53 protein-coding genes (1 of these 53 only partly in view) are annotated in these 56,595 nt (G+C 68.6%); 33 read left to right on the top strand and 20 right to left on the bottom strand.

The features are described 5' to 3' along the window. Positions 1-830, top strand: partial view of a BTAD domain-containing putative transcriptional regulator gene (locus tag ACFW0G_RS10610; protein ID WP_378324712.1) — the 3' portion only. The gene continues 1,018 nt to the left of window position 1, outside the view; only the last 830 of its 1,848 coding nucleotides appear in the window; its start codon lies beyond the left edge, outside the window; the stop codon is at positions 828-830. Between the two features lie 107 nt (positions 831-937). After that, positions 938-1,276 (top strand): YybH family protein, encoded by a 339-nt coding sequence (locus ACFW0G_RS10605; RefSeq protein ID WP_378324756.1) that lies wholly within the window; start codon positions 938-940, stop codon positions 1,274-1,276. A 37-nt stretch (positions 1,277-1,313) separates the two neighbouring features. On the opposite strand, the gene ACFW0G_RS10600 is transcribed toward ACFW0G_RS10605, so the two are convergent. The 5 genes from ACFW0G_RS10600 to ACFW0G_RS10580 form a co-directional block, all read right to left on the bottom strand. Further along, positions 1,314-1,754, bottom strand: a complete 441-nt coding sequence (locus ACFW0G_RS10600) for a hypothetical protein (protein WP_378324711.1) — start codon at positions 1,752-1,754, stop codon at positions 1,314-1,316. A 159-nt stretch (positions 1,755-1,913) separates the two neighbouring features. Further along, on the bottom strand, positions 1,914-2,288 hold the full coding sequence (locus tag ACFW0G_RS10595) for an STAS domain-containing protein (RefSeq protein ID WP_378324710.1): 375 nt from the start codon (positions 2,286-2,288) through the stop codon (positions 1,914-1,916). Positions 2,289-2,580: 292 nt separating this feature from the next. Next, entirely contained in the window at positions 2,581-2,964 is a 384-nt protein-coding gene (locus ACFW0G_RS10590; protein ID WP_378324709.1) for a VOC family protein, read from the bottom strand. Between the two features lie 270 nt (positions 2,965-3,234). Next, a complete protein-coding gene (locus tag ACFW0G_RS10585) occupies positions 3,235-3,474 on the bottom strand; it encodes a hypothetical protein (protein WP_378324708.1) in 240 nt (79 codons plus the stop codon). Positions 3,475-3,644: 170 nt separating this feature from the next. Next, the gene (locus tag ACFW0G_RS10580; protein WP_378324706.1) at positions 3,645-3,962 is read right to left on the bottom strand and encodes a hypothetical protein; all 318 of its coding nucleotides are present in this window, start codon (positions 3,960-3,962) and stop codon (positions 3,645-3,647) included. Between the two features lie 201 nt (positions 3,963-4,163). Between ACFW0G_RS10580 and ACFW0G_RS10575 the strand changes: the two genes are divergently transcribed. Then, complete coding sequence (locus ACFW0G_RS10575) at positions 4,164-4,577, top strand: DUF5959 family protein (protein ID WP_378324704.1); 414 nt, start codon at positions 4,164-4,166, stop codon at positions 4,575-4,577. A gap of 178 nt (positions 4,578-4,755) precedes the next feature. Here the strand turns inward: ACFW0G_RS10575 and ACFW0G_RS10570 are convergent, their stop codons facing one another. The 4 genes from ACFW0G_RS10570 to ACFW0G_RS10555 form a co-directional block, all read right to left on the bottom strand. After that, the gene (locus ACFW0G_RS10570; protein ID WP_378324703.1) at positions 4,756-6,141 is read right to left on the bottom strand and encodes a serine hydrolase domain-containing protein; all 1,386 of its coding nucleotides are present in this window, start codon (positions 6,139-6,141) and stop codon (positions 4,756-4,758) included. Between the two features lie 25 nt (positions 6,142-6,166). Then, positions 6,167-7,549 (bottom strand): serine hydrolase domain-containing protein, encoded by a 1,383-nt coding sequence (locus ACFW0G_RS10565; RefSeq protein WP_378324701.1) that lies wholly within the window; start codon positions 7,547-7,549, stop codon positions 6,167-6,169. 28 nt (positions 7,550-7,577) lie between these two features. Beyond that, entirely contained in the window at positions 7,578-9,083 is a 1,506-nt protein-coding gene (locus ACFW0G_RS10560) for an MFS transporter (RefSeq protein WP_378324700.1), read from the bottom strand. A 97-nt stretch (positions 9,084-9,180) separates the two neighbouring features. Further along, a complete protein-coding gene (locus ACFW0G_RS10555) occupies positions 9,181-9,570 on the bottom strand; it encodes a VOC family protein (RefSeq protein ID WP_378324698.1) in 390 nt (129 codons plus the stop codon). 87 nt (positions 9,571-9,657) lie between these two features. Here ACFW0G_RS10555 and ACFW0G_RS10550 point away from each other — a divergent pair, with 87 nt between their 5' ends. After that, positions 9,658-10,554: a LysR family transcriptional regulator gene (locus ACFW0G_RS10550; protein ID WP_378324697.1), complete on the top strand. Its 897-nt coding sequence runs from the start codon at positions 9,658-9,660 to the stop codon at positions 10,552-10,554. Positions 10,555-10,592: 38 nt separating this feature from the next. Next, complete coding sequence (locus tag ACFW0G_RS10545; RefSeq protein ID WP_378324696.1) at positions 10,593-11,312, top strand: TetR/AcrR family transcriptional regulator; 720 nt, start codon at positions 10,593-10,595, stop codon at positions 11,310-11,312. A gap of 177 nt (positions 11,313-11,489) precedes the next feature. On the opposite strand, the gene ACFW0G_RS10540 is transcribed toward ACFW0G_RS10545, so the two are convergent. Then, positions 11,490-13,034, bottom strand: a complete 1,545-nt coding sequence (locus ACFW0G_RS10540; protein WP_378324695.1) for a hypothetical protein — start codon at positions 13,032-13,034, stop codon at positions 11,490-11,492. Positions 13,035-13,302: 268 nt separating this feature from the next. On the opposite strand from ACFW0G_RS10540, the gene ACFW0G_RS10535 reads away from it, so the two are divergent. Then, positions 13,303-15,354 carry an NB-ARC domain-containing protein gene (locus ACFW0G_RS10535; protein WP_378324693.1) on the top strand — a complete coding sequence of 684 codons (2,052 nt, stop codon included), beginning with the start codon at positions 13,303-13,305 and terminating at the stop codon, positions 15,352-15,354. Positions 15,355-15,714: 360 nt separating this feature from the next. Here ACFW0G_RS10535 and ACFW0G_RS10530 read toward each other — a convergent pair whose 3' ends face one another. Then, positions 15,715-16,329, bottom strand: coding sequence for an NAD(P)-binding protein (locus ACFW0G_RS10530; protein ID WP_378324692.1), 615 nt, complete (start codon positions 16,327-16,329; stop codon positions 15,715-15,717). A 392-nt stretch (positions 16,330-16,721) separates the two neighbouring features. Between ACFW0G_RS10530 and ACFW0G_RS10525 the strand changes: the two genes are divergently transcribed. From ACFW0G_RS10525 to ACFW0G_RS10515, 3 genes are all read left to right on the top strand, one after another. Further along, on the top strand, positions 16,722-17,624 hold the full coding sequence (locus ACFW0G_RS10525; RefSeq protein WP_378324691.1) for a LysR family transcriptional regulator: 903 nt from the start codon (positions 16,722-16,724) through the stop codon (positions 17,622-17,624). Between the two features lie 200 nt (positions 17,625-17,824). Next, positions 17,825-20,140 carry an ATP-binding protein gene (locus ACFW0G_RS10520; RefSeq protein ID WP_378324690.1) on the top strand — a complete coding sequence of 772 codons (2,316 nt, stop codon included), beginning with the start codon at positions 17,825-17,827 and terminating at the stop codon, positions 20,138-20,140. 341 nt (positions 20,141-20,481) lie between these two features. Next, on the top strand, positions 20,482-20,973 hold the full coding sequence (locus tag ACFW0G_RS10515; RefSeq protein WP_378324689.1) for a hypothetical protein: 492 nt from the start codon (positions 20,482-20,484) through the stop codon (positions 20,971-20,973). A 401-nt stretch (positions 20,974-21,374) separates the two neighbouring features. On the opposite strand, the gene ACFW0G_RS10510 is transcribed toward ACFW0G_RS10515, so the two are convergent. Beyond that, positions 21,375-22,214, bottom strand: a complete 840-nt coding sequence (locus tag ACFW0G_RS10510; protein ID WP_378324688.1) for an NAD(P)H-binding protein — start codon at positions 22,212-22,214, stop codon at positions 21,375-21,377. A 123-nt stretch (positions 22,215-22,337) separates the two neighbouring features. Between ACFW0G_RS10510 and ACFW0G_RS10505 the strand changes: the two genes are divergently transcribed. Both ACFW0G_RS10505 and ACFW0G_RS10500 read left to right on the top strand, forming a co-directional pair. Further along, positions 22,338-23,126 carry a TetR/AcrR family transcriptional regulator gene (locus ACFW0G_RS10505; RefSeq protein ID WP_378324686.1) on the top strand — a complete coding sequence of 263 codons (789 nt, stop codon included), beginning with the start codon at positions 22,338-22,340 and terminating at the stop codon, positions 23,124-23,126. A 108-nt stretch (positions 23,127-23,234) separates the two neighbouring features. Continuing rightward, on the top strand, positions 23,235-24,674 hold the full coding sequence (locus ACFW0G_RS10500; RefSeq protein ID WP_378324685.1) for an NDP-hexose 2,3-dehydratase family protein: 1,440 nt from the start codon (positions 23,235-23,237) through the stop codon (positions 24,672-24,674). A gap of 7 nt (positions 24,675-24,681) precedes the next feature. Here ACFW0G_RS10500 and ACFW0G_RS10495 read toward each other — a convergent pair whose 3' ends face one another. Next, positions 24,682-25,464: a cyclase family protein gene (locus ACFW0G_RS10495; protein ID WP_378324684.1), complete on the bottom strand. Its 783-nt coding sequence runs from the start codon at positions 25,462-25,464 to the stop codon at positions 24,682-24,684. Between the two features lie 159 nt (positions 25,465-25,623). Here ACFW0G_RS10495 and ACFW0G_RS10490 point away from each other — a divergent pair, with 159 nt between their 5' ends. The 8 genes from ACFW0G_RS10490 (at position 25,624) to ACFW0G_RS10455 (ending at position 32,589) form a co-directional block, all read left to right on the top strand. Further along, positions 25,624-26,064: a nuclear transport factor 2 family protein gene (locus ACFW0G_RS10490; protein WP_378324683.1), complete on the top strand. Its 441-nt coding sequence runs from the start codon at positions 25,624-25,626 to the stop codon at positions 26,062-26,064. 54 nt (positions 26,065-26,118) lie between these two features. After that, complete coding sequence (locus tag ACFW0G_RS10485; protein WP_378324681.1) at positions 26,119-26,883, top strand: SDR family NAD(P)-dependent oxidoreductase; 765 nt, start codon at positions 26,119-26,121, stop codon at positions 26,881-26,883. A 175-nt stretch (positions 26,884-27,058) separates the two neighbouring features. Continuing rightward, a complete protein-coding gene (locus ACFW0G_RS10480) occupies positions 27,059-27,925 on the top strand; it encodes a hypothetical protein (protein WP_378324680.1) in 867 nt (288 codons plus the stop codon). Positions 27,926-28,045: 120 nt separating this feature from the next. Further along, on the top strand, positions 28,046-28,381 hold the full coding sequence (locus ACFW0G_RS10475; protein ID WP_378324679.1) for an antibiotic biosynthesis monooxygenase family protein: 336 nt from the start codon (positions 28,046-28,048) through the stop codon (positions 28,379-28,381). Between the two features lie 34 nt (positions 28,382-28,415). Further along, positions 28,416-29,684 (top strand): beta-ketoacyl-[acyl-carrier-protein] synthase family protein, encoded by a 1,269-nt coding sequence (locus ACFW0G_RS10470; protein ID WP_378324677.1) that lies wholly within the window; start codon positions 28,416-28,418, stop codon positions 29,682-29,684. 76 nt (positions 29,685-29,760) lie between these two features. Continuing rightward, positions 29,761-31,062: a ketosynthase chain-length factor gene (locus ACFW0G_RS10465; protein WP_378324676.1), complete on the top strand. Its 1,302-nt coding sequence runs from the start codon at positions 29,761-29,763 to the stop codon at positions 31,060-31,062. Then, positions 31,016-31,261, top strand: coding sequence for an acyl carrier protein (locus ACFW0G_RS10460; protein ID WP_378324674.1), 246 nt, complete (start codon positions 31,016-31,018; stop codon positions 31,259-31,261). Before ACFW0G_RS10465 ends, ACFW0G_RS10460 begins: the two co-directional genes overlap by 47 nt. Before the next feature lie 329 nt (positions 31,262-31,590). Then, positions 31,591-32,589, top strand: a complete 999-nt coding sequence (locus tag ACFW0G_RS10455; protein ID WP_378324755.1) for a BTAD domain-containing putative transcriptional regulator — start codon at positions 31,591-31,593, stop codon at positions 32,587-32,589. A gap of 51 nt (positions 32,590-32,640) precedes the next feature. Here the strand turns inward: ACFW0G_RS10455 and ACFW0G_RS10450 are convergent, their stop codons facing one another. Then, a complete protein-coding gene (locus tag ACFW0G_RS10450) occupies positions 32,641-33,636 on the bottom strand; it encodes a Gfo/Idh/MocA family protein (RefSeq protein ID WP_378324673.1) in 996 nt (331 codons plus the stop codon). 234 nt (positions 33,637-33,870) lie between these two features. Here ACFW0G_RS10450 and ACFW0G_RS10445 point away from each other — a divergent pair, with 234 nt between their 5' ends. Genes ACFW0G_RS10445 through ACFW0G_RS10420 form a run of 6 tightly spaced genes read left to right on the top strand, consistent with a single transcriptional unit; the run spans position 33,871 to position 39,881 of the window. Continuing rightward, entirely contained in the window at positions 33,871-35,031 is a 1,161-nt protein-coding gene (locus ACFW0G_RS10445; protein WP_378324671.1) for a DegT/DnrJ/EryC1/StrS family aminotransferase, read from the top strand. Positions 35,032-35,052: 21 nt separating this feature from the next. Further along, complete coding sequence (locus ACFW0G_RS10440; protein WP_378324669.1) at positions 35,053-35,784, top strand: class I SAM-dependent methyltransferase; 732 nt, start codon at positions 35,053-35,055, stop codon at positions 35,782-35,784. After that, positions 35,781-37,082 carry an activator-dependent family glycosyltransferase gene (locus tag ACFW0G_RS10435; RefSeq protein WP_378324667.1) on the top strand — a complete coding sequence of 434 codons (1,302 nt, stop codon included), beginning with the start codon at positions 35,781-35,783 and terminating at the stop codon, positions 37,080-37,082. The genes ACFW0G_RS10440 and ACFW0G_RS10435 overlap by 4 nt, the downstream gene beginning before the upstream one ends. Positions 37,083-37,111: 29 nt before the next feature. Next, positions 37,112-38,329: a methyltransferase domain-containing protein gene (locus ACFW0G_RS10430; RefSeq protein WP_378324666.1), complete on the top strand. Its 1,218-nt coding sequence runs from the start codon at positions 37,112-37,114 to the stop codon at positions 38,327-38,329. A gap of 5 nt (positions 38,330-38,334) precedes the next feature. Further along, a complete protein-coding gene (locus ACFW0G_RS10425; protein WP_378324665.1) occupies positions 38,335-38,946 on the top strand; it encodes a dTDP-4-dehydrorhamnose 3,5-epimerase family protein in 612 nt (203 codons plus the stop codon). Continuing rightward, positions 38,928-39,881, top strand: coding sequence for an NAD-dependent epimerase/dehydratase family protein (locus tag ACFW0G_RS10420; protein WP_378324663.1), 954 nt, complete (start codon positions 38,928-38,930; stop codon positions 39,879-39,881). Before ACFW0G_RS10425 ends, ACFW0G_RS10420 begins: the two co-directional genes overlap by 19 nt. A gap of 21 nt (positions 39,882-39,902) precedes the next feature. On the opposite strand, the gene ACFW0G_RS10415 is transcribed toward ACFW0G_RS10420, so the two are convergent. Then, complete coding sequence (locus ACFW0G_RS10415) at positions 39,903-41,048, bottom strand: acyltransferase family protein (protein WP_378324662.1); 1,146 nt, start codon at positions 41,046-41,048, stop codon at positions 39,903-39,905. Between the two features lie 203 nt (positions 41,049-41,251). On the opposite strand from ACFW0G_RS10415, the gene ACFW0G_RS10410 reads away from it, so the two are divergent. The 3 genes from ACFW0G_RS10410 to ACFW0G_RS10400 all read left to right on the top strand — a co-directional run bounded on the left by ACFW0G_RS10410 (position 41,252) and on the right by ACFW0G_RS10400 (position 44,798). After that, positions 41,252-42,529, top strand: coding sequence for an activator-dependent family glycosyltransferase (locus ACFW0G_RS10410; RefSeq protein WP_378324661.1), 1,278 nt, complete (start codon positions 41,252-41,254; stop codon positions 42,527-42,529). A 449-nt stretch (positions 42,530-42,978) separates the two neighbouring features. Next, positions 42,979-43,950, top strand: a complete 972-nt coding sequence (locus tag ACFW0G_RS10405) for an ATP-binding cassette domain-containing protein (protein WP_378324660.1) — start codon at positions 42,979-42,981, stop codon at positions 43,948-43,950. Next, positions 43,947-44,798, top strand: a complete 852-nt coding sequence (locus ACFW0G_RS10400; protein ID WP_378324659.1) for an ABC transporter permease — start codon at positions 43,947-43,949, stop codon at positions 44,796-44,798. The genes ACFW0G_RS10405 and ACFW0G_RS10400 overlap by 4 nt, the downstream gene beginning before the upstream one ends. Positions 44,799-44,860: 62 nt before the next feature. Here ACFW0G_RS10400 and ACFW0G_RS10395 read toward each other — a convergent pair whose 3' ends face one another. Genes ACFW0G_RS10395 through ACFW0G_RS10380 form a run of 4 tightly spaced genes read right to left on the bottom strand, consistent with a single transcriptional unit; the run spans position 44,861 to position 49,181 of the window. Continuing rightward, on the bottom strand, positions 44,861-46,042 hold the full coding sequence (locus ACFW0G_RS10395) for a cytochrome P450 (protein WP_378324658.1): 1,182 nt from the start codon (positions 46,040-46,042) through the stop codon (positions 44,861-44,863). Continuing rightward, complete coding sequence (locus ACFW0G_RS10390) at positions 46,039-46,785, bottom strand: class I SAM-dependent DNA methyltransferase (protein ID WP_378324656.1); 747 nt, start codon at positions 46,783-46,785, stop codon at positions 46,039-46,041. The genes ACFW0G_RS10395 and ACFW0G_RS10390 overlap by 4 nt, the downstream gene beginning before the upstream one ends. A gap of 14 nt (positions 46,786-46,799) precedes the next feature. Continuing rightward, positions 46,800-48,092, bottom strand: a complete 1,293-nt coding sequence (locus ACFW0G_RS10385) for an activator-dependent family glycosyltransferase (protein ID WP_378324655.1) — start codon at positions 48,090-48,092, stop codon at positions 46,800-46,802. A 12-nt stretch (positions 48,093-48,104) separates the two neighbouring features. Next, positions 48,105-49,181 (bottom strand): P450-derived glycosyltransferase activator, encoded by a 1,077-nt coding sequence (locus ACFW0G_RS10380; protein WP_378324654.1) that lies wholly within the window; start codon positions 49,179-49,181, stop codon positions 48,105-48,107. Positions 49,182-49,410: 229 nt separating this feature from the next. Here ACFW0G_RS10380 and fabG point away from each other — a divergent pair, with 229 nt between their 5' ends. The 3 genes from fabG to ACFW0G_RS10365 are packed head-to-tail and all read left to right on the top strand — an operon-like array spanning position 49,411 to position 51,482. Then, positions 49,411-50,187 carry a 3-oxoacyl-ACP reductase FabG gene (gene fabG, locus ACFW0G_RS10375; RefSeq protein WP_378324653.1) on the top strand — a complete coding sequence of 259 codons (777 nt, stop codon included), beginning with the start codon at positions 49,411-49,413 and terminating at the stop codon, positions 50,185-50,187. A gap of 25 nt (positions 50,188-50,212) precedes the next feature. Then, complete coding sequence (locus tag ACFW0G_RS10370) at positions 50,213-51,160, top strand: aromatase/cyclase (protein ID WP_378324652.1); 948 nt, start codon at positions 50,213-50,215, stop codon at positions 51,158-51,160. A 13-nt stretch (positions 51,161-51,173) separates the two neighbouring features. Next, entirely contained in the window at positions 51,174-51,482 is a 309-nt protein-coding gene (locus ACFW0G_RS10365; protein WP_378324651.1) for a muconolactone Delta-isomerase family protein, read from the top strand. A gap of 52 nt (positions 51,483-51,534) precedes the next feature. Here the strand turns inward: ACFW0G_RS10365 and ACFW0G_RS10360 are convergent, their stop codons facing one another. Further along, complete coding sequence (locus tag ACFW0G_RS10360) at positions 51,535-52,644, bottom strand: DegT/DnrJ/EryC1/StrS family aminotransferase (RefSeq protein ID WP_378324650.1); 1,110 nt, start codon at positions 52,642-52,644, stop codon at positions 51,535-51,537. A 174-nt stretch (positions 52,645-52,818) separates the two neighbouring features. Here ACFW0G_RS10360 and ACFW0G_RS10355 point away from each other — a divergent pair, with 174 nt between their 5' ends. After that, complete coding sequence (locus ACFW0G_RS10355) at positions 52,819-54,036, top strand: methyltransferase domain-containing protein (protein ID WP_378324649.1); 1,218 nt, start codon at positions 52,819-52,821, stop codon at positions 54,034-54,036. A 158-nt stretch (positions 54,037-54,194) separates the two neighbouring features. Then, positions 54,195-56,492 carry an ATP-binding cassette domain-containing protein gene (locus tag ACFW0G_RS10350; protein WP_378324754.1) on the top strand — a complete coding sequence of 766 codons (2,298 nt, stop codon included), beginning with the start codon at positions 54,195-54,197 and terminating at the stop codon, positions 56,490-56,492. Positions 56,493-56,595: the final 103 nt, after the last annotated feature.

Genomic DNA, 56,595 nt, shown 5'->3' with positions numbered 1-56,595 from the left:
CCAGCCGGCCTCGATGTCCCGCCGACGTGCTGGCGCAGTTCCTCCGTGCCCTGCACGTGCGCGCCGCCGACATCCCGGACCGGCTCGAGGAGATGGCCGCGACGTACCGCAGCCTGCTCGCCGACCGCCGGATGCTGGTGGTACTCGACGACGCCGCGGACCATGAGCAGATCCGGCCATTGCTTCCCGGGTACTCCGGTTGCGCGGTAGTGGTCACCTCACGGCGCCGGTTCGGTGCGCTGGCAGGCATCCGGCCACTCGAACTGGGTTGTCTGGACGCGACGTCGGCCGTTGCCATGCTCGGTGGAATCATCGGCGTCAACCGGGTCGACGCGGAACCCGTTGCGGCCCAGCGAGTGGCGGATTCGTGCGGGAACCTGCCACTCGCGCTCCGCATCGCGGGCACCAGGCTCGCCGTTCATCCACAATGGACCATTGGATATTTCGCGGACCGGCTGAAGGACGAACGGCGGCGGCTCGACGAGCTTTCGGACGGAACCCTGACCGCCCGCGCCTCCTTCACCCGCACCTACCGGCACCTGGAGGGTGAAGTACGCGGCCTGTTCCACTGGTTCGGCCATGCCGACCTGCCGGAGGTCAGCCTGCCGAAGGCCGCCCGGCTGCTGGGCTGCCCGCTGTCCACCATGGAGGCCAGGCTGGACGCCCTGGTCGACGTCGGGCTGCTCGAGGTGGTGCTCTCCCCGGTCGGCCCGAAGACGGCCCGTTACCGGATACACCCGCTGATCCGGCATTTTGCCCGCGAACAGGCCGAGGCCACCTCGCTGAAACCCCGGATCCACGCCGAGCCGATGCCCGTCTCCGCCGGGTGACCGGCGTCGTCAGGACCGGTCGGCGCGCTCGCCGGAAACTCTGCGGAATACCCGACACAGGATGTCGTGTATTGCTTGGGAGGCTGATCGGCGTGACGAACAAACCAGTGGCCACTGAGCCGAACGACCTTGGCAGGTATTTCGTCGAGCGCGCGAACACGGGCGATGTCGACGGGCTGGTGGCGTTGTACGAGCCGGACGCCGTGCTGGCGTTCCCGCCGGGCCATCTCGCGACCGGGCACGCGGAGATCCGTGAGGTGTTCGAGCGGATGGTGGCGGCAGGGACGGTGATCTCGCCGGGCAGGCAGCAGCCCGCGCTGGTGAACGGCGACCTCGCCCTGACCGCGACCACGTTGACAACCGGCGAGGTGACCGCCGAAATCGCCCGTCGTCAGCCGGACGGGTCGTGGCTACGGGTCGCGGACCGGCCGCCAGTCATGCCGTAGCGGGAGCGGACGGGTACGACGATGCGGTGCGGTGTGGTCAAGATCGGGGCATCGCGTCGGCCCTGTCCAGTGCTCCCAGTAGCGCGCCGGCGCAGAGTTCACGCAGTTCCGTCCGGGAGAAGGACCGGGCCGTCAGCCATTCCACGCACAGCACGCGGACGAACAGCAGCCCTCCGGTCAGTGCGGCGGACATCAGGTCCCGCGCGTGCTTCGTCAGACCGGAGGCGTCGAGGAGCCGTTGCCGCAGTACGGCCGGTTCGCCGGTGATGACGGCTTGGATCACCGGATCGCCGGCCAGGGTGCGGTTGGCCGCCAGGACCGTGTTGCGATGGGCCAGGAAATAGTCGAAGTGTGCCTCCAGGCCGGCGGTGATCTGTTCGACCAGGGGGACGGCCGGGTCCGGTTCGGTTTCCGCGAGCAACCGGTCGGCCGCCAGCTGGTACACGGCCGCGAACAGCTCGCCGCGCCCGTGCACCACGTCATGATGTCCTACCTGCTGCGGCGCGCCGCGAAACAAGGCTGAACCAGCCTGCCCGCGGCCACGGTCGGCGAATCCCCTGGAGGGGACCGTTCGGGGAGGCGGCAACCGTCGCCCGGCGCGATCGGGGAAGGGGTGGCCAGTCAGGACGGGTGGTCGTCAGCTCTCGTCATGGGCGAGTGCGTCGTCACGAGACGGGCAGATGGTCAGGAAGGTCGCGGCTCCGGTGAGGTCGAGGGCGCGACGGACGGCGTGGTGGGTGGCGCCGAAGACGTGTAGCTGGGCTGCCTGTGCTTTGGCGCGCTGCTGGGCTTCGATCATGGCGGATATCCCGCAGCTGCCCAGGAACGTCACGGCCGAGAAGTCCAATAGCAGCAGCCGGGGGCCCGGGGCGAGCGCGGTCGCCACCTCGTCGGCCAGTACCGGTACCGCGGCCAGGTCGAGTTCGCCGCACAGGATCACCTCGGCGGTGTGCGCGTCGAGGTGCTTGGCCAAGGCCGAGAACGGAACGTCGCCACCGACGACTTCGATCACCCGCACCACCCCGTCAGGTCACAGCGATCCCGGGAGATCACCACACCAGCGGGGCTCTCCCGGTAACCGGAAGACAGCTGTGGGTTCAACCGCTACACCGACCGTAACGCCACGACAGGACCGACAACAACCCACACAGGGAAACGAACACCGAAATCGCCCGAGATGGCCGAATCTGCGCCCCACCAGGGTTCAACCACAGATCATCCGGGTACCGGCGCGGGCCCGCGCCGAGCACTGGCGCGGGCCAGGAAAGTGAGCGCCCCGGCGCCTCGCGCGGCTTTCGCGGTGGTCAGTTTCCGCTGCCGTACGGGCGGGTGAGGATCTCCAGCTTGTGTCCGTTCGGATCGTCGAAGTACACGCCGCGCCCACCGTCTGCGTGATTGATCTCGCCGGGCCTGGCCTTGGCCGGGTCCGCCCAGTAGGCCAGGCCGCGTTCGGTGATCCGGTCGAAGATCGTGTCGAACTCCTCTTCACTGATCAGGAACGCGTAGTGCTGTGTGGTGATCTCGCCCTCGCTGTCCATGTAGTCCAGCGTCACGTCGTTGTCCATCCGCACCGCCATGAACGGGCCGAAAGGCGTCGCCGCGGGTAGTCCGAGCAGGTCGGTCAGGAAAACCGCCGAGGCCGCCTTGTCGCGAGCTGCGACGATCGTGTGGTTCAACTGGATGGCCATGATGCTCCCTCCGGTGTCCGGCCGCCGCGATCGGCAACCGGGTCACTACCGACGCTAGAACGTCGAGCTAACTGGAGGTCAAGGCCATACGACATCGCGGCGCCCGGGGAGACTCCGGGCGTTGACAACAAGAGAAGGAACCGTGGGCGCGAAGCATGATCGCGCTCGCACCCGGGTTACCGGTCACCGCGAAACGCGGCAACCGGGGTAACGCCGGGACCCGCCGGGTGAGGCCCGAGGTGGTTCAGGAATCGGGCCACAAGCGAGCGGTCAGCCCATCTGGTGCCAGACCCAGTCGTGGCATCGGTACCAGTGGTGAGCCCTGTTGCTGTAGAGGACCTGGCCTTCGTTGGAGGGGTAGCATCCGGGCAGGTCCGGGGGAGCCGGGAGCAGCTGCCTGCCCAGGTTCGTCGCCACAGCGGTGCCGGCAACCGCGGCAGGCGCGAGAACCAGCCCGGAACACATGACGATCATCGATACGGTGAGCAGCGCGCGACGGAGAAGATTCATGGTTTTCTCCTTGTGTGAGAGCCAATCCGCATGATTCGCAGCTATCTTGTCGTCGACGGATACTCGAGGCAACGGAACGGCCGGAACAGGACAGGAACACTTCCCTGCGGGAATCCTGGCATGAAAATGGCCCGTCCTGCCGGGAGATTTCCGGCTGGACCGACCGTCGATCAGCAGATCCCGATCAGCGAGTCGTTGGTGGTCTCCACCTGACCCGGATGCCACACCCAGCCGGAGCCTCCGGAAGAGCTCACGTTGTACCAGTTGTGGTCAGGTGTCTGGCAATTGACCGCGACCGAGGAACCGGACACGCCATGACCCGTGACCGGTGCGCCGGGGGCCGGTTGCGCGACGATGTCGGTATCGGCGATGAACTTTCCTTCCACCCAGCCCGCGGCGTGGGCCGACTGTGCCGTTGCCGCGGAGATTCCTCCGATGATCGCAACGGACAGGGCTGCCATCGCTACCCTCGAGACGAATGTGCGCACTGGTTCTCCTCTGGTCTCCACGGCGATACTCCGTGAGCGTCCGAGCATCGCGTGATCAATTGACCGGAGAAAGCTAGCAATCGGTGATGAAATTTCAGTGACACTCGTCCGCGTGGCCGGGACTCGGGGACGCCCCTCGCCGCTACCGAGCGACATCGGACATCATCGACCTCGACGACCTGTGGGAAGAATGAGGGATTCATGGCTGACGAGCCGATCGACCTGATCCACCTCGCCGGGGAGGGCAACAGTTTCGTGCTCCGGATCCGCGGCACCTTTCCGGGCTCTGACGACCTGCTGGACGGAGAGCTCCGGATCGACACGACCTTCGTCACCGGCAGGCTGCAGATGTGGCTGGCCCAGGACACGGTGGACGCCTGGCGCGACGCTCTCGATGTGCTGGACGCGGGCGACGACGTGGTGTGGGACACCGGAACCCGGGGGCCGATGGTGTCGCTCGAGCACGAGGAGTTCGAGCGGGTGGCCATCACTGTCCGGGACCCGGATGCCTCGGGCGTCGGGGTGACCGTGCCGATCCCGCTGGACGACGGCTGGTTCGACGACGCCTACGACCGGCTTGACCGGGTCTGGCAGCAGTGGTTCGGGTCCGCCTGATCCAGTCGCGGAAGCAGGCAGGCGGGCGCCGGAATCCGCGGATCTGTCCGTTGTGGACGGTTCACGTGGCTCATGGTCCTGCTCTGTGGCTTGCGGCGCATGTCTTCCACCACTCCTGTTCGGACACGCCGCGCGCGGTCCCGCCCCGCGGCGCGGGACGGGACCGCGGACGCCATGGTCACGCGATCTTCGGTGCGGCCCGCAGGCCGATGTAACAGCAGCCGGTGCCGTCCGGCAGGGTGCCGAACACCACCGGCATGTACGCCTCGGTCGGGCTGTTGCGGCCGGCGAACACGTTCTCCGCCACCGGCTCGAGCTCCATCTTGAGTGAGGGGGCGAGCCCGGCCATGCCGTCGACGAAATCGTAGACCAGGTACGGCTTTCCGTTCCGCTCGCTGACGGTGATGGCCACGCCTTCGCGCCGGTAGGTGCCGACGAACCGGGCGAGGTCCACGTCGATCGGTTCCGTGGCGGGGGCGAACTCCACCGGCATCCGGGCCCCCGCCAGTTCCGAGAGCAGGTCGCGGAACAACGCGGCGTAGACCCCGCGAGAATGCGTCCACGGGTTGTCGCCGCCGTTGCACAGCAGCGCGATGACGACCCCGGCCTCCGGCGCGATCCGCAGGTAGCCGTGCTGGCCGACGGTCGCGCCGTCGTGCCCGTAGCCGAACACGCCGGTCCAGTCGTACAGCGTCCAGCCGAGGCCCCAGGCGTCCGAGCTGACCGTCCACTTGTCCGGCACCTCGACCTCGCGGCGTTGCATGGACGCGACGGTCTGCTCGGACAGCAGCCGGGTGCCGTCCGGCGCGACTCCGCCGTCGAGGTGGAGTTTGCCGAGCCGCACGATGTCCGCGGCGCTCGCGCACAGGTAGGCGCCGCCGGGAGTGTGCGAACGCTGCAGCGGGTTCCAGGACGGCGCCGGTTCCGGGTAGGCCCCGGACGGGCCGAGGTGGCTCATCGCGGCACGGAAGCGCAGCGCCTCCTCGGGCAGCGTCACGGTGTGCTCCAGCCCGAGCGGGACGATCAGCATCTCGCGCAGCGCCTCGTCGTAGGTCTTGCCGGTGAGTACCTCGATGATCCGGCCGAGCACGCTGTATCCGGAGGTGCTGTAGGAGGCCACCGTTCCCGGCGGCACGTCCTGCGCGATGTTCACGCAGGCCTCGACGAACCGGGCGAGGCAGTCGTCGCCACGGCCGGTTTCCGCGTGGAAGTCACCGCTCATGCCGCTGGTGTGACTGAGCAACTGGCGGGTGGTGATCCGCTTGGTCGCCTCCGGGTCGGCGACCGCGAACTCCGGCAGGACGTCCACGACCGGGGCGTCCAGGTCGAGCTTGCCCTCGTCGGCCAACCGCATGATCAGCGTCGCGGTGTGGATCTTCGTGATCGAGCCGACCTGGAACACCGAGTCGGTGGTCACCTCGACGCCGGTGCCGCGGTGCAGCACACCGCTGGCCAGTTCGTGGATCTCGCCGTCGACGAGGACGGCGAGCGACGCGCCGGGCACGTGGTGTTCCGCGCGCAGCTCGTCGAGCCGGGCCTGCCAGCGGGCGGTGTCGAACGTCATCGTTTTCTCCTTTGTTGCTGGGATTTCAGCTGACCTTGGGGGTGGCGCGCATGCCGATGTAGACACAGGAGGTGCCGTCGCGAAGGGTCGCGAACACGACCGGCATGTAGCCGTCGCTGAACGAGGGACCGGCGCCGGTTCCCGCGAACACCTTGTCGGTGACCGGAGTCAGGTCGACGTCGAGCGGCGGGGACATGCCCGCCATGCCATCGACGAACTCGTAGCGCAGGAAGGGTTTTCCGTCCTTTTCGGACACCGTTATCGCGGCGCCCTCCCGGCGGTAGCGACCGGCCAGTGGCGCGAGATCGACCGCCGGCGGTGTGCTCGGCGGGCCGAACGGCTCCGGCATCCGCACCCCGGCCAGCTCATCGAGCAGTTCCCGGAACAGGTGCGAATACAGCTGGCGCGCGCCGCCGCCGTTGGTGGTCAGCGCGATCGCCACCCCGCGATCGGGCACCACACGCAGATAGGCGTACTGGCCGATGGCCGCGCCGTCGTGCCCGTAGCCGCGGGTGCCGAACCAGTCGTAGAGGGTCCAGCCCAGCCCCCAGGCGTCCGAGCTGACCGTCCACTTGTCCGGCACCTCGACCTCGCGGCGTTGCATGGACGCGACGGTCTGCTCGGACAGCAGCCGGGTGCCGTCCGGCGCGACTCCGCCGTCGAGGTGGAAGCGGGCGAAGGCGGCAAGGTCGCCCGCGCTGGCGATCACCCGGCCCGCCGGGCCGATCGCCCGGGACTGGAAATCCCACCGTGGCGCGGGATCCGGGTCCTGTCCTGCCTCGCCGAGGTGGCTCATGGCCGCCCGGAACCGCAGTGCCTCCTCGGGCAGCGTCATGGTGTGCTCGAGCCCGAGCGGGGTGAGCAGCCGGTCGGCCAGCGCCTGATCCCAGGTCTGCCCGGTGAGCACCTCGACGATCCGGGCGAGCAGGACGTACCCGCTGCCGCTGTAGGAGACCGCGGTCCCCGGCGGTACGTCCTGCCCGAGCACCCGGCACGCCTCGACATACCGCGCGAGGCAGTCGTCACCCCGGCCGGTGTCCTCGTGGAAGTCACCACTGATTCCGCTGGTGTGGCTGAGCAGCTGCCGCACTGTCACCGTTTTGGTGGCCTCGGCGTCCGCGACCGCGAAGCCAGGGAGCACGTCGATCACGTGGCTGTCGAGATCGAGCTCGCCGGAGTCGACGAGCTGCATCACCTGGGTCGCGGTGTAGATCTTGGCGATCGATCCGAGCTGGTACACCGAGTCGGTGGTCGCTTCCACGCCGGTGCCGCGGTGCAGCACGCCGCCGGCCAGTTCGTGGATCTCGCCGTCGACGAGGACGGCGAGCGACGCGCCGGGCACGTGATGTTCCGCGCGCAGTTCGTCGAACCGGGCCTGCCAGCGGGCGGTGTCGAACGGAGTACTCATGGTTCTGTGCTCCTCGATGTCGATCGGTTCACGCGGCCACTTCGGCCGTCCGGGGTTCATGGGGCAATTGCTCGGCGGAGCCCGTCTTGCGGTTGCGCAGCACCAGGAAGGCGACCGCGGCCGCCGCCGCGACGCCGCACGCGCTGACCACGAAAGTGGTGGAGATGGCGGAGGTGAACGCCGAGCGCGCGGCGTCGCCGAGGCCCGGTACGGCCAGTGCGTCCGCCATCGACCGCTTGGCCGATTCCGGAGCCGAGCCGGGCATGGCCGAGCTGAACCCACTGGACAGGACGCTGCCGAGGACGGCGACGCCGAGCGCGGCCCCCATCTGCTGGATGGTGTCGTTGAGCGCTGACCCGACTCCGGCATGGTCCGCGGGCACCGCGCTCATCAGCGAGGAGATCGCCGAAGGCATGGCGAGCCCGCCGCCGATGCCAAGCAGGAACAGCCCGATGGCGAGCGTCGCGAACCCCTGGCCGGTGGAGACCGTGGACAGCACGCCGAACGCGGCCGCCATGATGACAAGGCCGGTCGTGGCCAGCGTCCGGTTGCCGAACCTCTGCCCGAGGGTCGCGCCGGCCGTGTTCGCGAGGAGCGAGGCCACCGCCATCGGGATGAACGCGAGGCCCGCCTGGGTCGAGGTGTAGCCGAGCACGAACTGCAGGTACTGGGCGAGCACCAGCAGCAGGCCGCCGTTGCCGATCTGCACCAGGGTGAGCGAGAAGCTGCCGCCGGAGAAGTCGCGATTCCGGAACAGCTCGAGCGGCACCAGCGGATGCGCCACCCGCAACTCCCAGAACACGAATCCCGTGAGGCCGAGCACCGCGACCGCGAGCGCGGTCAGCGTGACGGGGTGGCCGAGCCCGGCCCTCGGCAGCTCGATGATGGTGGCGACCAGCGCGGTCATGCCGACGAACGAGAGCACCGCCCCGAGCGGATCGGCCTTGCGCCACGGCGCCTTGGACTCCGGCATCAGCAGCAGCGCGGCGATGATGGCGAGCCCCGCGATCGGCACGTTGATCAGGAACACCGCGCCCCACCAGAACCACGCGATCAGCGCGCCACCGAGCACCGGGCCGCCGACGAGGCCGATCATCGCGACCGCGCTCCACACGGACATCGCCTTGCGGCGTTCGGTGTCGTCGAACACGGTGATCAGGATGGACAGCGTGCTCGGCATGATCAGAGCGCCGCCGATGCCCATCACCACCCGCGCGACGATCAGCTCGACCGGGCCGGCGGCGAAGGTCGCGACCAGCGACGCCGCGCCGAACAGCGTGAGCCCGACGAGCATGATCTTCCTGCGGCCGAACCGGTCGCCGAGGCCGCCGGAGGTCAGCAGCAGACCGGCGAAAACCAGGATGTACGCGTCGAGGATCCACTGGGTGTCCTGTGCGCTGGTGCCGAGATCCTCGGCAAGCGGCGCGAGCGCCACGGTGAGAACCATGTTGTCGACCACCAGCACCAGCGTGCTCAGGCAGAGCACGACCAGGATCAGCCAGCGGCGCGGATGACGTTCGCCAGTTCTGTCCACAAGAGATTCCTTTCGCGGTACGATACGACGTGCGCGACTAGCGCACACTGTACGCATGGGGGAGTTCGATGGTGAGCAGAAGGCCGCGCAGGGGCGGTCAGCCCGAGGGGGGATCCCATTCGGTGAGCTGGACGACCACACCGTTCGGGTCGGCGATCCGTACCGTCCACTCACCCCACGGCGTACGCCGCAACGGGCCGAGCAGGTTCGCGCCTTCCCTGCGGAGCCGGTCGTGCTCGGCGGCGATGTCCGTGACGCTGAACGACACCAGCACGTCCGCGAGCGGGTCGCGGGCCGGGTCTGCGGGCGGCACGGATTCCGGGTCGCGTTCGCGCAGCACGATGTCCGCCGCGCCGTCGTCCCGGGTCAGCAGCACCACGTCCTCGGTCCGCACGTCCTCCCGGAAACCGAGGTGCGTGGTGAAGAACTCGGCGGCCGCCGGAACATCGCGGACCCGCAGTGACACCGAGGAAGCAATGACTATCACGGCACCAGCATCACCGCCGGCCGGCGGCGGATCAACGGCGGAATCCGCAACGCCGGTTAACCGCAAGGTTCACGGTCGGGAGTAACAGTGGAACTTCGGGACATCGAGATCTTCCTGACCCTGGCCGAGGAGCTGCATTTCGGCCGTACCGCGCAGCGCCTGCACGTCTCGGTGGCCAGGGTCAGCCAGGCGATCAAGAAGCAGGAGCGCGGCGTCGGCGCGGAACTGTTCGAACGCACCAGCCGCACCGTGCGGCTCACCCCGGTCGGCGAGCAACTGCGTACCGATCTCGCGCCGGTGTTCCGGGGACTGCGCGAAAGCGTGGAGCGTGCCCGGATGGCCGCCCAGGGCAAGACCGGGGCTCTCCGGGTCGGCATGATCGGCGCCAACGCCTATGACCTTCGCCCGTTCTGGGAGTCGTTCCGCCGCCAGTACCCGCAGTGGGGACTGAAGATCCGGGCCAGCCCGTTCATCGACCCGTTCGCCGCTCTGCGCCGGAGCGAGATCGACGTGCTGGTGTCCTGGCTGCCGGTCGAGGAGCCGGACCTCACCGTGGGGCCGGTGATCTTCACCGAACACCAGGTGCTGCTGGTCTCGCCGGAACACCGGCTGGCCGTCCGGGAATCGGTGTCGCTCGAAACGCTCGGCGACCACGGCGTGATGGACACCAAAGACGACGAGGGGCCGGAGTACTGGAAGGACGGTTTTTCGCCGTACTACACCGAAAGCGGGCGCCGGATCGAGCGGGTCGGCCCGCTGATCGACAGCATGGACACCATCTTCACCGCGGTCAGCACCGGCGAGGTGGTACACAATCTCGGCGCGCACTGGGCGCGTTACAACGGCCGGCCGGACATTCTGTACCTGCCGATCGACGGCTTCGCCGGGCTGCGGTGGGCATTGATCTGGCGCAGCGACGCGGAGACCGAGGCGATTCGGGGGCTCGCCGCCGTGGTCCGGGAGATGGGCACGCTCACTCTGTAGCGTGTGGCTCACGCGAAACGGCGAAAGGAGGCCGGAAGGTGGCCGGTACGCGTCGAGTCTCCTCGGTCTGGACCCGGGAGAGCAAGGACGAGCAGCCCGCGTTGAGTCCGGGCCAGATCGTCACCGAGGCGATCCGGCTGCTCGACGAGGAGGGCCTCGAAGCGCTGAGCATGCGGCGTCTCGGCGCCCGGCTGAACGCCGGCGCCACCTCCCTGTACCGGCACGTGAGCAATCGCAACGAGCTGATCGAGCTGATCGTCGACGAGGTCTACCAGGAGATCGAGGTGCCGGAGCCGGACACTCCGGAGGACTGGCGCGCCTCGGTCGCGGTGTGCGCGCGCAGCATGCGGGCGATGATCCTGCGACACCCGTGGATCGCCGCGCTGCTCGGCATGACCGGGCTTTCCTATCTCGGGCCGAACGTGCTGCGGCTGAACGAGCGCATGCAGCAGCGGTTCGAGGCCGTGGGGTTCGAACCGCGCGAAGCGGCCAACGCGATCAGCGCGCTGGTCTCCTACGTCATCGGGATGGGGGTCAGCGAGGCCGCGTGGCTGACCCTGGTCGCCCGTACCGGCGAGACCGAAAGCGCGGTGCACGCGAGCCTGCAGCCCGCCATCGAACGGGCGGTCCGGACACATCTCGACGCGCCCGCGCGGTTTCTCGGCCCGCAGTTCCGCGATCCGAAACGGAACCGCGACGAGAAGTTCGAGTACGGGCTGGACCGGCTGCTGGACGGCCTCGCCACACGACTCGACTGAGCACGTTCGATCGCCGGCACGCTAACCTGTTCCATTTTTGCGCCGCCGTCGACGGCCCCACGACCTGTGCCGCGACGGCCGTTCGTCCCGGCCGCGAGCGCGCGTCACGCACGTAGCTTTTTCGGGGATGAGCGTGCTTTGCGGCCTTCTACGAGACCTGCTTCTACTACGACGAGCTCAGCTTTGGATGGTCATCGAGGCGAGGATCGTGCCGGAGCCGATAGTGATCCGCTGTGGACGGTCCGGGGTGCGGGACCACCAGTAGACACCTGAACATGCGACGGAAATCGGGAGCGAGCCGACGATGGTCGCCTCGCGGTGGTCGCGGAGGACGGCGACTTTGGCCCCGTCCGCGGTTTCGGCCATGGTCAGGCGTGCCCCGGGAAACGTGTGCAGCAGATGACGGGCTCTCGTGCGCGCGTGTTCGAGGCTGGGGTGGAGGTCGCCGCTGAAGACCGCACTGGCTCTTTCGAGGGCGCTGATGTCGTCGGTGTGGTCGTTCGCGACGAGGTGGCAGTCGCTGGAGGGTGCCACGGTGCGGTGGAGCCGCAGGGTCGCGTGGTCGCCGGATTCCCGCGCCTCGGTGATGGTTGCGTGGAGGACGGTGGGCTTCTGGACCGCGACCTCGGGTATCGGCAGTCCATCGTTGCGTGCGGTGCGCTGGGGAAGGGGGAGGTTCAGGATTTCGTAGGCGCGGGTGAGCATGGTCGCGAGCGCGTCCTGGGCGGCGAAGGCGGACGCTGCGAGTTCGGAGTCCCGGGCGCCACCCACGAGCGCCGCGGTGATCTGCGGTTCGAGTGATTCTCCGGTGCGTAACTGGGGCAGACCACCGCGGAGCCGGTCCATCATCGATCCGGGTACGACTTCGCCGCCACCGTTGGCCGCGAAGAGTGTCGGCTTGCCGATGGCGGCGGCGTAGGCGGTGAGCGAGCCGTGGTCGGAGATGACGAGGTCGGCGGCGACGATGACGCTGCGCCATTCGCCTTGGGCGGGGATCAGCCGTAGACCGGCCGCGGTCGCCGACCGGGTCCACGCCCGGACCTGCAGCTCGCCGTGTCGTTCCCAGACGTTGGGGTGCATGGTCAGCGCGACGGCGAATCGGTCGACGGGCAGTGTGGTCACGATGTCGTGGGGGAGCTGGGGATTGCGGCCGAAAAGTGATTCGGGGCCCCAGGTTGAGCAGAGGAGAACGAGCTCGCGGCCGTCGGCCGTCAGTGCCTGGCGGTATCGGTGGCGCAGGGGCAGGTTCCGGACGATTCGTTGATAGGCGGGGTCTCCGGCGACGAGTGCTCGCTCGGGAAGACGCCGGTCGATGTCGTTCAGCGTCGCGATGTCGGCTTCGTGTGCGACGACGATGGTGGCGGGCACGACTTCGCCGTCGTGGATGAGCGCGGACCGCCGGAGCCCGGAGATCTCGCCGGCGGTGTCCGCGGCGAAGCGATGGAAGCCCGCACCGTGCGGCATGAGCATGACAGGCGCTTGGACGAGGTGCAGGTCTGTCTTGTCGCTGGCGGCCAGCGCGAGGTCGAACTGTTCTTCGACCGCTTCGGCCCAGGAGAGCTGGAGCGCGCCCATCGCGGTCAGGCGCGCGGGCAATCCGCCGGCGAAGCCGGAGCCATGGTCAACGGTGAACCACACTTCGAGCCGCGGGTCGGCGGTCAGTGGCCGGACCAGATCCGACAGCCGGTTCGCGGCGGCCGGATTGCGGAGGATGACCAGCACCCGGCGGGCGGCCCGGACCGTGTCCCAGAGTCCGGCTTCCGGCTTCCGGCTTCCGGCTTCCGGCTTCCGGCTTCCGGCTTCCGGCTTCCGGCTTCAAATTCGCTTACCATGCGGTATTGCCTTGGTCAATTCCTCGATCAGGGGAGCGCAAGGCTCCTGGTGGGTGCGCCGGGTCACCGTAGCAACGGTGTTTCCGGAACGCCCATGTCGGATGTAGCCGTCCAGTACCGTGTTGGTCACAGGGAGCCAGCGCGGAGGGAGCGGCGGAATGCGCAACACACTGTCCGGACGTGCTGGGCAGGTGGTGCAGGCACGCGACATCGGATCGGTGACCTTGGCGGCGCCCGCGATCCCGGCGGCGGTCCCGGCGCTGGTGCCTGCGGCTCCCGCGACGTTCGTGGACCGTGACTCCCAGTTGCGGCGGGTGCGTGCGGTGGCGGAGTCGGCGCGTGTCGAGCTCGGGCGGCCGCCGGTGGTCGTGCTGCGCGGTATGCCTGGTGTGGGGAAGACGGCGTTGCTGCAGAAGGCCGCCGCGACGCTGAGTGACCGGTTCCCGGATGGCGCGCTGCACGCGGCGTTCGGTGCCGATGGTGACTCGCCCGCCGAGGCGCTGGGGCGGCTGCTTTTCGCGCTCGGTGTGCCGGAACCGTTGCTGCCCACGGATTTCGCGCGGCGGCAGGACCTGTACCGGTCGTTGACCGCGGGGACGCGGCTGGTCACCGTGCTCGACGACGTGACCGACGCCGCCCAGGTCGAAGCGTTGTTGCCGAACTCGGGCGCGAGTTTGGTCCTGGTCGCGGGGAACAGTTCGCTCGAGAAGCTGTACGAGGATGGCGCCGTCGGTGTGCCGGTGGAGCCGTTGCCGGTCGAGCACGGTGTCGCGCTGCTGGCGAAGGTGTGCTCGGACGGCCGGATCGACGCCGAGCCCGCCGCGGCCGCGCGGCTGGTCGAGCTGTGCGGGGGACTGCCGCTGGCGCTGCGGGTGGTCGGCGCACGACTGGCCGTCCGTCCGCAATGGACTGTCCAGCGGCTGATCGGCGAACTCGGGGAAACGGACGCCGACTCGGTCACGGACCGGCTGGCACCAGTCTTCGACGCCGTGTACGAGGATCTGCCCGAGGATGCGCGGACGGTGTACCGGGTGCTGGGCGCGCTGGTGGGAACGCATTGTGGCGCGGAACTGGTCGCGGCGATCATGGGCCGACAGGTCGCGCGAGTGCGCGAGGACCTCGAAGAACTTTACCTGCGAGCGCTGATCGAGGAGCCGACGGCCGGGACATACGTCATGCACCGGATGGTGCGCACGCACGCGTTGCGCCGCTCGGCGGCCGAAGACCGTGAAGAGGACCGCGCGACGTGGCTGTCGCGGGCGGTGGACTGGTGGCTGCTGGGCGCGACCGCCGCGGACGTCGCGGTCACCGGATGGCAGCGCCTGCGTATCGCCGACCCGGCGCGACTGCTTTCGCCGGACGCCGTGACCCCTGATGCCCTCGCGGGCTTGGCGTGGTTCGAGCGGGAACTGACCAACATTCTCGCCGCGCTGGAGGCAGCCGCGGCCAAGCGCTGGCACGACCGGGTCTGGCAATTGTTCGAAGCAAGCTTCGCCTACTTCGACGCGCGCCGCCCTCTCGCCAGTTGGTACCGGGCGGCGAATGTGGCCGTCGAATCCGCGCGGATCGCCGGCAACGCACCGGCCGAGGCACGATGCCGCTGTCTGCGGGCGAAAGCTCTGCAGGAGCTGGAACGCTTTCCCCAGGCGGCGGCCGATCTGGCCAGGGCACGCGAGCTCGCCTCCGGCGACGAATGGCTCTTCGCGTCGACCTGCGATTTCACGGGCAACCTCGCGCTGCGGGAACAGCGGTTCGACGACGCGCTCGTATGGTTCCAGAAGGCGCTGGACATCAACATCACGCTGGGCAAGGCCCGAGGCACCGCCATGCAGACCGTGTTCGCCGGGCGGGCGCTGGCCGGGCTGGGCCGCTACGGTGAGGCACTCGAGACGTTGGAACGGGCGCACCAGCTCGCGATCGCGGCGACAGCGGAGAGCGTCGCGGCGAAGGCCCTGCTCGCCACCGCGGCGGTGTGCGTGGCGCAAGGCGACTTCGGCCAGGCGGATCGTGTGCTCGAGCAGGCCGCGGCGAGCGCGAAGGAGGTCGGGCAGAGCGCCATCGAGGCCGAGGTGGCGACGCTGCGGTCGTCGACGGCGCGGCAGCGAGGGCGGGACGAGGAAGCCGACCGGCATGCCCGGTTCGCCGCCGGCGTGTACGGGCGCATGGGAAGTTCTCGTGCCGGTGAGGTGCTCGCCTGGCTCGGCATCTGACGGAGCTCGGTGCGCTCGACCGTGCCCGCACGTGCTGTCATCGACAACGTCCCTTGTGTGGCGACGATGAGCCCGCTCGTGCTCGCCCTCGCATGACCGCCGTCGGCGCCAGCGCCAACGTCGTCATGCCCGGCATCGCCACCCGCTCCGGCACTCCGATCTCCTTCTTGGCGGTCGACGGGGGTGCGCCACGGTCGTACCAAGCAACAACAACGGTGATCAACAGTTTCAGGCTTGCGAGAGACCCCGCCCGGTCTACGGCGGGCGGCGGAGACGGCCTGGCTGGTCAAGGCCAGCCAGGCCTGCCGCAGATGTCCTATCGTGCCCGCGGTATTGGTACGCGTTGCCTTGGGGGCACGTCTAACAATTGGCCGCTCCGGGCTGATTCTGGACGTACGCGAACCCTTCGTGCTGATTGTTGGGGTTGAACACCCAACGCCACCAGGTTCTTGCGGCCGAGTCGTAGAAATTGCAGAAGAATCTCACGTGCTGCCCGTCGATGGCTTGCCCTTGGTTGCAGTTGCTGCCAGGGCACTGGTACAAAGTTTGATTCCATTTGACCTGCAGGTCACTGCCGGCTGCGCCGCAGTCCACGTCAGGATCTGCGTATTTGAGATAGTTGACCGGAATGAAGCCCGTGTGCTCGTTCGCGCGGTTGAAGACCAGGCCCCATTTGTAGCCGCTGGCGTTCCCGACTCCCAGATCGTCGGCCACTTTGTTGATGTAGGCGAGGATCTCGTCCCACGGCGCGTAGCTGCGCGTCCACGTCGGGTTTGGCGCGAACGAGAGGCTGTAGAAATGTGCCGGGACGTCGCAGGCCGCATTGGGGTAGCGGTTGTCCCGCCACACCCCACCCAGTTCTCCGGCACGCTCGAGGATGACGAAGTCGCCCCGGCCCTCCTCCAGGAGGCCGTGCGCAGCGCAGATTCCGCCAAAACCCCCGCCGACAACGACGGTCTCATGGTACTCAATCATGATTTCACTCCACCTCAGTTCTGACAAAGCGGTTGTCGTGCATGGCGGGAATCAGTTCACCCCGATCCTGTCATTCCGCTTCAACAAAGCCGCCCTGGCAGCGGTTGTCACAGAGAACGAGGACGCGATCGGCCGACGCGTTATCTCGATTAGCCACGTGGCGATAAAGCTCCGGACGCCCCGAAAAGAACGGGGGAGGGCACGCTAGCAATGGATACTAACGTTTCCCCGTCGCCCGGTTCGGAACACCTCGGCGATTATCGCGGTCGCATGACGTCCTCCTCGCCTATACCCACACTCCACGCTGTCCAGGGGGCGCGTCCAAGGCTTGTTTCGCATCCCGTGATGCGTTCCAGGCATCACGGGCCGCGAGTGGGCTATCTTGCGGTGTTGTGGACACAGCCAACGCGGTACCGTCGGCCGAGTTCGAACTCCGACTGGTCCGTTACTTCACGGTGGTCGCCGAGCAGCAGCACTTCGCCCGCGCCGCGGCGCTGCTGCACATCACCCAGCCGACCCTGAGCCGCCAGATCCGGACCCTTGAGCAGCGCGTCGGAGCCCGGCTGCTCGACCGCGACCGGCAGGGCACCCGCCTGACCCCCGCCGGGGCCGCGTTCCTGCCCCACGCCAGGCAACTGCTGGCGGTCGCCGCAATGGCCGCGGCGGAGGCCCGTGCGGCCGCAGTGCCAAGTCAGCTCACCGTCGGCCATACGCGCGGGCTGATCATTACTCCGGCGGTACGGCACCTGCGCCACCACCACACCGAGGCCGAGGTGCACACACTGCACCTGGAGTTGGCGGAGGTGCGGACGGCCCTGTTCGGCCACCGTGTGGACGCTGTCGTGACGCGGCTGCCGTTCGCCACCGACGGACTGCGGGTCACCGTCCTGCACCACGAGCCCCGTGTGCTGCTCGTCGCCCGGTTCCACCGGCTGGCCGGCCGGGAATCGGTCACCCTCGACGACATCGCGACTGAGCCGGTGCCGAGGTTGCCCGCTGCCGAGTGGGACTCGTTCTGGCGTGTCGACCCCCGTCCCGATGGCACGCCGGCACCCGACGGGCCGTTGGTCAGTCACCTCGAGGACGTATTCGAGCTGATCGCGTCCGGGCAGGCGGTCGCCATCCTGCCCGCCGGGTTGCACGCCGAGGGCACCCGCCCGGACCTGACCTCGATCCCGCTGCACGGGGTCGAGCCATGTCAGGTGGTGCTCGCCACCCGCGCCGGGGATAGCGCACACCTGGTGGCCGCGTTTCGCCGGTCCGCCCAGGCCCTGCTGACCGAGGCGAGCTACTAAGAACGTGCCCGGCCGCAGCCTCGGCGACCTCGTCGTTGGCAACGTCGGCGAGCGCGCGGTCGAGCACGTTCGTGTAGGCGCGCAGGGTGTTCGGGTTTCCCTTGATGTTCGGGGAGTCGAGGAAGGCGTCGATGGCCGCGCGGACGGCCGGGCCGCCGGTCCCGCGGCGGCGGGTCTCCAGCTTGGTCACCATCGTGTCGATGTCCGAAGCCGACTGCGCGGATGACCGAACTCCTGTGCACGTCGGCCAGGAGTTGCTCCTGGTGGCTGACGTGCCTCGATTCCGGTGTAGTCCTGGCGGTGGTGGCGACACACTGAATGTCGTGGCGGGCGACGAGCAGCGTGTCCGGAACCAGAATCAGGCCTCTGGTGAGATTCGGGGAGCGGTCGTGCAGGCCGGAGTGATCCACGATGTCTGGCTGAGCGAGGCGGCAGCCCACCGGGATGCTGCCGGCGGTGGGCTGCCGGTGGTGCCGCGGCAGTTGCCGCCTGTGGTCCAGGACTTCACCGGCCGCAGCGAGCACGTGACCGCCCTGGACGCGTTACTTCCCTCTGACCGAGACGACATGGCCCGCGACACGGCGCCATCGCCGCACACCGCGGTGATCACCGCCATCGATGGCACAGCCGGGATCGGCAAGACCACTCTGGCCGTGTGGTGGGCACATCGCGTGCAGCACGAGTTCCCCGATGGCACCCTCTACGTCAACCTGCGCGGCTACGGTCCCGGCGACCCGGCAACCACGACCGAGGTGCTCGACGGGTTCCTGCGCGCCCTGGGTGTTCCGTCCGAGCGGATGCCCGTCGGGGTCGAGGCACGGGCGGGGTTGTTCCGCTCCCTGCTCGCCGAGCGCCGGGTGCTGATCGTGCTGGACAACGCCCACCACGCCGACCAAGTTCGTCCGCTCCTGCCGGGAACACCCGGCTGCCTGGCGGTGATCACCAGCCGCGACAGGCTGACCGGGTTGGTCGTCACGGACGGGGCACGTCGCCTGACCCTGGATCTGCTCACCGAGCACGAAGCCGTGCAACTGGTCACCGGCGTGCTCGGCCCGGCCCGCGCCGGCGCGGAGGGGACCGCGGTGACGGAGTTGGTGCGCTGGTGTGCGCGGTTGCCACTGGCGTTGCGTATCGCGGCGGGCCGCGCCGCCGCCTACCCGCATTCCACCGTGACCGCTGTCGTCACTGAACTGGCCGACGAACGCGTGCGGCTGGACGTGCTGAGCCGGGGCGCGGATGAGCGAGCAGCAGTGCGGGCCGTGTTTGGCTGGTCCTACCAGGGCCTGTCCGCTGAGCACGCGCGCGTGTTCCGGCGCCTGGGTCTGCATCCTGGCCCCGAGGTGAGCGTGCACGCCGCTGCCGCGGTCGCCGACGTAGATCCCACAACTGCGCGCCGGGTGCTGGAGGAGCTGGCCCAGATGCACCTGATCGAGCCGGTGGGCCAGGATCGCTACCGGTTCCATGACCTGCTGCGGGCATACGCCCTGGATCAGGCGACGCGCCAGGACGACCCCGATGACCGGGATCATGCCCAGCGGTGTTTGCTGGACTGGTACGCCCACACCGCTCGCACCTGCGACACGCTGACCTGCCCCGCTCATGAGCGGCTACCACAGCCGGTCACCGTTCCCGCCCATCCAACGTCGATCCCCGACGTCGCTCACGCAGTGGCCTGGCTGGCTCTGGAGCGGCACAACCTGCTCGCCGCTGTCCACCACGCCGCATGGCACGGACTGCACCAGCACACCCTCTACCTCGCCCAACCATTCATCCGATTCCTTTCCGGAGTGGGTAGTTGGGAGACAATCCTCGACATTGAAAGCTGCGGGATTGCCGCCGCGCGGCACAGCGACGACGGCAGCGCCGAAGCCTGGTTTCTCATGGCGCGCGGCCAGACGCTCACGAGCTTGCGGCGCTGGGGCGACGCGCGGGACCATTACGAACAGTTGCTGGCGCGGGCCCGTGATCTCGGTGACCGCGCCCGCCTAGCCGTCGCGCTCGTCAACCTCGGGTACCTGTCCATCGAACAGGAACGCTTCGAGCAGGCGCTGCCCTATCTGGGCGAGGCGCTCGCCTTGCGTCGAGAGGTCGGTACCGTTCGAGGGAAAGCGGTTGCGGAAGGCGGCCTCAGTCGCGCATATGCCGGTCTTGGCCGGTACCAGCAGGCTCTGCGCCATGCCGAAAACGAGTTGGTCTTGCGTCGTCGTTGCGATGACTTTGGCGGTGAGGCCTATGCGTTGAGCAATGTCGCTCGCGCATGGCAGGGACTGGGCGAGCATCGGAAGGCGATCGCGCTGTGCCGGGAGGCGATCTCCCTAGCCCGCACATCAGGCTTCCTCGCCGGCGCGGTCGCCAAAGGGCTGGACACGCTCGCCGTGTCCCTGCACCACATCGGGGACACCACCAGCGCGATCGCCTGTTGGAACGAAGCTGCCGCTATCTTCGACGATCGTGGCTACCCGTTCGCGGCCGATCGGGTTCGAGACCGCACCTGCAAAGCCACCACACGGTCATGAACCCATCGCGTGGCTGCCGCATACGGAGGTGGTCACCAGCGCGGCTAGACGGGGTGACTGACCAGGTGGCTGCGGTCAAGCTGCCGACCCGACCAACGCCGTACACACCTCCGCCGAACAGCAGAAAGCAGCCACCACGCTACCCGCGGTGCTGCGTGAAGACCCCGACAAGAGCCCTCGTCCACACTGCTCTACACGAGGCCAACTCCGTCATGTACCCGAACACCGCACGATCGAATATCACCCGTTACCGGTAAACTCGGCAAAGTTGCATCTCATCGACACGGCCGTCGTCTCCGCCCGGTTCGTAAGCACGGCACCGGATCCCGTTGCAGCGCGCCATGTCCTGGGATATAGAGGGCGCGGTAGATCGTCTCGTGGGACACGCGCATCTCCAGCTCGTCAGGAAAGTCCACCACGAGACGCTGGCTGACCTGTTCCGGGCTGAGCTTGTCCCGCAATTGCTGGTGGACATGCTCATGGAGTCGGTCATTCAGCGCCAGCGTGGACTCCGGGAGCTGGAAACCCTTACCCACGAAGCTAGGCACCGCTTCGTCGGCGACGACCCCGGCGCGCTCACTTTCGCGCTGGTGACCACGCGCGAGGTAGCCACCGCCGTTTCACCGTGGATCGCCCAGACCACCCACCAGCTGCACGGCGCGATGGGCATCACGCGCGAGGCCAAACTGCGCTGGCGGACCAAACTGCTCTGGGCCGGCTGCGACGAGGGTGTCGCGGGCCCTGACCGCGGAGCCGAAGCCGTACCGGCGGACGAACCGTCCCTGTGGTCGCGCACCACACCGGGAACCCTTCGCGGCAGCGCCTGTCCGTAGTCCACTTCGGACTCGGGCGATGCGGCCCAGCCGCCACCGAGAAACCTCGGCTGTGAGCAGACCGGCGATCGAAGCGGGTGGGGGCCTGGCCGCGTTGGTGAGAGGCAGCAGGAGAGCGGCGAGCCGAATCCGAGCGGGTAAGCGAAGAAGGATCGTGGGGCTTCGCGGCGGCGTTGGCCGATCACCTGGAACAGCGCGGCGGGCCTCGCACATCCGTGCCCCGGAAAGGTTTGCTCACAATCCGCTGAGACTCCTTGGGCTCATGGGTGGGCGCGTTGTCCAATAGTGGCCGCCGTGGTGAACGACGCGCCGGCAGGACACCCCGGCCGCAATTCCGGCGAGCGGCAGCCTGCCGGCGAGGTGGGCCGGCGTTCCCGTTCGGCCATGGGAACGTGTTCGGCCTATGTGAACTTGTCCGCGTTCTCCTTTGCCCACTGGGCGTAGGTGCACCCGGGACGTCCGGTGAGTTCCTCCACTGTCTGGATCGGCACCTGGGGCGTGCGCATCGTCTTCTCGAAGACGTCGATCAGGAACTCGATGACGTCCTCGGGCAATCCTTGTCCGCCCCAGTACTCGCGAGCCTGGTCGGGGGTCAGCTCCTCCCATTCGAGCTCGCGGCCGATCGCCTCGCCGATCGCGTGCAACTGCTCGACCTGGGTGATCGCGGCGGGCCCCGACAGCCGGTACTTCTTGCCGTCGTGGGCGTCGTCCACCAGTGCCCTGGCAGCCACCGCGGCGATGTCCCGCAGGTCGATCGGGGTCTGCAGGGCCTGTCCGAAGGGGGCGCGGACGCGGCCGTCGGCGCGGATCTGGTCGGCCCAGTCGAGCGTGTTGTTCATGAACACGCCCGGCCGCAGGTGCGTCCAGGCGAATCCGCCTTGCTCCACGGCATATTCGGATCCGTAGTAGAACCACTCCGACGGGTCCTTTCGCGACTCTTCGTCGGCACCTTCGCCGGAGAGCACGACGATCCGCTTCACGCCGGCCTTCTTCGCCAGTTCGGTGAACTCCTTCACCGTTTCCGGCACCGGTGCGAGGTACACGGTATCGACGCCGTCGAGCGCGTCCGGCAGGGTCTCGAGCTTGCCGAGATAGCCCTTGGCGACCTCGACGCCCGCCGGCAGGTTCGCCCTCTTCGGACTGACGGTCAGTGCGCGGACGGCCGTCGCGCCGATACTCAGCAGCTCGTCGACCACGAGCCGGCCCACATTCCCTGTGGCTCCCGTTACCAGGATCGTCACGTCCTTCTCCTTCGCGTTCGGCCTTCGATTTTATGGTACTGGATACGAGAATGTTACCGTAGCACGTACGGTAAGGTCTCGGTGGTACGACCGGCGGGCGGGACAAGTAGGTGAACAGCGGCGATGGCGACGGAGCACTGTGGCGGTGGTGACCCGGACAAGGTGCTTCCGTTGCTGTGGCGCACCAGCCGTCCCGAGGACGGGCGGCCGGTGCTGGGCCGCAGACCGGGGCTCAACGTCGACGAGGTGCTGGCCGCCGCGCTCGACGTCGCCGACGTCCACGGGCTGTCCGTGCTGTCCATGAGCAAGGTCGCCAAGTCGCTCGGCGTGGGCACCATGACTCTCTACACTTACGTGCCCGGCAAGGCGGAACTGATCGACCTGATGGTCGACCGTGTCCTCCGCGAACGCGCGCTCCCGCTGGGGAACGCGCCGAAGCCGAAGGGCTGGCGCGCCCAGCTCGAGCTGTATGCCGACCGGACCAGGACGATGTTCCGCGACCACGCCTGGCTCGGGCAGGTTTCGCTGAGCCGCCCGCCGCTGGGGCCGGGTGTCATGGACGGCGACGAGTACCTGCTGTCGGCGTTGTCCGGGCTGGGACTCACTCCGCAGGAGCGGGTCGCCGCGGCCAACGCGGTGCAGGTGGTCGTCGACGCCATCTGCCGGGTCGAGGTGACGGCCGATCAGCTGGAGCGCACCAGCGGCGAATCGAACGACGACTGGTGGGCGGAGCGAATGTCCTTCTGGAACGACTACTTCGACCCGCAGCGCTATCCGGAGATCTTCGCGAGCTGGCGGGACAACGGCTTCGAAGGGCTCGACGCGCTGGGCGCGGCGGACGTGTACCGGTTCGGCTTCCAGCGACTGCTCGACGGTATCCACGCGGTCATCATGCGCGCGAGCGGCGGGTGACCGCCGCGATTCCAGCGCGGTTCGAGCGAGGCTCAAGTTGTTGCGGAGGCGGGTTTCCAGCTCGGCCTGACAGCGTTGCCGGGGAATGCGACCGGTAAGGAGCCCGCCATGCCCCCTACGCCAACGCGGCTGTCCGGCACGACCACCGAGATCACCGAAAGGATCGCGGAATCCGTTCTGACCAGGGAAGGAATGGTCACCGGGCTCGCCGGTTTCCACGACTGGTTCACCGGATTCGCGGTACACACCTACACCCGCGCCCGGAGTGTGCCGCTCGACGAGCTGGCCGGCTGGTCGACCGCGCCGGGAACCGGCGATATCGTCCACGACACCGGCCGGTTCTTCCGGATCGAAGGCATCGAGGTGCACGTGCCGGACCGGCGCATCCGGACCTGGAACCAGCCGATCATCAATCAGCCCGAGGTCGGGGTGCTCGGGATCCTTGTCAAGGAGTTCGGCGGCGTCCTGCACTGCCTGATGCAGGCCAAGGCCGAACCGGGCAACCACAACGGCCTGCAGCTTTCGCCGACCGTGCAGGCGACGCGCAGCAACTACACCAGGGTGCACGGCGGCAGGGACGTTCCGTACCTCGCCTACTTCCGTGACACGGCGCGGCACCAGGTGATCGCCGACGTCCGCCAGTCCGAGCAGGGCTCCTGGTTCCGCCACAAGCGCAACCGCAACATGATCGTGGAGGTCACCGAGGACGTCCCGCTGCTGGACGGATTCTGCTGGCTGACGCTCGGCCAGGTGCACCAGCTGCTCGCCGTGGACGATCTGATCAACATGGACACCAGGACGGTACTGTCCTGCTTCCCGTTCGCCGGCGACGGCACGCCGGCGCTTCCCGGTGCCGGGGACGACGGGTTCCGCGGCGCGCTGGCGCGCTCGTGCGGTGCCGGGGGCGGAAGCCTGAACAGCATGGAGAACATCCTGAGCTGGATCACCGAATCACGTTCCAGCACGGATGTCCGCACCACGACGGTGCCGCTGGCCCGGCTGCCGCACTGGCAGCGCGCGGCCGGGGTCGTCTCGCACGTCGATGGCCTGTTCTTCGACGTGATCGGGGTGGAAGTCGAGGCGTCGGGCCGGGAGGTGGGTGGCTGGATGCAGCCGATGATCCGGCCGAAGGGTGCCGGGCTCGTGGCGTTCCTCGTCAAGCGCGTCGACGGGGTTCTGCACGTCCTGGTACACGCCAGGGTGGAGCCCGGCTACGTCGACGTCATCGAACTCGCGCCGACCGTGCAGTGCACGCCCGACAACATCGAGCACCTGCCGCCGGACGCGCTCCCGAGGTTCCTCGACGCGGTGCTGACCGCCGACCGCTCACGGATCAGGTTCGACACGACGCTGTCCGAAGAGGGCGGCCGGTTCTTCGACGCCAGGACCCGATACGTCGTGGTCGAAGTGGACGACGACCCCGCGTTCGACCATCCCGACTTCCGCTGGGCGACGCTGCGGCAGCTGGTGGATCTCCTGCGGCACAGCCACTATCTCAACGTGCAGGCACGCAGTCTCGTGGCGTGCCTGCACAGCCTTTCGGCGTGAGCCGCGCTCAGTCCTCGTCGACGAGCGCGACGGCCCGCGTCCAGCCCGCCCCGGCTCCCGCGATCTTCACCGGGAAACACGAGACCTGGAACCCGAAGGGCGACGGGAGCGCGCCGAGGTTGGCGAGCCGCTCGATCTGGCAGTATTCGCGGTCCCGTCCCGTGAAGTGCGCGGGCCACAGCACCGAGGTGTCGCCGGTCTCGCGGTAGCGCCGGATGATGTCCCCGAACGGGGCGTCCAGGCTGAACGCGTCGGTGCCGATGACGCGGACTCCCAGATCGAGGAGCAGGTTCACGGCAGGACCGTCGAGCCCGGCGAAGTCACCGAAGTACCGCGCCGTCCCGGCCAGCCGGTCGGCGCCGGTGTGCAGCAGCACGATGTCCAGTGGTGAAGGGACATACCCGATCCTGTCGAATTCCCGCTTCAGCCCGTCGGCGCCGACGACGCCCGTCGGCGCGCCGGTGAGGTCGAGCACCACGCCGGGGCGGTGGAACCACTCCAGCGGGACCTCGTCGATGGTGCGCGGAGTTCCCGTCCCGTACGTCGTCCGGGAACCGTAGTGCGCGGGCGCGTCGACATGGGTGCCGGTGTGGGTGGTGAGGGAGATCCGGTCCAGTGAAAGGAATTCCCCGCCCGGCAGCGCGTCGGGATCGAACGTCAGCCCGAAGTGCTCGCGCATCTCCTCGCTCATGTGCACCGCGCCTTCCCTCGGCGAAAGCACCTCGTGCACCACGGGATCGGGCTCGTAGCCGCTGGCGTCCACGGGCGAAGAAAGGTCGATGATCCGCATGGCCGGTCTCCTTTTCTTTGTGGGCGCCACTTTTCCGGCAGATGCTCGAAATATGTCGGAGCATGGCTATACCGTTCTCCTGCCCGATCTCGAAACCGCGGTGACAGGGTGAGGCCAGGGCGGGAGTCGGCCCGCGTGGTGGACGAAAGGTGGAATGCCGTGTCAGTACCGGCCGGTCAGCGAGCGTTCGAAAAGGTCTACGCCGAGGTACAGCAGTTCTACTCGCGGCACATCCAGCTCATGGACGAGGGGCCCGCCGAGGAAGCGGTGCGGACATTCACCGCCGACGCGTCGCTGCTTTCCCCGCCGAAGATCGCCGAGCCGGTGACAGGCCACGCGAATCTCCTTGCCGGACTGCGAAACGCGCTCGCCGCGTGGGCCGAAGCGGGCGAAACCTACCGGCGTTGCTACACGATGGTCTCCGTGGTTCCCCAGCCGGACGGCCGGCTGCACGTCCGGTCCTACGTCCAGGTCATCGCCACGGCTCCGGGCGCGGCACCGAGATTGCACGCGATGTGCGTATGCGAGGACGTGCTGGTGTGGGAGGACGGTGAACTGAAGGTGTACCAGCGTGTCGTCACCCGCGACGACGTGCGCTGAGGAGGTACAGCGGTGCTGAGCCGAGATTCTAGTGCCGCCGCCTACCTTCGCGGGGTGACCGATTCCCAGATTCGCTCCCCGAGGTCCGTGATCATCACCGGCGGTGGCACCGGTATCGGCCGGGCCACGGCCCGTGCCTTCGCCGACCGCGGCGACCAGGTCCTCGTGGTGGGCCGCACCCCGGCCAGTCTCGCCGAAACCGCCGAGGGGAGGGAAAACATCCGGCCGCTCGTCGCCGACATCACCGGCGCCGAGGCGCCCGAACTGGTCGTGTCGACCGCGCTGCGCGAGCTGGGCCGGATCGACGTGCTGGTCAACAACGCCGCGATCGCCGTGCCCGCCGCCATGGGGGAGATCGACCCCGGGCGCGCGGACGAACAGCTCGCGGTGAACCTCCGCGCGCCACTACTGCTGACTCAGCGTGCGGTGGACGCGCTGGCCGAAACACAGGGCACGGTGGTGAATCTCAGCACGGCCGGTTCGCTCGGCCGCCGTGCCTGGCCGGGGATGTCGCTTTACGGTGCGAGCAAGGTCGCGATCGACTTCCTCACCCGTACCTGGGCCGCGGAGCTGGCGCCGAGGGGAATCCGGGTCGTCGCGCTCGCGCCCGGCGTTGTCGATACCGGCATGGGCGAAAGGATGGGTTCCACCCCGGCCGAGTACCGCCGGTTCCTGGCGGAGATGAGCGAGTACGCGCCGCTGGGCAGGGTCGCGTCGCCGGAGGAGATCGCGTGGTGGGTCCTTCAGCTGACCCGGCGGGAAGCGGGCTTCATGACCGGCGCCGTGCTCGCCGTCGACGGCGGGGCGAGCACCGTCTGAGGTTCGGGTGCCGTGCGGATATCCGCACGGCGAAACCCGGCGCGTCTTTGCCGCCGCAGAAAAAGCGCATATGCGTATAGGGTTCGGTCTCGTCTACTATCACCGTTCGACTCAGGAATTCGAATCGGATATCGATTCGAATCCGTCGCAACGGAGGGATGTCGCGGTGCCGCTGGTGCTCACAAAACGTGATCTGGACGAGATGTTCGCGGATCCGGCCTTGGTGGAGGAAGCGTTCTGGGTCCTGCAGAAGATCGTCCTGGACACCGGTGCCACGTCCGCCGCCGCGACGTTGACCCTCGCGGTGAGGAACGGAACGTTCACCGTCGAACTGCGGGACGTCGTCGGCGGCGAGCACGACGTCACGCTGCGCGTGCGCCCGGCGGGCGGGGCGCGGGCGACGGACGCGGCCGAAATGCTGGTGAACAACGACGGAGCCCCCATCGGGTTCGCGTCGGGTGACGCGCTCGACGCCTGGCGGGCAGCCGTTCCGGTCGGGCTCGCGGCGCGGTATCTGGCGCCCGCCGGTGCCCGATCTCTTGGCCTGTACGGCGTCGGTGCGCACGCGCGGGTCTGGCTGTGGGTGCTGACCGTGGCGTTACCCTCGCTTTCGATCGTCCGCATCTACGGCGCCGACCGTTCGGCCGCGCGGGAAATCGCCGCCGGATGCCGGGAAAGTCTTGTGGTCACCGTGGAGGAAGAGCCGTGGCCGGTCACCACTTCGGACGTGGTCGCGGTGTTCGACGAGGTGCGGTCGTTCGAATCCCGCTGGGTGGCCGACGAAACACTGTTGTTCTGTCCCGAGGGCGTGCCCACGGGACTCGACTGTGTCCGTGTCGTCGCCGCGTCCGGCGCGGAACCGGGGCCGCCCGCCGTCGCGCTGGCGGACATCCTCCGCGGCGAGGCTGTCGCCCGCTGCCACGGCGTGGAACTCGTCGTCTACCAGACCGGCGACGTTCCGCTCTGGGACAGCGCCTTTTATTCCTGGGTGGTGCGCCGGGCGCGTCAGCTCGATCGGGGAAAGCTGGTCGCATTCGGTTGATCCGTGCTCGGCGCGCACCGTGTTCAGTTGTTCCTTGAGTTGCCTTTGAGTGCGTTCGAGCACGTTTGAGGGCAGCGGCCGCGATGACGCAATCCCCAAACGGAAAAGGAGTATCAACCGATGTCAGTGCACGAGTTCGGCACGGTGGAAGGCAGCGCTCCGATCACGTTTATCAACACTTTTACCGTGCACTGCCCAGGTGAGGAATTCGAAAAGGTCTTCGCCGAGGTCTCCGCGTTCATGGCGCGGCAGCCCGGCTTCATCCAGTACACGCTCTCGCGGCACGTCGACGAGGACAAGCAGGACCGCTACGTCAACGTCGCGCTGTGGAAGGACGTGGAGTCCTGGGAGAAGGCGGTCGCCCAGCCCGAATTCGTGCCGCACGCCAAGGAGATCCGCGCCAGGTCGACCAACGTCGGCCACCTGTACCGCGCCCAGCAGGCGTTCCCCGGTTAGTCGGTCTCCTTCCACTATTCCAGCGAGGTCACGGATGAATCGTCAGGTGGTGCTGACCGGAATCGGAGTGGTGGCACCCGGGGGGCTCGGGACGAAACCGTTCTGGGAGCTGCTGTCCACGGGGCGCACGGCGACCAGGAGGATCAGTTTCTTCGACCCTTCGCCGTTCCGCTCGCAGGTCGCGGCGGAGTGCGACTTCGACCCGGCGGCCGAAGGACTCACCCCGCAGGAGATCCGGCGCATGGACCGGGCCGCGCAACTCGCCGTGGTGAGCGCGAGGGAAAGCCTCGCCGACAGCGGGCTGGACTTCGACGCGCTCGACCCGGCGCGCGTCGGCGTCGTGCTCGGCAGCGCGGTGGGCTGCACGACGGGCCTCGAAGCGGAGTACCGTGTCGTCAGCGACGGTGGTCGCGAATGGCTGGTCGATCCCGCCTACGCCGTACCGCAGCTTTTCGGCTATCTCGTGCCGAGTTCGATCGCCGCCGAGGTCGCCAGGGACGTCGGCGCGCAGGGTCCGGTGTCGCTCGTTTCGACGGGGTGCACCTCGGGTCTCGACTCGGTCGGCAGCGCGGCGGAGCTCATCCGCGACGGGACGGCGGACGTGATGGTGACGGGCGCGACCGACGCGCCCATCTCCCCGATCACCGTGGCGTGCTTCGACGCGATCAAGGCGACCACGCCGCTCAACGACGATCCGGAACACGCGTCCCGGCCGTTCGACCGCCGCCGCAACGGGTTCGTGCTCGCCGAGGGGTCCGCCGTCTTCGTGCTGGAGGAACTCGGCCACGCCCGGCGGCGCGGCGCGCGCGTCTACGCGGAGATCGCCGGTTTCGCCACCCGTAGCAACGCCTTCCACATGACCGGGCTCCGGGCCGACGGGAAAGAGATGGCCGAGGCGATCCGGGCGGCGCTGGCGCAGGCGGCGACGCCGGCGGGGGAGATCGACTACATCAACGCGCACGGTTCCGGCACGGTCCAGAACGACCGGCACGAAACGGCCGCGTTCAAACGCAGCCTCGGCGAGCACGCCTACCGGACGCCGGTCAGCTCGGTCAAATCGATGATCGGCCATTCACTCGGAGCGATCGGTTCGCTGGAACTCGCCGCGTGCGTGCTCGCGATGGAACACGGTCTCGTCCCGCCGACCGCCAACCTGCACGAGCCCGACCCGGAATGCGATCTGGACTACGTCCCGTTGACCGCGCGCGAGCACAGGGTGCGGACCGTGCTGAGCGTCGGCAGCGGGTTCGGGGGCTTCCAGAGCGCGATGCTGCTGCGGTCACCGGAGAGGATCGCCGCGTGAACGCGGCTGAGGAGCGAATCATGGATAGCACGCGCCGCGAGGGATGGGGCGTTGTCGCGCGCATCGAGGCGCTCGCATGACGTCGGCCACGGTGATCACGGGTATGGGTGTCGTCGCGCCCACCGGTCTCGACGCCCGCTCCCACTGGGCGAACACGCTGCGCGGCATCGCCGCGATCGGCCGGATCACCCGCTTCGACCCGGAACGGTACCCGAGCAGGCTTGCCGGGCAGATCTCGGGCTTCGAGCCGAGGGAGCACCTGCCCAGCAGGTTGCTCCCGCAGACCGACCACGTGACGAGGCTGTCGCTCGTGGCCGCGGGGTCGGCGCTGGCCGACGCCGGCCTGGTGCCGGCGTCGATGCCGGAGTACGGCGTCGGGGTGGTGACCGCGAGTTCGGCGGGCGGGTTCGAATTCGGGCACAACGAGCTGCACAAGCTGTGGAGCAGGGGCCCGGAGCACGTGAGCGCCTACCAGTCGTTTGCGTGGTTCTACGCGGTGAACTCGGGCCAGATCTCGATCCGGCACGGGCTGCGCGGGCCGAGCGGGGTACTGGTGACCGAGCAGGCCGGCGGTCTCGACGCGCTCGCGCAGGCCAGGCGGCAGGTGCGCCGAGGCGTGCCGGCGATGATCGCAGGCGGAGTCGACGGTTCACCGTGCCCGTGGGGCTGGGTGGCACAGCTGGCCGGCGGCCGGATCAGCACGGCCGAAGAGCCCGCGCGTGCCTATCTTCCCTTCGATGTCAACGCGTCGGGGCACGTGCCGGGCGACGGCGGTGCGTTGTTCGTGCTGGAGTCGGAGGAGTCGGCCCGCGCCCGCGGCGTGACCTCGTGGTACGGCGTGCTCGCGGGCCACGCCGCCACTTTCGACCCGGCGCCGGGTTCGGGGCGCCCACCGAACCTGCGCCGAGCGATCGAACTCGCGCTCGCCGACGCCGAGATCGGGCCGGGGGATGTCGACGTCGTGTTCGCCGACGCCGCCGGAACGCCGAAACTGGACCGGATAGAGGCTGACGCGCTGCGTGCCGTGTTCGGCCCCCGTGGGGTCCCCGTCACCGCGCCGAAGACGATGACCGGCAGGCTGAGCGCGGGGGGCGCGGCGCTGGATCTGGCGACGGCGTTGCTGACGCTGCGGCGCGGGATGATTCCGCCGACCGTGAACGTCGCGGAAATAGTGCCGGAATTCGAACTCGACCTGGTGACAAGGCCACGCCGGGTCCATGCCACGACCGCGCTGGTGCTGGCGCGCGGTCACGGCGGGTTCAACGCCGCGATGGTCGTGACGGGGAAGCGCGAGCGGGCCGACAGTAGGAGAGGTGGGAGAAGTGCGCCAATTGACGCTGGACGATCTGACCACGGTTCTGTACGAGTGTGCGGGTGAGGCCGACATGCCGCTGGGCGGCGACATCCTGGATACCGATTTCGCCGACCTGGGCTACGATTCGGTTTCCCTGTTGGAGGCCGCGGGCCGCCTCCAAACCCGGTTCGGCGTGACACTCGCCGATGACGCCCTCGTCCAGGCGACGACCCCGAGGGCACTTCTGGGTCTGGTGAACAACGCGGTCGGAGACGGTTTTTGATCGTGCGTTGAGTTCGTGAACAAAACACGGCTGTGAAGGGCCTTCGGGACAGATTCGGTCCCGAAGGCCCTTCATGTCGTGAGGGGTGTTTCGACCGCTATATGGTTGTGATCTGCGACACATTCCTATAGGTATGCCTTTTACACCTGTATGGCGGTTATGTCTATTTCGGGTTTGCCTTCTGCTCGCTTTTGTCGGCCAATAGGACTAGTGTATTGCGCCTAATGCCGACCATCGGCTGCGCTATTGGGAGGTATGGCCGGGATGCTTGCCGGTCGGCGTCCGGATCTCGCGCGGGCAATCGGAATCGATGTTCACTCGTTTGGGTGATGCCCGATGCCGTCGACCCGGCTGCGCGCATTTCGGCAATTCCGTGCAAGGGGAAACTTGTTGCTGTCGACTTCAAGTCGGTAGTACTGTTGGCGGTGATCCGAAACCGGGGAAATCACCCAATACTATGTTTGCCTGTCTGGGGGGAACTTGGCATGGAGCTTGGTGTGCTTGGGCCGCTTTCTGTTCGTGTCGGATCGAATTTTACGGTGCCGAGTGCGCCGAAGTTGCGCAACGTCCTGGCCACTCTGCTGGTGCACGCCGACCAGGTCGTCCCTGTTTCCGCCCTGATAAAAGAATTGTGGGACGACGAACCGCCGCTCAGCGGGCTGACGACACTGCAGACATATATCCTGAATCTTCGTAAAACGTTTGTCGCGGCGACCTGCATGCCCGCCACCGAAGTGGCCAAGAGCATTCTGGTGACCCAGGTCGGCGGGTACATGTTCAGTACCGGCGGTGGCACGCTGGACATCCACGAGTACCACCGGCTGGTCGCCGACGGCAGGGAAGCGCTCTCCACGGGTGACGACCGAACAGCGGTGCGGCTCCTGAACGAAGCGCTGCGGCTCTGGCGCGGGCCCGCGCTGGTGGACGTGCCGATGGGACGCATTCTCGAGTCCAAGCGGCGGCAGTTCGAGGAATCGCGCCTGGTGGTGCTGGAGTACCTGGTCGACGCCGAGCTGCGGCTGGGCATGCACCGCGAGGTACTGACCGAACTGGCGGCGCTCACCGCGGAGAACCCGCTCCACGAAGGCCTGCACACGCAGTACATGCGTGCGCTCCACCTCAGCGGACGGCGTGCGCAGGCGCTCGAAGTGTTCCACCGGCTTCGCGGGAACCTTGTCGGCGAGCTCGGACTGGAGCCGGAACTTCCGACGCAGCGGGTGCACCAGGCGATTCTCAACTCACAGACGGACTTCGAGGATCTGCGCCTGTCCCGCCCGCTGGGGGAGATCGTGCGCACCTCCGCTTGGGGCAGTGTCCGGCCCTACTGAGCTGTCCGCTCCGGACCACGCGGCGCGAGATCCGCGGTGGCCGGTATCCGTTCAGTCCTTTGGGGACTCGGCGGCGGCCTGGCGGACCTGCTCGACGAGTGCCGACTGTTCGAGCAGGGCCCGTCCGAACGACGGTGGTTCGCCGTCGGTCAGCGCGGCGTCGACGAAGGCGGCGAGCGTGTTGCGGACCTGGTGGTCGGCGGGCAGCGCGTATTCGGTGACCAGGTCCTGCTGTTCGAGCCGCACCAGGGGTTTGTGGTGTTCCGGCGGGGTGAACGCCCGCAGGACGCTGAGCCTGCCGCGCGTTCCCCACAGGGAGTACGTCGACCGATAGGAGTGTTCGAAGCCCCAGGCCAGCTGCGCGGTGACGCCGCCGGGCGCGCGCAGCAGCGCGGTGCCCGCGACATCGACGCCGGTTTCGCCGATCCGGAGTGTGGCACCCCGGACTTCGAGGTCGGCCGACAGGAACAGCTGCGCCACGCGCAGCGGGTAGACCCCCACGTCCAGCAGGGCGCCGCTCCCGAGGCCGGGTGTGTACCGGAACGACGCCGGGTGCAGCGGTGGGATGCCGAACGAACTGGAGAAGACCTGCGGTGCGCCGATCGCGTCCTCGTCCACCAGTTTCCGGACGGCGTCGTGCTGGGAATGGTGGAGGAACATGAAGTTTTCCGCGAGCACGAGGCCGAGGTCCCTGGCGAGAGCGACGAGTTCGGTGGTCTGGGCGTGGCTGGTGGTCAGCGGCTTCTCGCAGAGCACGTGCTTGCCCGTACGCAGTGCCCTGGTCGCCCATTCGTGGTGCATGCTGGGCGGCAGCGGCACGTAGACGGCGTCGATGTCGTCCCGTGCGAGCAGGTTCTGGTATCCCGTGATCGCTTCGCAGCCGAACCTCGCCGCGACGGCGGCGGCCTTGCCCGCGTGCCGGCTGGCCACCGCCACCAGCTCGGCCGGTTCCAACTCGGCGAGTGCGGGGAGGACGCGCCGGATCGCGATGTCCGCGCAGCCGACGACCCCGATCCTGAGCACTCGCCCGGAGTTCCGTTCCGGCATCAGTCACCTCATAGTGTCCGCGGGGTGAGGGCCGGGGACCGGGTCGGGTCCGCCTTGCCCGCGTCTTCGGGTGCGGTGGGAGACGCATCTGCGATGCTCGCCGCCCGCGGCAGAACATTGCTTGAAGAACAGCGGAGGTCCGCGGCGCGCGGTTCCTACCGCATTTCAAGTCCTCTCCGAGATTTTCCTGGCAGTTTCGACCGCATGTAGCCACGAGCAGTGAGGAGTGCACGGGTGCCGTCGCCGATGATCAACGTGTTCCAACCATCACTTGGCGAAGAGGAACTGGCGGCAGTCGGGGAGGTTTTCGCGAGCTGCTGGATCGGCCGCGGCCCCCGGGTCGACGCGTTCGAGAGCGGCTTCGCCGAACACATCGGCGTGCCGCGAAACCAGGTCACGTCCATGAATTCGTGTACCGAAGCCACTTTCCTGGCCATGGAGCTGCTCGGCGTGGGGCCGGGCGACGAGGTGGTGCTGCCCACCGTCACGTTCGTGGGAACTGCGAACGCGGTCGCCTCGCGGGGCGCCCGGCCGGTCTTCTGCGACGTCGATCCCCGCACCCTCAACGCGGGCGTCGCGGACGTGCGCTCCCGGCTCACGGCGAAGACCAAGGCCGTGCTGCTGCTGCACTACGGCGGGCATCCCGGCGAAATCGCGCGGATCGCCGACCTGTGCCGGGAAAGGGGTATCGGTCTCATCGAGGACGCCGCCAACGCGCAGGCCTCGTCGGTCGAGGGCCGTGCCTGCGGCACTTTCGGCGACATCGGGGTGTGGAGCTTCGACCACGGCAAGATCGCGGTCGCCGTCGACGGTGCCATCATGTACACAAAGGACCCGGAACTCGCCGCACGCGCGGCGAAACTCGCCTACCTGGGAATGGAACAGGCCACCGGGTACGGCGAGGCCATGCGGACCCATACCCGGTGGTGGGATTTCGAGGTCTCCTCGTTCTCGCGCCGTTCCATCATGAACGACGTGCTGGCCGCGATCGGTGTCGTGCAGCTGGGCAAGTTGAAGGGTTTCGTGGCCCGCAGGCGGGAGATCACCGCCCGGTACGACGAAAACCTGCGGGGCGTCGCCGGCCTGGTGCCGCGGCCGGTGCTTCCCGCCGGGCACGAGTCGTCGTACTACCTGTACTGGGTGCAGATGGACGCCGGGATTCGCGATGTCGTCGCCAGGGATCTCTACGACCGCGGCATCTACACGACGTTTCGCTATCCGTTGCTGCACAAGGTGAAGGCGTACGGTGGCGACGCCCACCTGCCGAGCGCCGAGCGCGCGGCGGCGGCGACGCTCTGTCTTCCGCTACACCAGGCGCTCGGCCCTGACGAGGTCGACTTCGTCAGCGCCGCGCTCGCCGAGGCGGTCACCAGCCGTACCGCGGCCATCGCCTGAATCCCCGAGCAAGGAGGGACCATGCAGTACGGACCGGATCACGCGGCGATCTACGACGTCGTCTTTCGCAGCCGTGGCAAGAACTTCGAGCGCGAAGCGGCGGCCATCACCGGACTGGTCAAGGAACGCGCGCCCGGCGCCATGTCTATTTTGGACGTCGCATGTGGAACCGGTGCCCATCTGGCCGGTTTCGCCGAGCTGTTCACGCATGCCGAAGGGCTGGAGTACGCGCCGGCCATGCGGGAGGTCGCGCGGGGACGGCTGCCGGGACTGACCGTGCACGCGGGCGACATGCGCGACTTCGCCATCGGACGGACGTTCGACGCTGTCACCTGCATGGGCAACTCGGTGGCCTGCATGTCCACGACCGCCGAGCTGGACGCGGCGATCGGGCGGATGGCCGCGCACCTGGACACCGGCGGGGTGCTGCTTGTCGAGCCGTGGTGGTTCCCGGACAACTTCCTCGACGGGCACGTCGGCGGGCACCTCGTCACGGAGCGGGGGCGGGTCATCTCGCGTCTCACGCATTCGAGCCGGCAGGGCGACCGGACCAGGATGGAGGTCCGGTTCGTCGTCGCGGATTCCACCGGCTTCAAGGAGTTCACCGACGTGCTCATGGTCAGCCTCTTCACCCGCGAGCAGTACGTCGCCGCGTTCGAACGCGCCGGGTGCGCCGTGGAACTGCTGCCCGCGCTGAGCCTCGACGGCGGCAGGCCCAACGGCCCGGGTCTCTTCGCCGGAGTCCGCAAATGAGCACCGAAACGCCCCTGCGGGTCCTGTTCGTCTGCACGGCGCACAAGACCCACTTCTACCCGTTGGTGCCGATGGCGTGGGCGCTGCGCACCGCCGGGCACGAGGTGCGGGTGGCCACCCCGCCGGAACTGACCGGAACCGTCACCGGGACCGGTCTCACCGCGGTGCCGGTCGGCGTCGCAGACTGGGACGATCCCGGTGACCCGGCGGCAGCCGAGATGTCCTGGGAGCTCGTCGTGAACGGCGGCTCGGACCACGTGCAGAACTTCGCCTGGCAGGATCCCGCCGCGTGGACGCGGGAAAGCCTGCTGGCGCTGGAAAGCATCATGATCCCGACGTTCTACGACTCGATGAACAACCCGGCGATGCTCGACGGGCTGGTCGAGTACGCCCGCCACTGGCGGCCCGATCTGGTGATCCGCGAGACCTTCACCTGGGCGGGCGGGATCGTCGCCAGGGTCGCCGGCGCGGCCGACGCCCGGCTGGTCTCCGGGCCGGACCACCTGACCCGTGCGCGCCGGGAGTTCCTGCGGCGCACGGCGGAACAGCGGCCGGAACGGCGTGACGACCCGACCGCGGAATGGCTGGACCGGACGTTGCGACGGTACGGCTGCCGGTTCGACGAGGAGGTTCTCACCGGTCATTGGACGATCTCGCCGATTCCGCCCAGCACCCGGCTCGACGTCGGGACGCGCGTCGTCGGCACCCGCTACATCCCGTTCAACGGCCCCTCGACGATGCCCGGCTGGCTGCGGGAACCCGCCGAACGGCGCCGGATCTGCGTTACCGGCGGTCTCGCGGCCCAGGAACAGGGCGAAGCCATCTTCTCGATGGGCGACGTGCTCGACGCGCTGGCGGATCTCGACGTCGAGGTCGTCGCGACGCTGGGAGCGGGGGAGCGCGAGCGGCTGACGGCGGTGCCGGACAACGCGCGCGTGGTGGAGTTCGTGCCCTTCCACGAACTCCTGCCGACCTGTGCCGCGGTCGTGCACCACGGCGGCGGCGGGACGCGGGCGACCGCGGAGTTCCACGGCGTCCCGCAGGTGATCGCGGCCTACGGCTGGGACACCGTCGTCAAGGCGCAGCGGATGCAGGAACTCGGGGCGGGCCTGTACGTGCCGATCGCGGCGGCGACGCCGGAAGTACTGCGGGAGTGCGTCGTCCGGGTGCTCGGTGAGCCGTCGTTCGTCGAGGGGGCGCGGCGCCTGCGTGACGAACTGCTCGCGGAACCCGCGCCCAACGACATCGTCCCGCTGCTGGAAGAACTGACCGCCGAATACCGGACCCGGCCCGCGTGACCCACCCGCGGCGACGAAGGGAAAGTGCCATGCACCAGTGCCGAATCTGCGACGGGGACGTCACGGAGTTCTTCGATTTCGGGCGGCAGCCCATATCCGACGCCTTCCGGCGGCCCGCCGACACCGGGGACGAGTTCTTCTTCCGGCTCGCGGCCGGGGTCTGCCGTTCGTGCACCATGGTCCAGCTCCTCGAAGAGGTTCCGCGTGCCCGGATGTTTCACCAGGACTACCCGTACCGGACGTCCGAGTCGACGTTGATGGCCAAGCACTTCGAGAAGATCGCCCGGCGCCTGCTGGAGACCGAGCTTTCCGGGCCGGACCCGTTCGTCGTCGAGATCGGGAGCAACGACGGCGTGATGCTCCGGACCGTCAGCGAGGCAGGCGTCCGGCATCTGGGCGTCGACCCCTCCGGCGGCGCGGCGGAGGTGGCGGCCACGGCGGGCGTGCGCGTGCGCACCGATTTCTTCGAGGAGTCCTCCGCCGTCGAGATCCGGGCGGCGGACGGGCCCGCGGACGTCATCTTCTCCGCCAACACCACGAGCCACATCGCCTACATCGACTCGGTGTTCCGCGGGGTCGACGTGCTGCTCGCCGACCACGGCGTGTTCGTGTTCGAGGAGCGGTACCTCGCCGACATCATCGGCCACACCAAGTTCGACCAGATCTACGACGAGCACTTCTACCTGCTTTCCGTCCGGTCGGTGTCGAACATGGCAGCGCGCTTCGGTTTCCAGCTCGTCGACGTGGAGCACCTCGCCGTGCACGGCGGCGCGATCCGGTACACCGTCGCCCGGCCCCATACGCGCACCCCCACCGCGGCGGTCGCGGAGTTCCTCGACGCTGAGGAAGCGGCCGGGCTCACCGACCTGGAGACGTTCCGGCGGTTCGGGCAGCGGGTCGAAGGCGTGCGCGACGTCCTGATGACACTGCTGTGGCAGCTGCGCGCGGAGGGCAAGCGCGTCATCGGCTACGGGGCCACCGCGAAGAGCGCCACGGTGACGAACTACTGCGGCATCACGACCGAAACCGTGCCGTTCGTCTGTGATTCGACGGCGTCCAAACAGGGCAAGCTCATGCCCGGTTCGCGCATCCCGGTGCGCCCGCCCTCGGACTTCTCGAACCCGTATCCGGACTACGCCCTGTTGTTCGCGTGGAACCACGCCGAGGAGATCATGGCCAAGGAGCGGGCGTTCCGCGAGTCCGGCGGCAAGTGGATCCTGTACATCCCCGACGTCCACGTCGTGTGAGCACCGTGAAGTCACGTGAGCTCGCCGTCGCGGGCGCGTTCGAGTTCGGCGCCGAGAGCTATCCGGACGACCGGGGGTTCTTCGCGACGATGTTCGACGGGACCGCTTTCGCGGAAGCCGCCGGACACCCGTTGTTCTCGCTCTCGCAGGTGTGTCTCAGCCGGTCGCGGCAGAACGTGCTTCGCGGTGTGCACTACTCCGCTACGCCGCCGGGCAGGCCGAAGTACGCGTTCTGCTCCAGCGGCCGGGCCTACGACATCATCGTGGACCTCCGGGTCGGCTCGCCGACGTTCGGCAGGCACGAGGTGGTGGTCCTGTCCGGGGACAGGCCGCGCGCGGTGTACTTCCCGGTCGGGGTCGGGCACGCGTTCGTCGCGCTGGAGGACGACACGACCATGTGCTACCTCCTCTCCGGAGGATACGTCGCCGAGGACGAGCTCGCGCTGTCGCCGTTCGACCCGGACCTGGCGCTGCCGCTCCCCACGGGGCTGGAACCTGTTATGTCCACAAGGGACAGTGCGGCACCGTCGCTGGCCGGCGCCATGGCGGCGGGGGCGTTGCCCCGCTACGACGATTGTCGGCGGGTGGAACGAGAGCTGTGGCCGGGGAGCCGGTGACCGCGGGCCGGGCCGTGGTGCTCGGGGGCACCGGCTGGGTCGGCAGGCACGTGTGCGACGTGTTCGCCCGACGCGGCTACGAGGTACTGACGGTCGCCAGGAATCCCGCGTCGCACGTGGCCGCCCACCGGTTCCACCGGCTCGACGTCGCCGCCGCGCCCGCCGGGGTGCTCACCGAGCTGCTCCGGCGGGCGCGGGCCGACGTCGTCATCAACGCGACCGACGCGGCCAACGCGACCGATGGCTGGGCACACCCGGAAGAGGCGTTGCGCCGGTTCAACGTCGGGGTGGTGGACCGGCTCGTCACCGCGATGGCGCGCCTGCCGTGGCGGCCGCGGCTGGTGCATCTGGGCACCATCTTCGAATACGGCCCCGTCCCCGACGGCGCGCTCATGCACGAGGCGCTGGAACCAGCGCCGGTCGGTGCCTACGCTCGCACGAAGCTGGCCGGCTCGGCCGCGGTGCTCGACGCCACGCGCGAAGACGTCATCGACGGCGTCGTGCTGCGGATCGTGAACGTCTGCGGACCGCACCCGTCCCCGGCCGCGTTCCCCGGGAAGCTGCTGGCGCTCGTGCGCGCGGCCGCGGCGACCGGCGGCGACGTCGAGCTGGCCATCGCGGATTCGCGACGCGACTTCGTCGACGTGCGTGACGTCGCCATGGCCTGCCTTCTCGCCGCGGAGTCGGCGGTGACCGGGCGCGTGGTGAACATCGGCAGCGGTGTCGCGGTGGAACTGCGGGAGTTCGTCGAGCTGTTCGTCACTACGGCCGGTCTTCCACCGGATGTCCTCAAAGGACGGACCGGGCCGGTGCCGAGCCTGGGTACCGGCTGGTCGCGGGCCGACATCCGGCTCGCGGCCGAGCTGCTGTCGTGGCGCCCCACGGTCGGCCTGCCGGAGTCCGTACGGGACACGTGGGAAGCGGCCTCCGGGTGAGGCGGCTTCCCCGTCCCGCCGTCAGCGGAGCCGCCGTGCACGGCCGAACCTGCGCAGCACCGGTGTCTCGACGAAGGCGAACAGCAGCCAGGAAAGCAGGACGGTCACCGCGAGAGCGAGCGCGACCATCGACACCGCGGACAACGCCGTCGGCCGGTGCTCCGTCCCGGCGAGGCGGTACATGCCCTTGAGGACGAGTTCGTGCAGGAGATAGAAGGCGAACGAGATGTTGCCGAGCCACACCATCACCGGCCGGGCCAGGAACGAGCGCCTGCCCGCGACGTCGGCGACCGCGGCGGCGGGGATGAGCAGCGCGAGCGGGATCACGGTCGGGGCGACGATCCCGAAGTTGCCCGGCGCGAACAACGCGGCCGTATAGCCGGCGGCGAAGGCGGACGCGGCGGCCCAGCGGGGAACGGACGGCCAGATGCCGGCGCGCACGATCCTGGCGAGCAGGATACCGAGCGCGAACTCCAGCATGCGCGTCACCGGGAAGACGTAGACGAACCAGTACTGCCACGCCGGCATCGGCTCCCACGGCAACTGCGGCTCCGCGGGCAGCAGCCGGGCGAGCAGCGGCACGCAGAAGACGGCGACGATCACCCCGCCCGTCCAGTACCACAGCCGGTGCGTGCCGATGCGCCCGATCCCGGCGATCAGCAGCGGGAAGCTCAGGTAGAACAACGCTTCGACCGAGAGCGACCAGCTGACGTCGTTGACACCGAAGGAAACCGCGGGATCGGGCGACCACGCGTGCACCAGCAGGAGGTTCGGCACGACCCCGGTGAGCCCGGCACCCGTCCAGTTGATCTGCGTGCCCGCCAGCACCATCGCGATCGCGACCAGGAACGTCACCAGATGGTTCGGGTAGATCTTGAAGAACCGGCGGCGCCAGAAGCGCCGGGCGGTGTCGCCTGCCCGCATCGACCAGGTCAGCACGAACCCGCTCAGTACGAAGAAGAACGAAACACCGACGTAGCCGCCCATGCCGACAACGAAGGTGAGCGTCTCGGAAACCCTTCCCTCGGGCAGGATCCCGGGCTGTGCCGCGGCGTGGACGGCGAACACCATGGCCGCCGCCAGCCAGCGCATCCCGGTGAGGGAGGGCAGGCGCCCGCCTGCCACGGCGGCGGGTTCATCCAGTTCGAACTGGTTCGTGATGGCCATGGCTGCCTTCCGGTTGCTCTGTGTGAGGCGAAGAGGAAAACGCTTTCACTCGGACGGTGCAGCAGCCGGGTAAAGCCGTACTCGAAGCTGGATCGGTAGTGACTCGGTAGGTGACCTTGAGCGCGGTTCGAGTGAACCTGCATGGCGACGGCCCTAGTTTCGGGTGTGCGAGCGCCGTCGACCGGTGAGAGAAGAGAGCGCGCATGAAGGTGCTGTTCGCCACGTTGCCCTATCCCACTCACTTCTACCCGATGGTGCCGCTGGCGTGGGCGCTGCGCACCGCGGGGCACGAGGTACGGGTCGCCAGCCAGCCGGACCTGACCGACGTCATCACCGGCAGCGGTCTCACCGCGGTGCCCGTCGGCCGTCCGGAGGCCGAGTCCCCTGTGGACGATCTCGATTCGGCGGAGCTGCTCGAAGCGCTCCACGAGGACGGGTCGATGTACGTGTACCTGTTCGACCTGACCGGGAACGACCGGACACAGTGGTCGGACGAGAGACTGCTGAGCCTGGAGCACATCCAGACACCCGCGCTGCTGTCGGTGATCAACAGCGACCCGGTCGTCGACGATCTGGTGGACTTCGCACGGGGCTGGCGGCCGGATCTGGTGGTCTGGGAGCCGTTCACCTTCGCCGGCGCGATCGCCGCGCGGGTGACCGGCGCGGCACACGCCCGGCTGGTGTACGCGCCGGACGCGACCGTGCGGGTACGCCAGGAGTTCCTGCGCGCACAGGCGTTCCGGCAGGCGGAGCTGCGGGAGGACCCGACCGCCGAATGGCTGGAGCGGACACTGGCGCGGTTCGGGCAGCACTTCGACGAGGAGATCCTGACCGGGCAGTGGACCATCGACCCGACGCCGCCGGGCAGCAGGCTGGCGGTCGGCGTGCGCACGGTCGGGATGCGGTACGTGCCGTACAACGGGCCTGGCGCCGTCCCGGACTGGCTCCGCGTCCCGCCGTCGAAGCGCAGGGTGTGCGTTTCACTGGGGCTGAGCGGCGCGGTCGAGGAACCCGCGGAGCTGATCTCCGCGCTCGTGACGGCCACCGCGGACCTCGATGTGGAGGTCGTCCTGACCGAAGACCCGGCGCTGCTCGACGTGCTGCCCGAACTGCCGGGGAAGTTCCGGCTGGCCGGCTTCGTGCCGCTCAACGACCTGCTGCCGACCTGTGCGGCGATCGTGCACCACGGTGGCCCCGGCACGCTGACCTCGGCCCAGCTGCACGCGGTGCCGCAGGTCGTCTTCGGCCAGACGTCCATCACCGAGGTGAGCGCGGAACTCGTCGAGAAGACGGGCGCGGGGCTCAGCGTCGCGGAGCCGGGCGCCGAAGTCCTGCGCGACGCGATCACCCGGGTGGTGACGGACCCTTCGTTCCTGGAGAACGCGCGACGCGTCCGCGCGGAAATGCTGGCCGAGGCGAGCCCACGTGACATCGTTCCCGTGCTCGAAAAACTCACCGAAGAGCACCGTTCCGTGTCCTGAAAGGACTCGCGCGGGAATGGGCCGGGTTTCTCGGACACCGCGTCGCGGATCGGTGATCTTCTCCGATGCGGCTTTCCGCCGGTCCGCGATTTCGGTGTCGTGTTCGCGGGATTGTGACGGCTGTTCGCCGTCTGGAGCGGCACTCGTCGTCCTCGGCGGAGCGTTCACGACACCGGAATAGGGCTATAGCGCTATTGACTGTGGCGGCGCGAACGTGGGCCGGATAGCGTCGGAGCAGGGCGGAACCCTGTCAACAGCAGCGCCGTTACCGTTTCGTGATTTTTCATAGGCGGCGTCCGGCGAAGTTCGGTAGCCTTCCTTCCGGAACTCGAGATCCGCCCGAATTTCCTCCCTGACGAGTGATGGACTTCAAGAATGGTGATGGTGTTGGCAGTCGTGCGCGAAAAAACGGGACGAGTAGCCGGTTCTGCCGGTATGGGAGGGGAACGATGGTGAATTCCAGTCTCGCGATCGAGGCCGAGGGTCTCGTCAAGGAATATGGCAGCGCGCGGGCCGTGGACAAACTGGACCTGTCGGTGCCCGCGGGTTCGGTCTACGGCGTGCTCGGGCCGAACGGCGCGGGGAAGACGACGACCATCCGGATGCTGGCGACGCAGCTGCGCCCGGACGGCGGCACCGCGCGGGTGTTCGGGCACGACGTGACGCGGGAGGCGGAGACGGTGCGCGGCCTGGTGAGCCTCACCGGCCAGTTCGCCTCGATCGACGACGACCTGACCGGTGAGGAGAACCTTCTCCTGCTGGCACGGCTGCTCGGCTACTCGCGGCCGGCGGCCAGGAAGCGGGCGGCCGATCTGCTGGCGGCGTTCGGTCTGGCCGAGGCCGGTGGCCGCCGGGCCACCACCTACTCCGGCGGGATGCGCCGCCGTCTCGACATCGCGGCGAGCATCATCAGTACCCCGGAGCTGATCTTCCTCGACGAGCCGACCACCGGGCTCGACCCGCGCAGCCGCAGCCAGGTGTGGGACATCGTTCGCACGGTCGTGGCACGCGGGACCACGGTTCTGCTGACGACGCAGTACCTCGACGAGGCCGACCAGCTCGCCGACCGGATCGCGGTGATCGACCAGGGCCGCGTCATCGCCGAGGGAACTCCCGGCGACCTCAAGGCGTCCGTCGGCTCGGGCGCGGTCCACGTCCGGCTCCACGATCCGGCGCAGCGCGGTGCCGCCGAGGAGCTGCTCGGCCGGCTTCTCGGCGCTTCGGTGCACCTGGACGGCGACCCGGTGGGGCTCACCGTCGCCGCGTCCGACCCCGAACTGGTCGGCAAGGCGCTGAGCGCGCTGGCCACCGCCGGCATCGGAGTCGCCAACTTCGCCCTCGGCCAGCCCAGTCTCGACGAGGTCTTCCTCGCACTGACCGGGCACCCCACCGAACCAGCCGCAACGGAGGACGCAGCGTGACCACGACCAACGCCGGAGTCAGCCCCGCGGTGCCGCTCGAGCGCCAGCTCGCATCCGTGCTCGCCGCCGACGAACGGCCCACCCGCCCCAACGGCCTGTCCGCCTCGTTCACCCTCGCGTGGCGGGCCGCGGTGAAGCTGAAGCACACCGCGGTGGAGCAGCTGATCGACCTGCTGATGATGCCGGTGATCTTCCTGCTGATCTTCAACTACCTCTTCGGCGGCGCGTTCGCCGGATCGGTCGACAACTACCTGCAGTACTTCGTCCCCGGTGTCCTGGTCATGACCGCGGTCATGCTCACGACGCACACCGGCACCGCCATCGCCCGCGACATCTCCAAGGGCATCTTCGAACGGTTCCGCACCATGCCGTTCTGGCAGCCGGCGAGCCTGATCGGCACGATGATCACCGACCTGGGGCGGTACCTGCTCGCGCTGGTCCTCACGACCGGCCTCGGCCTGCTCCTCGGCTTCCGCCCGGACGCCGGGATCGGCGGGGTGCTGCTGGCGTTCGCGCTCATCCTGGTGTTCGCCTTCGCGTTCGCCTGGGTGTTCACCGCGCTCGGGCTCACGGTACGCAGCCCGGAGTCCGTCCAGTCCGCCAGCATGCTGCTGATGGCGCTGGTCTTCTGCAGCAACATCTTCGTCAGTTCCGCGACCATGCCCGGCTGGATCGGGGCCGTCGTCGACGTCAACCCGATCAGTCACGTCTCGACCGCGGCGCGCGGGTTGCTGCACGGCACGGTGACGGCGGGGCAGATCGGCCTCGTCGCGCTCTCGACCGCGATCCTCGTCGGGATCTTCGCGCCGCTCACGATGTTCCTCTACCACAAGAAGAAGAACGTCTAGGCATCGCGCGAAGAACGGCCCGGCGATACCGGTGTCGCCGGGCCGTTGTCGCGTGCTGTCGCTCAGCTCGCGACGACGTCGACGTCCAGCCGTTTCGCGGCGCTGATGCTGCTCGCCGCCGAGAAGTACTCGAGGGGCTTGTCGCGGTTCACCGCGATCTCGCGGTAGCGGCGGAGGATCTCCCGCAACGCGATGTCGGCTTCGAGCCGCGCGAGCGGGGCGCCGACGCAGAAGTGGATGCCGCGGCCGAAGCCGAGGTGCGGATTCGGATGCCGCCGGATGTCGAATCCGGACGGAGCTTCGAAAACGCCTTCGTCCCGGTTCGCGGACCGGATCCAGGTGGTCACCCGCGCGCCCGCGGGAATCTCCCTGCCACCGACCTCGGAGACCCGCGTGCTGATGCGTTCGGACAGCGTGAACGGCGGCCGGTACCGCAGCACCTCTTCGACGGCGGTCGGCATCAGGCCTGGTTCCGCGCGCAGTTCGCCGGTGGCTTCGCGGAACTCGTCGAAGCACTGGATAGCGTTGCCCAGCAACGATGTCGTGGTGACGTGCCCGCCGAGCAGCAGCAGCGTCGCGAAGCCCACGATGTCTTCGTCGTCCAGCCTGCGGCCTTCCGTCTCCGCCGCGATCAGCCCGCTGATGATGTCGTCCGCCGGGTGGGCCCGGCTTCGGCGGACGCGCTCCAGCAGATAGGTCTCCATGTCACGCAGCGTCGGGTTCATCTTGGCGATGTTCTCCTCCGACGGCAGCGATTCGAAGCCGTACTCGACGATGATCTCGCCCCAGCTCCGGAACAGCCGGTGGTCCGCGCTGGGCAGGCCGAGCAGTTCGGCGATGACGATCACCGGCATCGGGATCGCCACGGCCTCGACGATGTCGAAGGTGTCCCGCCCCGCGACCTGGTCGAGCAGGTCGCCGGTGACTTTGGTGATCCGCGGTGCGAGGCTCGCGACCAGCCGCGGGGTGAAGGCCTGGTTGACCAGGCCGCGCAGCTGCCGGTGCTCGGGCGGATCCATCAGCAGGAAGTTTCCCTTGTTGTTGAACGAGGTCGCGTACTCCGGCGGCGGCAGGAGCTCCCTGATGTCGCTGGAGAACGTGGCGGGGTCGGTGAGGACGCGGGCTACGTCGGCGTGCCCGAAGACGTGCCACACGTCCTCGGCCTCGTCATGGCTCACCGGCTCCGTCCGGCGCATGGTTTCGAACCAGGTGAGCTGGTCGTCGCCGGTGGCGGGCGCGGTCATCGCTGGGCTCCTCGGTCGTCGGTGGCAGGGGCGGCGGTGCGTACGCCGACGAACAGGCCGCGAGGGAACCGTTCGGTGACGACGTACTCGGCGGAACAGCCCGCGCGGGCGAAGGCCGTCTCGTAGTCGGCGCGGCTGAACAGGCTGAGCCGATGGGTGTCGGTCAGGTGCCGGATCCCGGCCGGGCCCGCGTCGAGGTAGTGAACGTCCATCCTGGTCACGTCACCCTCGCGGACGGAGTGGGAGATCCGGGTGATGGCGCGGCCGTCGAGGCGGACGAGGTCCGAGGCCACGTAGCCGGGGACGAAGGTTTCCGGGAAGACCCACGGTTCGATCACCACGACGCCACCGGCGGTGAGGTGGCGGGCGAAACAGCGGAGCGTGCGGCCGAGTTCGGCAGGCGTACGCAGGTAGCCGATGGAGCTGAACATGCAGGTGACCGCGTCGAACGAGCCGTCAAGCCGGAAGTCGCGCATGTCTCCTTGGGACAGCGGGATTTCCGGCACCCTGCGTCGGGCGATGGCGATCATGTCCTCGGACAGTTCGAGGCCGGCGGTGGAACCGAACAGTTCCGCGAGCGGCTTCAGGTGCCCACCGGTGCCGCAGGCGACGTCCAGGACGGAGGCCGCCTGCGGCATGCGGGCCCTGACCAGCGCGGCCAGTTCGGCGGCCTCGGCGGCGTAGTCCTTGCCGCGGTGGGCATGGATGTGATCGTAGATCTCGGCGAAATCGTTCTGGTACATGGCTTTTCCCCGGATCAGGCGTGGACGGCGGCGCGGTCGCGGTGTGCCGCGGTCAGCTTCTCGATGAGCGGCACGACCTCGTTGGGTGCCGGTTCGGCCAGCACTTCCTGGCGCAGCGCCTCGGCGCCGGCCGCGAACGACGGCTCGTCCAGCAGCCTGGCCACCCGGCTGCGCAGCCCGTCCGCGGTCAGCGCGGCCATCGGCAGAGCCAGTCCGGCGCCGACGCGCTCCAGGTGTTCCCCCTTGAGCTCGGTGTCCCAGCCGTCGGTCAGGATGAGCTGCGGGACGCCGTGCAACTCGGCGGTGGACCGGGTTCCGCAGCCGCCCTGGTGCACGATCGCCGAGCAGGTCGGCAGCAGATCGTTGAGCGGCACGAACTCCGCCACGCGGACGTTGTCCGGTACGCGGGTCACGTCGGCCAGCTGGGTGGCGTCGAGGGTCGCGACGAACTCGGCGTCCAGGTCGGCGACCGCCTCCAGGATGTCGGCCATCGAGGTGACGCCCCGGCCCGCTTCCCGTTCGGTGAGGCCGAAAGTGAGGCAGACACGGCGGCGTGACGAGGGCTCGCGCAGGAAGCCCGGCACGGCCGAGGGCCCGTTGTACGGAACGTAGCGGACACCGACGGTGCGCAGGCCGGTGTCGAGGCGCCCGCTCGGCGGTGTCGTGTCGATGGTCCACTGTCCGGTGAGGACTGTTTCGTCGAACTCGCGGCCATACCTGGCGAGCACGCCGGTCAGCCAGTCGGCGGTCGGGTCCTCGCGGTGTGCGTCCGGTTGCCGGGCCGCCGCGGCCAGGAACGCTTGGCGGGCCCGTACGGCGTTGTCCGGCCCCCACACCAGACGGGCGTGTGCCGCGCCGACGGACCGCGCGGCGACCGCGCCGGCGAAGGTGTACGTCTCGGCGATGACCAGGTCGGGTTGCCAGCTCCTGGCGAACGCCACGGATCCCTCGATCATCCGATCGTTGTTCATCGAGGCGTACAGCGCGGCGACCATGACGTGCTCCACGCCGAGCAAGTGCTCCCAGGTCCACTGTAGACTGTCGCGGCCGGTGAAGTCGAAGTGCTGGACGTGACTCGTGCCCGCCCGGTAGATCTGCTCGAACAGCTCGGGCGAGGCGGGGTCGGTCGCGGCCCAGCCGGGCGGGCTGACCGGCACCGCCGTCAGCCCCGAGCGGGCGATGGTGTCGGTCAGGTCGGCCTGGCTGACGATCCGGACCTCGTGCCCGGCGGCGCGCAGTGCCCAGGCCATCGGTACCACGGCGTAGTAGTGGGTGTTGTGTGCGAAGCAGGTGAACATCACTTTCATCGCGGTTCCGTTTCAGTCGGCGCGCACCGGCAGGCGGAGCAGGCCTCTGGTCACCGGCGCGCGGCCCCGCCGCGACGGGCTGCCGTCGGCGCGCATGCGGGGGAACCGGGCCGCCAGCGCGATCAGCGCGGTTTCGGCGTGGAGGCGGGCCAGCGGCAGCCACGAACCCGTGGCGAGCGCGGGTGTTCCCGCCCGGTCCGGGTCGAAGCGGTCCGGCTCGGGGAAGACCGCCGGGTCGCGGTTCGCCGCGCTGAGCACAACGGCGACCTGGCCGCCCGCCGGGATCGCCTGCCCCGCGACGTCGAGGTCGGCCAGCGCGAAAGCCGTGTGGATGTGCACGGGCGGCCGGTACCGCAGTGTTTCCCGGACGATCGCCTCCGCCCGCCGCGGCGTGGCTTGGAGTTTCGCCCATTCACCGGGTGTTTCCAGCAGCGCGGACACGGCGCCGGTGAACAGATCCGCGGACAGCCGCACGCCCAGCACGGCGTGCGGCAACGCGGGGGAGCCCTCGCCGAGCAAGGCGCGGAGGCCGTCGAGTGCGTCGAGAAGCCGGCCGACCGGTTCGAGGCGCTGCGGGCACAACAGGCTGTCCAGCGCGATCGTGACGTCGGCGCACAGCGGCACCAGCTTTTCCCGCTGCGCAGCGGTGAGCCCGTGGACCCGTGCGAGGACTTCGACGGGGACCCGGTGCGCCACTTCGGCCAGGTCGAACGCTCCGCCGAGCCTGCCGAACGCCTCGGCGCAGGCCTGGCGCACCAGGTCCGCGCCGGGCAGCGGGCCCGCGTCGCCGGTGGTGAGATCCTGGTCCCAGGTCATGATCCGCTGGACGGCCGGGCCGTTCCGGGCGGCCCGGGTGCCGAGGCCGGGATGCCCGAGCAGTTCGCCGCCGACGGCGTGGCTCGCGGTTACCCACGTCCCGGTCTTGGCGGGCCAGAGCACGCCGCGCCGACGCAGTTCTTCGTGCACCGGTCGGAGATCGTCGTCGAAGCCGCGGAGCAAAGTGGCGTACGGATCGCCGTTCGCGCCGTACAGCCAGTGCAGTCCCTGGATGAGCTGCAGACGGCGCCCGAGCCCACTGTCCACCGGCATGCCGAAGTCCTTTCCCGATTACCGGACGACGTGCCCGGCGTTGCCGGAACGACGCTAGTGACGCGACTTAGAAGTTCACTTGAAGTCCGTACGGGATTCCGGTCGGTACGCGGTTCTACCGCGATCATAGTGGGTCTCAAGGAACGCTGGGGAATTCCCGGGTAGCCTCCTGGAGGCCGTCGGCCGCTTTTTTCGCCTGACATCACATCATTTCTTCCGGGGAGGAAGCATGACGGACCGAGTCGCACTCGTCACCGGCGCGACCAGCGGAATAGGACTCGCGGTGGCGCGGACACTCGCCGCCGATGGGACGAAGGTGTTTCTGTGCGCGCGTGACGCGGCGAAAGTGGAATACACGGTGAAAGAACTGCGGGAATCGGGATGTCAGGCCGCCGGTGTCCCCTGTGACGTCCGCTCACCGGCGGACATCCGGGCGTTCGTCACCGCGGCGGTGGAGCGGTGGGGCGGCGTCGACGTGCTGGTGAACAACGCCGGACGGAGCGGGGGAGGGGTCACCGCGGAGATCGCCGACGAACTCTGGCTCGATGTCATGGAAACGAACCTCCACAGCGTGTTCAGGATGACGCGCGAGGTGCTGACCACCGGCGGCATGCGGGAGAAGTCGCGCGGGCGGGTCGTCAACATCGCTTCGACGGCGGGAAAACAGGGTGTGGTCCTCGGCGCGCCGTATTCGGCGTCCAAGCACGGCGTGGTCGGGTTCACCAAGGCACTGGGCAACGAGCTCGCGAAGACCGGGATCACGGTGAACGCGGTGTGCCCCGGCTACGTCGAGACGCCGATGGCCCAGCGGGTGCGGCAGGGCTACGCCGCCGCGTGGAACAGTTCCGAGGAGGAGATCCTCGAACGGTTCCAGGCGAAAATCCCGCTCGGACGCTACAGCACCCCGGAGGAGGTCGCGGGGCTCGTGGGCTACCTGGTTTCGGACACGGCCGCCTCCATCACGGCGCAGGCGATCAATGTCTGTGGCGGGCTCGGCACTTTCTGACGGATTCGAACGAGAAGGAGAGGTTATGTCGCAGCCCACAGTTCGCGAAGTGGAACACGAGATCGTCGTGTCCGCACCGGCGAAGGTCGTCTACGATCTCATCGCGGACGTGCGGAAATGGCCCCAGCTCTTCCCGCCGACGGTGTACGTCGACCGTACCGCGCTGGACGGAACCAGCGAGCGGATCAGGATCTGGGCGACCGCCAACGGCGAGGCGAAGACGTGGACCTCGCTTCGCACGCTGGACGCGGCGGCATTGCGGATCGGGTTCCGCCAGGAGGTGTCCCAGCCGCCGGTCGCCACCATGGGCGGCGCCTGGCACGTCGAACCCCGCTCCGCCACCGAATCCCGCGTCCGGCTGACCCACGACTACCGCGCGGTCGGCGACGATCCGGAAAGCCTGGCGTGGATCGACCGTGCTGTCGACCGCAACAGCGTGTCGGAGCTCGCCGCGCTCAAGAAGAACGCCGAGCTCGCGGCGGGCGGTGACCGGCTGCTTCTGTCCTTTGAGGACGCTGTCGAGGTCGAAGGGGCCGCGAAGGACGTCTACGACTTCATCAACGAGGCCGGCCGCTGGGCGGAGCGGCTGCCCCACGTCGCGAAGGTTTCCCTGCGGGAGAACACTCCCGGCCTGCAACTGCTGGAGATGGACACCCGGACGAGCGACGGCTCGGTGCACACGACGAAGTCGGTCCGGGTGTGCTTCCCGCACAGCAGGATCGTCTACAAGCAGATCGTCGTGCCCGCGCTGATGACGCTGCACACCGGGCAGTGGCTGCTGACCGGGACCGCCGGCGGCGTCCTCGTGACCTCCCAGCACACCGTGGTGCTCGATCCGGCCAATATCACGAAGATCCTCGGCGACGGCGCCGGTGTCGAGGACGCCAGGGTGTTCGTCCGGAAGGCGTTGAGCACCAACAGCCTGACCACCATCGGATTCGCCAAGGACTACGCCGAAGCACGGCGCGGCTGAAGGAGACGACCACATGGCATTGTTCGCCGTCCTCGCGACGCAGGCCCCGACCGGGCTCGACGCCGACACCTTCCGCCGCCGCCTGCCGGAAGGCTTCCGGTACACCAGGAACCTGGTGGACAAGGGCGTCATCGTGCACAGCTGGATCCGGGTCGGCGCGGCAGGCGGCCTCAACATCTATCGGGTCGATTCGCACGAACAGCTGCTGTCGGCGCTGTACGACAACCCGCTCAGCCCGCATCTGAGCTTCGAGGTGATCCCGCTGGCCGAACCCGGCGCGTTCGACCCCGTGGCGTTCGAAGGCGGAACGTCCGCCGGCTGACCGGCAGGACGTTCCGCCACTGGGCCGCACAGCCTTGCCGAGGCTGTGCGGCTCAGCACGTCGCGAGCACCTCGCGCAGCGCGTCGATCACCTTGTCCTGGACGTCCTCCGACAGTGACGGGTACATCGGCAGCGAGAAGATCTCGCCGGCCAGCTGCTCCGTGACCGGCAGGGCACCCTTCCGGTAGCCGAGGTGCGCGAAACCCGACATCGTGTGCACCGGCCAGGGATAGCTGATGTTCAGCGAGATGTCGTAGGACTTGAGCGCCTCGATGATGTGGTCGCGCCGCGGGTGACGCACCACGTAGACGTAGTAGACGTGCTCATTGCCCTCGGCGACCCGGGGCAGGACCAAACCGGTGTCGCCGAGGCCCTCGGCGTAGCGCCTGGCCACGGCTCGCCGCCCGGCGATGTACTCGTCGAGCCTGCCGAGCTTGCGCAGCAGGATTTCGGCGTGCAGTTCGTCGAGTCTGCTGTTGTGACCCGGCGTGGTGACGACGTAGTACTGCTCCTCCATCCCGTAGTAGCGCAGCCGCCGCAGGCCGGCCGCGACCTCGTCGTCGGACGTGACGACCGCGCCGCCGTCCCCGTAGGCGCCGAGCACCTTGGTCGGGTAGAAGGAGTACGCGGCCGCGTCGCCCATGGAGCCGGCGATGCGGCCCCGGTGGCGTGCGCCGTGCGCCTGAGCGCAGTCCTCCAGCAGCGCCAGCCCGTAGCGTGCGGCGAGTTCCTCCAGCACACGCATTTCGACGCACTGGCCGTAGAGGTGCACCGGCAGCAGGCACCGGGTCCGCGCGGTGATGGCGACTTCGACCTCGCTGACGTCCATCAGGTAGTCGTCCGCGCGGACGTCGACGAACACGGGGGTCGCGCCGACCGCGTCGATGGCCACCACCGTCGGTGCCGCCGTGTTCGACACGGTGATCACCTCGTCGCCCGGCCCGATTCCGAGCGCCTGCAACGCGAGCTTGACGGCGTTGGTGCCGTTGTCGACGCCGACGCAGTGCGCGGCGCCGTGATAGGCCGCGAACCGCTCCTCGAAGCCCCGCACGCTCTTGCCGAGGACGAGCCGGCCTGAGCCGAACACCTGCTGGACGGCGTCCAGGATGTCGTCCCGCTCCTTCTCGTACTCGGGCAGATAGTCCCACACAAGAGTGGTCATGGATGCCGCCTTGTCTCCCGGTTCTCCGTGGGTCCCACCGAGCCAAGCGCGGGCTGCTCGGGTCAGTGTCGGCATCGCGTCGAAGGATGGTCGGGATCGGCTCGAACCCGGGCGAGGACGGGGTTCCACCGAAGTTCTAGGGTTCTTGGTGATCGACGACCCTACGGTGCGGACATGGTCGATTGTCGTGTCTGCGGTGGCGTGGTCACCGAATTCCTGGACTTCGGGCGTCAGCCTCTTTCCGACGCGTTCCGGGAACCGGGTTCGGAGGAGCCCGAGTTCTTCTTCCGTCTCGCGGTGGGCAGCTGCGCGGACTGCACGATGGTGCAGCTGGTCGAAGAGGTCCCTCGTGAGCGGATGTTCCACGAACGGTACCCGTACCGGTCCTCGGGGTCGGCGGTGATGGGCAAGCACTTCGCCGCGACCGCCCAGCGGTTCCTGAACACCGAGCTGACCGGCGCGGACCCGTTCATCATCGAGCTCGGCTGCAACGACGGGGTCATGCTCAAGGTGATCGGCCAGGCCGGGGTGCGGCATCTCGGCGTCGAGCCGTCCGGGGGCGTGGCCGAGCTCGCGCGAGCGGAGGGCGTGCGGGTGCGTACCGCGTTCTTCGAGGAGGCGACCGCTATCGAGATCCGGACCGCCGAGGGGCTCGCCGACGTCGTCTACGCCGCGAACACGATGTGCCACATCCCGTACGTCGAGTCGATCTTTCGCGGACTGGACGCGGTGCTGGCGAACGCCGGAGTGTTCGTCTTCGAGGACCCGTACCTCGGCGACATCGTCGAACGCGTCTCGTTCGACCAGATCTACGACGAGCATTTCTATTTCTTCACCGCGCATTCGGTGCGTGCCATGGCACGGCGGTTCGGGTTCGAGCTGGTGGACGTGGAGCGGCTTGCCGTGCACGGCGGCGAGGTCCGGTACACCGTCGCCCGCAAGGGGGAGCGGGTGCCGAGCCCCGCGGTGGCGGAGCTGCTGGCCGAGGAGTTCGGCAAGCGGCTCGCCGAGCGTGGGACGCTGGGCCGTTTCGCGCGCGCGGTCGAGCGGGTCCGCGACGACCTGCTCGCGCTGCTGACCCGCCTCCGCGCCGAGGGCCGGTCGGTGGCCGCCTACGGGGCGACGGCCAAGAGCGCCACCGTCGCCAACTACTGTGGCATCGGGCCGGACCTGGTCTCCTACGTCTGCGACACCACTCCCGCCAAACAGGGCAGGCTGACACCGGGGGCACATCTCCCGGTCCGCCCGCCCGCGGCCTTCGCCGATCCCTACCCGGACTACGCGCTGCTCTTCGCCTGGAACCACGCCGACGAAATCATGGCCAAGGAGCAGGCTTTCCGGGAGTCAGGCGGCCGGTGGATCCGCTACGTTCCGCGGGTCGAGATCGTCTGACGTCATTTCGATGGCGGTCCGCGCCGTCTCCATCCGGAAATTTTCCATAGGCGGATTTTTTTGCGAGCCGGTACGTTGAGGCGGTCGGCAGGGTGGCCGGGCCGCCGCGTGGCGGCCGGTGCGCCGCCGCTGTACGGGACGTAGAACGGAGCAGGAAAATTTACGGAAACATCGAGATTCGTGGCGCGCGCGAAAACAATCTCAAGAACATCTCCGTGGACATACCGAAACGGAAGATAACGGTCTTCACCGGCGTTTCGGGATCGGGAAAGTCCTCCTTGGTATTCGGTACCATCGCCGCCGAGTCACAGCGGCTGATCAACGAGACCTTTCCCACCTTCGTCCGATCGCTGCTGCCGCACTACGGGCAACCGGAGGCGGACTCGCTGACGAACCTGTCGGCGGCGATCATCGTGGACCAGAAGCGGCTCGGCGGGAACTCGCGGTCCACCGTCGGTACGGTGACCGACGCGTACACCATGCTCCGGCTGCTGTACTCCCGGCTCGGGCGGCCGGCCGCCGGTGGGGCCGGCGCGTTTTCCTTCAACGACCCCCAGGGAATGTGCCAGAGCTGCGGAGGGCTCGGGATCGTCTCCGTCGTCGACGTCGACGAGCTGGTGGACAGGAGTAAGTCGCTGAACGAGGGAGCCATCGATTTCCCCACCTTCGCGGTCGACTCCGGGAACTGGGGACTCGTCGTCGGGTCCGGGTTCTTCGACAATGACAAGAAGCTGCGAGAATACACCGAGGAAGAGTGGGACAAGCTGCTCAACGCGACCGGTGAGAAAATCAAGACGGACTTCGGCGGAGGCACTTACAACATCACCTACGAGGGCCTGCTCCCCAAGTTCCGGCGGCTCTACATCGCCAAGGGCGTCGACCAGTTACAGGCACATCTGCGGGCCGACTACACGCGGGTGGTCACCACCACGGCCTGCGTGGAATGCGGGGGCAGCAGACTCGCCAAGGAGGCGCTGGCGAGCCTGGTGAACGGGAAGAACATCGCCGAATGCGCCGCCATGGAGGTGAGCGATCTCGCCGATTTCGTGCGGGCGATCGACGTGCCCACGCTCGCCCCGATGGTGTCGGCGCTGACCGAACGCCTGGACGATCTCACCCGCATCGGGCTCGGCTACCTCAGCTTGGACCGCGAGAGTGCGAGCCTGTCGGGCGGTGAATCGCAGCGGGTGAAGATGGTGCGGCACCTCGGATCCAGCCTGACCGAGATGACCTACGTGTTCGACGAGCCGAGCGTCGGCCTGCATCCGCAAGACGTCCACCGGCTCAACGAGCTGCTGCGGCGCCTGCGGGACAAGGGGAACACGGTGCTCGTGGTGGAGCACAAGCCCGAGGTGATCGCCCTCGCCGACCACGTCGTCGACATGGGGCCGGGCGCGGGGCGGGCCGGTGGTGAGATCGTCTACCAGGGCGGTTATCCGGGCCTACGTGCTTCGGGTACGCTCACCGGGAACCACCTCGGCAGGCATCAGGAGATCAAGACGAGGCCGCGGGTGCCGACCGGGAAGCTCCGCATCGAGGACGCGACCCTGCATAACCTCCGCGATGTCAGTGTCGAGATCCCGCAGGGTGTGCTCACGGTGGTCACCGGGGTCGCGGGCGCGGGAAAGAGCTCCTTGATCCAGGGCTGTCTTCCCCGGCACTACCCGGACGCGATCGCCATCGACCAGAACGTCAGCCGCGGCTCGAAACGGTCCAACCCGGCGAGCTTCACCGGGATACTGGACGGCATCCGCCGCGCGTTCGCCTCGGCCAACAAGGTCAGCGCGGCGCTCTTCAGCGCGAACTCGAAGGGCGCCTGCCCGGATTGCCAGGGACTGGGGCTGATCTACACCGATCTGGCGCACCTGGACCCGGTGGTGAGCACGTGCGAAACGTGTGAAGGCAGGCGGTTTGTCGCCGACGTGCTGCGGTACACCCTGCGCGGCCTGAACATCGCCGAAGTCCTCCGGCTTTCGGTGGTCGAGGCGATCGAGTTCTTCACCGAACCCGCGATCCGGCGGACCCTGCGCGCACTGGACGACGTCGGCCTCGGCTACCTCACGCTGTGGCAGCCGATCAGCACACTGTCGGGCGGCGAACGGCAGCGTCTCAAGCTCGCCAGCGAACTCGGCAGCACGGCCCGGATCTACGTGCTCGACGAGCCCTGCACCGGACTGCACATGAACGACATCGACAACCTGATCGGGATCCTGGAACGGCTGGTGGACAACGGCAGCACGGTGATCGTGATCGAGCACAGCCTGGACGTGATCTCCCGGGCGGACTGGGTCATCGATCTCGGCCCCGGCGCCGGCCGCGACGGTGGCCGGGTCGTGTTCGAGGGCACGCCGGCGGAACTGGCGCACTGCGCGGAATCCGTCACCGGCCGGTACCTGCGTGAGCGCGTCGACGTCACCCGCCGTCAGGACGGCGAGGCAGTGGGGCACGCCGGATAGCCTCCCCGGAGGTACCGACCACGTCTCTGTCGTCACGGCGGCCCGCCCGCGGGAAGAAAAGGGGGGGACGGGGGCGGCGGCCGGAAAAAGGCAAACACCCAAT

This window comes from Amycolatopsis sp. NPDC058986 (assembly GCF_042741125.1).
GTDB lineage: Bacteria > Actinomycetota > Actinomycetes > Mycobacteriales > Pseudonocardiaceae > Amycolatopsis.
This window is presented reverse-complemented; position numbering and strand designations above follow the sequence as displayed.

What these genes read in the sequence shown, in the direction of transcription:
- ACFW0G_RS10590 (WP_378324709.1), bottom strand. Translation starts at nt 2,964, where the DNA reads ATGGCCATCCAGTTGAACCACACGATCGTCGCAGCTCGCGACAAGGCG.
- ACFW0G_RS10585 (WP_378324708.1), bottom strand. Translation starts at nt 3,474, where the DNA reads ATGAATCTTCTCCGTCGCGCGCTGCTCACCGTATCGATGATCGTCATG.
- ACFW0G_RS10575 (WP_378324704.1), top strand. Translation starts at nt 4,164, where the DNA reads ATGGCTGACGAGCCGATCGACCTGATCCACCTCGCCGGGGAGGGCAAC.
- ACFW0G_RS10570 (WP_378324703.1), bottom strand. Translation starts at nt 6,141, where the DNA reads ATGACGTTCGACACCGCCCGCTGGCAGGCCCGGCTCGACGAGCTGCGC.
- ACFW0G_RS10565 (WP_378324701.1), bottom strand. Translation starts at nt 7,549, where the DNA reads ATGAGTACTCCGTTCGACACCGCCCGCTGGCAGGCCCGGTTCGACGAA.
- ACFW0G_RS10535 (WP_378324693.1), top strand. Translation starts at nt 13,303, where the DNA reads ATGCGCAACACACTGTCCGGACGTGCTGGGCAGGTGGTGCAGGCACGC.
- ACFW0G_RS10530 (WP_378324692.1), bottom strand. Translation starts at nt 16,329, where the DNA reads ATGATTGAGTACCATGAGACCGTCGTTGTCGGCGGGGGTTTTGGCGGA.
- ACFW0G_RS10520 (WP_378324690.1), top strand. Translation starts at nt 17,825, where the DNA reads ATGTCCGAAGCCGACTGCGCGGATGACCGAACTCCTGTGCACGTCGGC.
- ACFW0G_RS10515 (WP_378324689.1), top strand. Translation starts at nt 20,482, where the DNA reads ATGTCCTGGGATATAGAGGGCGCGGTAGATCGTCTCGTGGGACACGCG.
- ACFW0G_RS10505 (WP_378324686.1), top strand. Translation starts at nt 22,338, where the DNA reads ATGGCGACGGAGCACTGTGGCGGTGGTGACCCGGACAAGGTGCTTCCG.
- ACFW0G_RS10500 (WP_378324685.1), top strand. Translation starts at nt 23,235, where the DNA reads ATGCCCCCTACGCCAACGCGGCTGTCCGGCACGACCACCGAGATCACC.
- ACFW0G_RS10495 (WP_378324684.1), bottom strand. Translation starts at nt 25,464, where the DNA reads ATGCGGATCATCGACCTTTCTTCGCCCGTGGACGCCAGCGGCTACGAG.
- ACFW0G_RS10475 (WP_378324679.1), top strand. Translation starts at nt 28,046, where the DNA reads ATGTCAGTGCACGAGTTCGGCACGGTGGAAGGCAGCGCTCCGATCACG.
- ACFW0G_RS10470 (WP_378324677.1), top strand. Translation starts at nt 28,416, where the DNA reads ATGAATCGTCAGGTGGTGCTGACCGGAATCGGAGTGGTGGCACCCGGG.
- ACFW0G_RS10465 (WP_378324676.1), top strand. Translation starts at nt 29,761, where the DNA reads ATGACGTCGGCCACGGTGATCACGGGTATGGGTGTCGTCGCGCCCACC.
- ACFW0G_RS10455 (WP_378324755.1), top strand. Translation starts at nt 31,591, where the DNA reads ATGCCCGATGCCGTCGACCCGGCTGCGCGCATTTCGGCAATTCCGTGC.
- ACFW0G_RS10450 (WP_378324673.1), bottom strand. Translation starts at nt 33,636, where the DNA reads ATGCCGGAACGGAACTCCGGGCGAGTGCTCAGGATCGGGGTCGTCGGC.
- ACFW0G_RS10440 (WP_378324669.1), top strand. Translation starts at nt 35,053, where the DNA reads ATGCAGTACGGACCGGATCACGCGGCGATCTACGACGTCGTCTTTCGC.
- ACFW0G_RS10435 (WP_378324667.1), top strand. Translation starts at nt 35,781, where the DNA reads ATGAGCACCGAAACGCCCCTGCGGGTCCTGTTCGTCTGCACGGCGCAC.
- ACFW0G_RS10430 (WP_378324666.1), top strand. Translation starts at nt 37,112, where the DNA reads ATGCACCAGTGCCGAATCTGCGACGGGGACGTCACGGAGTTCTTCGAT.
- ACFW0G_RS10415 (WP_378324662.1), bottom strand. Translation starts at nt 41,048, where the DNA reads ATGGCCATCACGAACCAGTTCGAACTGGATGAACCCGCCGCCGTGGCA.
- ACFW0G_RS10410 (WP_378324661.1), top strand. Translation starts at nt 41,252, where the DNA reads ATGAAGGTGCTGTTCGCCACGTTGCCCTATCCCACTCACTTCTACCCG.
- ACFW0G_RS10405 (WP_378324660.1), top strand. Translation starts at nt 42,979, where the DNA reads ATGGTGAATTCCAGTCTCGCGATCGAGGCCGAGGGTCTCGTCAAGGAA.
- ACFW0G_RS10395 (WP_378324658.1), bottom strand. Translation starts at nt 46,042, where the DNA reads ATGACCGCGCCCGCCACCGGCGACGACCAGCTCACCTGGTTCGAAACC.
- ACFW0G_RS10390 (WP_378324656.1), bottom strand. Translation starts at nt 46,785, where the DNA reads ATGTACCAGAACGATTTCGCCGAGATCTACGATCACATCCATGCCCAC.
- ACFW0G_RS10385 (WP_378324655.1), bottom strand. Translation starts at nt 48,092, where the DNA reads ATGAAAGTGATGTTCACCTGCTTCGCACACAACACCCACTACTACGCC.
- ACFW0G_RS10380 (WP_378324654.1), bottom strand. Translation starts at nt 49,181, where the DNA reads ATGCCGGTGGACAGTGGGCTCGGGCGCCGTCTGCAGCTCATCCAGGGA.
- fabG (WP_378324653.1), top strand. Translation starts at nt 49,411, where the DNA reads ATGACGGACCGAGTCGCACTCGTCACCGGCGCGACCAGCGGAATAGGA.
- ACFW0G_RS10370 (WP_378324652.1), top strand. Translation starts at nt 50,213, where the DNA reads ATGTCGCAGCCCACAGTTCGCGAAGTGGAACACGAGATCGTCGTGTCC.
- ACFW0G_RS10365 (WP_378324651.1), top strand. Translation starts at nt 51,174, where the DNA reads ATGGCATTGTTCGCCGTCCTCGCGACGCAGGCCCCGACCGGGCTCGAC.
- ACFW0G_RS10360 (WP_378324650.1), bottom strand. Translation starts at nt 52,644, where the DNA reads ATGACCACTCTTGTGTGGGACTATCTGCCCGAGTACGAGAAGGAGCGG.
- ACFW0G_RS10355 (WP_378324649.1), top strand. Translation starts at nt 52,819, where the DNA reads ATGGTCGATTGTCGTGTCTGCGGTGGCGTGGTCACCGAATTCCTGGAC.